Annotated in this window: 54 protein-coding genes, 1 tRNA gene and 1 pseudogene (2 of these 56 running past the window's edge); 43 read left to right on the forward strand and 13 right to left on the reverse strand. The window is 67.1% G+C overall.

Going from position 1 to position 55,649, the window contains the following annotated elements; genetic code table 11:
* Positions 1-101, forward strand: the 3' portion of a protein-coding gene (locus GGQ89_RS08375; RefSeq protein ID WP_184105434.1) for a transglutaminase family protein. The gene continues 679 nt to the left of window position 1, outside the view; the window shows 101 of its 780 coding nt (coding positions 680-780); its start codon lies off the left edge, out of view; it ends in the stop codon at positions 99-101.
* Positions 102-264: 163 nt separating this feature from the next.
* Here GGQ89_RS08375 and GGQ89_RS08380 read toward each other — a convergent pair whose 3' ends face one another.
* On the reverse strand, positions 265-1,062 hold the full coding sequence (locus GGQ89_RS08380; RefSeq protein WP_056434276.1) for an arginyltransferase: 798 nt from the start codon (positions 1,060-1,062) through the stop codon (positions 265-267).
* Between the two features lie 125 nt (positions 1,063-1,187).
* Positions 1,188-2,444, reverse strand: coding sequence for a threonine ammonia-lyase (locus tag GGQ89_RS08385; RefSeq protein ID WP_056434274.1), 1,257 nt, complete (start codon positions 2,442-2,444; stop codon positions 1,188-1,190).
* A 561-nt stretch (positions 2,445-3,005) separates the two neighbouring features.
* Here GGQ89_RS08385 and GGQ89_RS08390 point away from each other — a divergent pair.
* From GGQ89_RS08390 to GGQ89_RS20335, 4 genes are all read left to right on the forward strand, one after another.
* On the forward strand, positions 3,006-4,856 hold the full coding sequence (locus GGQ89_RS08390) for a potassium transporter Kup (protein ID WP_380773165.1): 1,851 nt from the start codon (positions 3,006-3,008) through the stop codon (positions 4,854-4,856).
* Positions 4,853-5,365, forward strand: a complete 513-nt coding sequence (locus tag GGQ89_RS08395; protein WP_076717022.1) for a 2'-5' RNA ligase family protein — start codon at positions 4,853-4,855, stop codon at positions 5,363-5,365. Before GGQ89_RS08390 ends, GGQ89_RS08395 begins: the two co-directional genes overlap by 4 nt.
* 55 nt (positions 5,366-5,420) lie before the next feature.
* Positions 5,421-5,497: transfer RNA gene (locus GGQ89_RS08400), tRNA-Met, on the forward strand.
* A gap of 343 nt (positions 5,498-5,840) precedes the next feature.
* A complete protein-coding gene (locus GGQ89_RS20335; RefSeq protein ID WP_221238898.1) occupies positions 5,841-7,049 on the forward strand; it encodes a GGDEF domain-containing protein in 1,209 nt (402 codons plus the stop codon).
* Positions 7,050-7,053: 4 nt separating this feature from the next.
* Here GGQ89_RS20335 and fdhD read toward each other — a convergent pair whose 3' ends face one another.
* The 3 genes from fdhD to GGQ89_RS08420 form a co-directional block, all read right to left on the reverse strand.
* Positions 7,054-7,860, reverse strand: coding sequence for a formate dehydrogenase accessory sulfurtransferase FdhD (gene fdhD / locus GGQ89_RS08410; RefSeq protein WP_184105436.1), 807 nt, complete (start codon positions 7,858-7,860; stop codon positions 7,054-7,056).
* A gap of 83 nt (positions 7,861-7,943) precedes the next feature.
* Positions 7,944-8,450: a molybdenum cofactor guanylyltransferase gene (mobA, locus tag GGQ89_RS08415; protein ID WP_076717016.1), complete on the reverse strand. Its 507-nt coding sequence runs from the start codon at positions 8,448-8,450 to the stop codon at positions 7,944-7,946.
* Positions 8,451-8,460: 10 nt separating this feature from the next.
* On the reverse strand, positions 8,461-10,749 hold the full coding sequence (locus GGQ89_RS08420; RefSeq protein WP_184105437.1) for an FdhF/YdeP family oxidoreductase: 2,289 nt from the start codon (positions 10,747-10,749) through the stop codon (positions 8,461-8,463).
* Between the two features lie 119 nt (positions 10,750-10,868).
* Between GGQ89_RS08420 and trxB the strand changes: the two genes are divergently transcribed.
* Positions 10,869-11,837 (forward strand): thioredoxin-disulfide reductase, encoded by a 969-nt coding sequence (trxB, locus tag GGQ89_RS08425; RefSeq protein WP_056434266.1) that lies wholly within the window; start codon positions 10,869-10,871, stop codon positions 11,835-11,837.
* A gap of 128 nt (positions 11,838-11,965) precedes the next feature.
* On the opposite strand, the gene GGQ89_RS08430 is transcribed toward trxB, so the two are convergent.
* Positions 11,966-12,421, reverse strand: a complete 456-nt coding sequence (locus GGQ89_RS08430; RefSeq protein ID WP_058743832.1) for a universal stress protein — start codon at positions 12,419-12,421, stop codon at positions 11,966-11,968.
* A 129-nt stretch (positions 12,422-12,550) separates the two neighbouring features.
* On the opposite strand from GGQ89_RS08430, the gene GGQ89_RS08435 reads away from it, so the two are divergent.
* From GGQ89_RS08435 to lpdA, 4 genes are all read left to right on the forward strand, one after another.
* Positions 12,551-13,891 (forward strand): pyruvate dehydrogenase complex dihydrolipoamide acetyltransferase, encoded by a 1,341-nt coding sequence (locus GGQ89_RS08435; RefSeq protein ID WP_184105438.1) that lies wholly within the window; start codon positions 12,551-12,553, stop codon positions 13,889-13,891.
* An 18-nt stretch (positions 13,892-13,909) separates the two neighbouring features.
* Positions 13,910-14,122: a hypothetical protein gene (locus GGQ89_RS08440; RefSeq protein WP_056434261.1), complete on the forward strand. Its 213-nt coding sequence runs from the start codon at positions 13,910-13,912 to the stop codon at positions 14,120-14,122.
* A complete protein-coding gene (locus GGQ89_RS08445; RefSeq protein WP_056434259.1) occupies positions 14,119-14,514 on the forward strand; it encodes an acyl-CoA thioesterase in 396 nt (131 codons plus the stop codon). Before GGQ89_RS08440 ends, GGQ89_RS08445 begins: the two co-directional genes overlap by 4 nt.
* Positions 14,515-14,575: 61 nt before the next feature.
* Positions 14,576-16,000 (forward strand): dihydrolipoyl dehydrogenase, encoded by a 1,425-nt coding sequence (gene lpdA, locus GGQ89_RS08450; protein ID WP_184105439.1) that lies wholly within the window; start codon positions 14,576-14,578, stop codon positions 15,998-16,000.
* Between the two features lie 165 nt (positions 16,001-16,165).
* Here lpdA and GGQ89_RS08455 read toward each other — a convergent pair whose 3' ends face one another.
* Positions 16,166-16,714 (reverse strand): isochorismatase family protein, encoded by a 549-nt coding sequence (locus tag GGQ89_RS08455; protein ID WP_184105440.1) that lies wholly within the window; start codon positions 16,712-16,714, stop codon positions 16,166-16,168.
* Positions 16,715-16,848: 134 nt separating this feature from the next.
* Here GGQ89_RS08455 and GGQ89_RS08460 point away from each other — a divergent pair, with 134 nt between their 5' ends.
* Both GGQ89_RS08460 and GGQ89_RS08465 read left to right on the forward strand, forming a co-directional pair.
* Positions 16,849-18,231: a hypothetical protein gene (locus GGQ89_RS08460; RefSeq protein WP_184105441.1), complete on the forward strand. Its 1,383-nt coding sequence runs from the start codon at positions 16,849-16,851 to the stop codon at positions 18,229-18,231.
* A gap of 47 nt (positions 18,232-18,278) precedes the next feature.
* Positions 18,279-18,617 carry a DUF3140 domain-containing protein gene (locus GGQ89_RS08465; protein WP_076717003.1) on the forward strand — a complete coding sequence of 113 codons (339 nt, stop codon included), beginning with the start codon at positions 18,279-18,281 and terminating at the stop codon, positions 18,615-18,617.
* 305 nt (positions 18,618-18,922) lie between these two features.
* Here GGQ89_RS08465 and GGQ89_RS08470 read toward each other — a convergent pair whose 3' ends face one another.
* Positions 18,923-20,677, reverse strand: coding sequence for a fatty acyl-AMP ligase (locus tag GGQ89_RS08470; RefSeq protein ID WP_056434252.1), 1,755 nt, complete (start codon positions 20,675-20,677; stop codon positions 18,923-18,925).
* A 79-nt stretch (positions 20,678-20,756) separates the two neighbouring features.
* Between GGQ89_RS08470 and GGQ89_RS08475 the strand changes: the two genes are divergently transcribed.
* The 5 genes and pseudogenes from GGQ89_RS08475 to GGQ89_RS08495 all read left to right on the forward strand — a co-directional run.
* Positions 20,757-21,338 (forward strand): regulatory protein RecX, encoded by a 582-nt coding sequence (locus GGQ89_RS08475; RefSeq protein WP_184105442.1) that lies wholly within the window; start codon positions 20,757-20,759, stop codon positions 21,336-21,338.
* Between the two features lie 133 nt (positions 21,339-21,471).
* Positions 21,472-22,041: a cold-shock protein gene (locus tag GGQ89_RS08480; RefSeq protein WP_056434604.1), complete on the forward strand. Its 570-nt coding sequence runs from the start codon at positions 21,472-21,474 to the stop codon at positions 22,039-22,041.
* Positions 22,038-22,529 carry a DUF192 domain-containing protein gene (locus tag GGQ89_RS08485; RefSeq protein ID WP_240456626.1) on the forward strand — a complete coding sequence of 164 codons (492 nt, stop codon included), beginning with the start codon at positions 22,038-22,040 and terminating at the stop codon, positions 22,527-22,529. The genes GGQ89_RS08480 and GGQ89_RS08485 overlap by 4 nt, the downstream gene beginning before the upstream one ends.
* Before the next feature lie 514 nt (positions 22,530-23,043).
* Positions 23,044-23,436 (forward strand): NADH:ubiquinone oxidoreductase subunit NDUFA12, encoded by a 393-nt coding sequence (locus GGQ89_RS08490; RefSeq protein ID WP_056434245.1) that lies wholly within the window; start codon positions 23,044-23,046, stop codon positions 23,434-23,436.
* Between the two features lie 203 nt (positions 23,437-23,639).
* A pseudogene (locus GGQ89_RS08495) lies at positions 23,640-23,873 on the forward strand (DUF2155 domain-containing protein); the annotation flags it as partial.
* Positions 23,874-23,908: 35 nt separating this feature from the next.
* Here GGQ89_RS08495 and aat read toward each other — a convergent pair.
* The 3 genes from aat to GGQ89_RS08510 all read right to left on the reverse strand — a co-directional run bounded on the left by aat (position 23,909) and on the right by GGQ89_RS08510 (position 25,888).
* Complete coding sequence (gene aat / locus GGQ89_RS08500) at positions 23,909-24,667, reverse strand: leucyl/phenylalanyl-tRNA--protein transferase (protein ID WP_184105443.1); 759 nt, start codon at positions 24,665-24,667, stop codon at positions 23,909-23,911.
* The gene (locus GGQ89_RS08505; RefSeq protein WP_184105444.1) at positions 24,664-25,377 is read right to left on the reverse strand and encodes an AAA family ATPase; all 714 of its coding nucleotides are present in this window, start codon (positions 25,375-25,377) and stop codon (positions 24,664-24,666) included. The genes aat and GGQ89_RS08505 overlap by 4 nt, the downstream gene beginning before the upstream one ends.
* Positions 25,378-25,501: 124 nt before the next feature.
* The gene (locus GGQ89_RS08510) at positions 25,502-25,888 is read right to left on the reverse strand and encodes a hypothetical protein (RefSeq protein ID WP_058744938.1); all 387 of its coding nucleotides are present in this window, start codon (positions 25,886-25,888) and stop codon (positions 25,502-25,504) included.
* Between the two features lie 174 nt (positions 25,889-26,062).
* Between GGQ89_RS08510 and GGQ89_RS08515 the strand changes: the two genes are divergently transcribed.
* Positions 26,063-27,028 (forward strand): cysteine synthase A, encoded by a 966-nt coding sequence (locus GGQ89_RS08515; protein WP_184105445.1) that lies wholly within the window; start codon positions 26,063-26,065, stop codon positions 27,026-27,028.
* Between the two features lie 77 nt (positions 27,029-27,105).
* Positions 27,106-27,384, forward strand: coding sequence for a hypothetical protein (locus GGQ89_RS08520; RefSeq protein WP_240456625.1), 279 nt, complete (start codon positions 27,106-27,108; stop codon positions 27,382-27,384).
* A gap of 340 nt (positions 27,385-27,724) precedes the next feature.
* On the opposite strand, the gene GGQ89_RS20010 is transcribed toward GGQ89_RS08520, so the two are convergent.
* Positions 27,725-27,961 carry a hypothetical protein gene (locus tag GGQ89_RS20010; protein ID WP_240456624.1) on the reverse strand — a complete coding sequence of 79 codons (237 nt, stop codon included), beginning with the start codon at positions 27,959-27,961 and terminating at the stop codon, positions 27,725-27,727.
* A 45-nt stretch (positions 27,962-28,006) separates the two neighbouring features.
* Between GGQ89_RS20010 and GGQ89_RS20015 the strand changes: the two genes are divergently transcribed.
* From GGQ89_RS20015 to GGQ89_RS08615, 20 genes are all read left to right on the forward strand, one after another.
* Positions 28,007-28,309, forward strand: a complete 303-nt coding sequence (locus GGQ89_RS20015; RefSeq protein ID WP_240456623.1) for an MraZ C-terminal domain-containing protein — start codon at positions 28,007-28,009, stop codon at positions 28,307-28,309.
* Entirely contained in the window at positions 28,306-29,280 is a 975-nt protein-coding gene (gene rsmH / locus GGQ89_RS08530) for a 16S rRNA (cytosine(1402)-N(4))-methyltransferase RsmH (protein ID WP_184105446.1), read from the forward strand. Before GGQ89_RS20015 ends, rsmH begins: the two co-directional genes overlap by 4 nt.
* Positions 29,277-29,945: a hypothetical protein gene (locus GGQ89_RS08535; protein WP_184105447.1), complete on the forward strand. Its 669-nt coding sequence runs from the start codon at positions 29,277-29,279 to the stop codon at positions 29,943-29,945. The genes rsmH and GGQ89_RS08535 overlap by 4 nt, the downstream gene beginning before the upstream one ends.
* Positions 29,942-31,660, forward strand: coding sequence for a peptidoglycan D,D-transpeptidase FtsI family protein (locus tag GGQ89_RS08540; protein WP_076716987.1), 1,719 nt, complete (start codon positions 29,942-29,944; stop codon positions 31,658-31,660). Before GGQ89_RS08535 ends, GGQ89_RS08540 begins: the two co-directional genes overlap by 4 nt.
* Positions 31,661-31,670: 10 nt before the next feature.
* Positions 31,671-33,113, forward strand: coding sequence for a UDP-N-acetylmuramoyl-L-alanyl-D-glutamate--2,6-diaminopimelate ligase (locus tag GGQ89_RS08545; protein ID WP_184105448.1), 1,443 nt, complete (start codon positions 31,671-31,673; stop codon positions 33,111-33,113).
* The gene (locus GGQ89_RS20260) at positions 33,110-33,241 is read left to right on the forward strand and encodes a hypothetical protein (RefSeq protein WP_276208931.1); all 132 of its coding nucleotides are present in this window, start codon (positions 33,110-33,112) and stop codon (positions 33,239-33,241) included. The genes GGQ89_RS08545 and GGQ89_RS20260 overlap by 4 nt, the downstream gene beginning before the upstream one ends.
* Complete coding sequence (locus GGQ89_RS08550) at positions 33,238-34,611, forward strand: UDP-N-acetylmuramoyl-tripeptide--D-alanyl-D-alanine ligase (protein ID WP_184105449.1); 1,374 nt, start codon at positions 33,238-33,240, stop codon at positions 34,609-34,611. The genes GGQ89_RS20260 and GGQ89_RS08550 overlap by 4 nt, the downstream gene beginning before the upstream one ends.
* A gap of 5 nt (positions 34,612-34,616) precedes the next feature.
* Positions 34,617-35,687 carry a phospho-N-acetylmuramoyl-pentapeptide-transferase gene (mraY, locus tag GGQ89_RS08555; protein ID WP_076716984.1) on the forward strand — a complete coding sequence of 357 codons (1,071 nt, stop codon included), beginning with the start codon at positions 34,617-34,619 and terminating at the stop codon, positions 35,685-35,687.
* Entirely contained in the window at positions 35,684-36,970 is a 1,287-nt protein-coding gene (gene murD, locus GGQ89_RS08560) for a UDP-N-acetylmuramoyl-L-alanine--D-glutamate ligase (protein ID WP_184105450.1), read from the forward strand. The genes mraY and murD overlap by 4 nt, the downstream gene beginning before the upstream one ends.
* Positions 36,967-38,196, forward strand: a complete 1,230-nt coding sequence (locus GGQ89_RS08565; RefSeq protein WP_184105451.1) for an FtsW/RodA/SpoVE family cell cycle protein — start codon at positions 36,967-36,969, stop codon at positions 38,194-38,196. Before murD ends, GGQ89_RS08565 begins: the two co-directional genes overlap by 4 nt.
* Positions 38,193-39,344 (forward strand): undecaprenyldiphospho-muramoylpentapeptide beta-N-acetylglucosaminyltransferase, encoded by a 1,152-nt coding sequence (gene murG / locus GGQ89_RS08570; protein ID WP_056434222.1) that lies wholly within the window; start codon positions 38,193-38,195, stop codon positions 39,342-39,344. The genes GGQ89_RS08565 and murG overlap by 4 nt, the downstream gene beginning before the upstream one ends.
* Positions 39,341-40,756, forward strand: a complete 1,416-nt coding sequence (gene murC, locus GGQ89_RS08575; protein WP_184105452.1) for a UDP-N-acetylmuramate--L-alanine ligase — start codon at positions 39,341-39,343, stop codon at positions 40,754-40,756. The genes murG and murC overlap by 4 nt, the downstream gene beginning before the upstream one ends.
* Positions 40,753-41,640, forward strand: coding sequence for a UDP-N-acetylmuramate dehydrogenase (gene murB, locus GGQ89_RS08580; RefSeq protein ID WP_184105453.1), 888 nt, complete (start codon positions 40,753-40,755; stop codon positions 41,638-41,640). Before murC ends, murB begins: the two co-directional genes overlap by 4 nt.
* A complete protein-coding gene (locus GGQ89_RS08585; RefSeq protein WP_338112412.1) occupies positions 41,637-42,599 on the forward strand; it encodes a D-alanine--D-alanine ligase in 963 nt (320 codons plus the stop codon). The genes murB and GGQ89_RS08585 overlap by 4 nt, the downstream gene beginning before the upstream one ends.
* Positions 42,596-43,564, forward strand: a complete 969-nt coding sequence (locus tag GGQ89_RS08590; RefSeq protein ID WP_240456622.1) for a cell division protein FtsQ/DivIB — start codon at positions 42,596-42,598, stop codon at positions 43,562-43,564. Before GGQ89_RS08585 ends, GGQ89_RS08590 begins: the two co-directional genes overlap by 4 nt.
* Positions 43,565-43,571: 7 nt before the next feature.
* Positions 43,572-44,831, forward strand: a complete 1,260-nt coding sequence (ftsA, locus tag GGQ89_RS08595; protein WP_056434587.1) for a cell division protein FtsA — start codon at positions 43,572-43,574, stop codon at positions 44,829-44,831.
* A 120-nt stretch (positions 44,832-44,951) separates the two neighbouring features.
* Positions 44,952-46,484 carry a cell division protein FtsZ gene (gene ftsZ / locus GGQ89_RS08600; protein WP_184105455.1) on the forward strand — a complete coding sequence of 511 codons (1,533 nt, stop codon included), beginning with the start codon at positions 44,952-44,954 and terminating at the stop codon, positions 46,482-46,484.
* A gap of 369 nt (positions 46,485-46,853) precedes the next feature.
* Positions 46,854-48,962: an SPOR domain-containing protein gene (locus GGQ89_RS08605; RefSeq protein ID WP_184105456.1), complete on the forward strand. Its 2,109-nt coding sequence runs from the start codon at positions 46,854-46,856 to the stop codon at positions 48,960-48,962.
* Positions 48,959-50,125 (forward strand): deoxyguanosinetriphosphate triphosphohydrolase, encoded by a 1,167-nt coding sequence (locus GGQ89_RS08610; protein WP_184105457.1) that lies wholly within the window; start codon positions 48,959-48,961, stop codon positions 50,123-50,125. Before GGQ89_RS08605 ends, GGQ89_RS08610 begins: the two co-directional genes overlap by 4 nt.
* Before the next feature lie 226 nt (positions 50,126-50,351).
* Entirely contained in the window at positions 50,352-51,008 is a 657-nt protein-coding gene (locus GGQ89_RS08615) for a DUF4240 domain-containing protein (protein ID WP_206362803.1), read from the forward strand.
* Positions 51,009-51,085: 77 nt separating this feature from the next.
* Here GGQ89_RS08615 and GGQ89_RS08620 read toward each other — a convergent pair whose 3' ends face one another.
* Positions 51,086-51,385, reverse strand: a complete 300-nt coding sequence (locus GGQ89_RS08620) for a hypothetical protein (RefSeq protein ID WP_153008086.1) — start codon at positions 51,383-51,385, stop codon at positions 51,086-51,088.
* 229 nt (positions 51,386-51,614) lie between these two features.
* Here GGQ89_RS08620 and argS point away from each other — a divergent pair, with 229 nt between their 5' ends.
* The 4 genes from argS to GGQ89_RS08640 all read left to right on the forward strand — a co-directional run.
* A complete protein-coding gene (argS, locus tag GGQ89_RS08625) occupies positions 51,615-53,339 on the forward strand; it encodes an arginine--tRNA ligase (RefSeq protein ID WP_184105458.1) in 1,725 nt (574 codons plus the stop codon).
* Positions 53,339-54,079 carry an SPOR domain-containing protein gene (locus GGQ89_RS08630; RefSeq protein ID WP_076716968.1) on the forward strand — a complete coding sequence of 247 codons (741 nt, stop codon included), beginning with the start codon at positions 53,339-53,341 and terminating at the stop codon, positions 54,077-54,079. The genes argS and GGQ89_RS08630 overlap by 1 nt, the downstream gene beginning before the upstream one ends.
* Positions 54,080-54,130: 51 nt before the next feature.
* Complete coding sequence (locus tag GGQ89_RS08635) at positions 54,131-55,141, forward strand: glycoside hydrolase family 3 protein (protein ID WP_184105459.1); 1,011 nt, start codon at positions 54,131-54,133, stop codon at positions 55,139-55,141.
* A gap of 229 nt (positions 55,142-55,370) precedes the next feature.
* Positions 55,371-55,649 carry the 5' end (the start) of a segregation and condensation protein A gene (locus GGQ89_RS08640; RefSeq protein WP_184105460.1) on the forward strand. 447 nt of this gene lie beyond the right edge of the window, so only the first 279 of its 726 coding nucleotides appear in the window; it begins with the start codon at positions 55,371-55,373; the stop codon falls past the right edge of the window.

The following is a 55,649-nucleotide window of genomic DNA, read 5'->3' on the forward strand; positions in this document are numbered from 1 at the left end:
GCCACGTCCGGGTCGCCGTCGCATTGGATGCTGCCGGAGCGACGGCGGTGTCGGGCGAGGCGTGGCGGGATGTGGCGTTGGTGGACGAGGCGGCGCAGTAGACCCGGTATGGGTGACGTGCCTCCTTCCTCCCCTGCAAGGGGAGGTGGCGCGCGAAGCGCGTCGGAGGGGTGTCCCGCTATCGATAGGGCGACACCCCTCCGTCAGGCCTTAGGCCTTCCACCTCCCCTTACAGGGGAGGAATGGGAAAGCATCAATCCTCGGTCAGGCTTCCCCGGCCTCGATCGCGGTTTCGACCGGCGGCGGCGCGATGGGGGTGGGGCTGTCGCCGGTGAAGGGGGCCCAGCCACGCACGGTCAGCGCCTCCAGCGGCTGATAGCGGGTCTTGTACGCCATGCGCGGCGACCCCTTCACCCAATAGCCGAGATAGACGAAGGGCAGCTCGGCCGCGCGGGCGCGCAGGATATGGTCCATGATGATGAAATTGCCCAGGCCGGGTCGGCTTTCATCCTGGGTTTCGAAAAAGCTGTAGATCATCGACAGGCCGTCGCCCTGCCGGTCGGTCAGGCAGCAGCCGACCAGTCGCCCGCGCGTTCCGTCCGCCGCCGTCGGCTCGCGATATTCGACCAGCACCGACTGGACGGGCGACAGCTCGACCATGTCGGCATAGTCGCTCTCGTCCATCGCCGCCATGCCGCCGCCCGGATGTCGTTCGCCCAGATAGCGGCGGAGTAGCGCGAACTGCTCGGCGGTCGCCCAAGGCTGGCAGGCGGTGACCTCCAGATCGGCGTGACGGCGCAACAGCTTGCGCTGTGACCCATTGGGGCGAAAGCCGCCCGCGACGACGCGCACCGACACGCAGGCGCTGCACCCCGCGCAGGAGGGGCGATAGGCGACCCCCTGGCTGCGGCGAAAGCCGATGCGGCTCAGCGCTTCGTTCAGTTCATCGGCATGGTCGCCGCTCAGCTCGGTGAACACCTTGCGCTCGTCGCGCCCCGGCAAATAGGGGCAGGGGGCGGGGCTGGTGACGAAGAAGCGCGGGAAACGAAAAGGCGCGGTCACCGCCGGGCAGTTCCTTCGAGTGGGAGACGATAACCCTCTTTAACGATCTTCCCGTCCGAAGCGATGGGGCAGCATCGTTCGGAAACGGGACGAATCGCAAAAAAGTGGCGCCGTGATCAGGTCGGTCAGGCGAGTTCGACCTGGGTCGTCTCATACCCCGCCGCACGCAGTGCCTCGATCAGCCGGTGCAGGTGGAGCGCGTCGCGCGTCTCGCACTCGATATCGGTGATCAGGCCCTTGGCGGGCAGGGTGGTGAAGACGCGCTGGTGATAGACCTCGATGATGTTCACCCGCTCGCGGTCGAAGATGCGCGCGACGTTGAACAGCGCGCCCGGCTGGTCCTGCAACCGGATGCGCAGGCGCGCCAGGCGACCCGAGCGGGCGAGGTCGCGCAGCAGGACGTTGGCGAGCAGGCGCGTGTCGATATTGCCGCCGCACAGCACGATGCCGACGGTCTTCCCCCGGAAGCGTTCCGGGTGCGACATCAGCGCGGCGAGCCCCGCCGCCCCCGCGCCCTCGACCACGGTCTTCTCGATCTGGAGCAGCGCGCTGACCGATTCCTCCAGATGGCGCTCGTCGACCAGCACGATCTCCCGCACCAGTTGCGCCACCATCTGCGAGGTCAGGCCGCCCGGCACCTTGACCGCGATACCCTCGGCCAGCGTATCGCCTGCGCAAGGAAGATCGGTGCCGTTCAGCTTGTTGTACATGCTGGGGAACAGCTCGGCCTGGACGCCGACCACCTCGACCGGCCTGTCCGCCGCCGCCGCGACCGTCGCGATGCCAGAGATCAGGCCGCCGCCGCCGATCGGCACGATCAGCGTGTCGATATCGGGCGCGTCCTCCAGCATTTCCAGCGCCACCGTGCCCTGGCCTGCGATCACCCGCGCATCGTCGAACGGATGGACGAAGGTATAGCCGCGCTCGGCCTCCAGCTCGCGGGCATGGGCATAGGCGGCGTCGAAATTGTCGCCCTCCAGCACCACGGTCGCGCCGTGACCCTCGGTCTGGACGACCTTCACGATCGGCGTGGTGCGCGGCATCACGATGGTCGCGGGGATGCCGAGCCGGTTGGCGTGATAGGCGAGGCCCTGCGCATGATTGCCGGCCGAGGCGGCGATGACGCCCTTGGCGCGGGCTTCGTCGGAGAGTTGCAGCAGGGTGTTGAGCGCGCCGCGTTCCTTATAGGCGGCGGTGAATTGCAGGTTCTCGAACTTCAGATACACGGTCGCCCCGGTCAGCTGCGACAGCGTCCGGCTGATCAGTGTCGGCGTACGGATGATCCGGTCCGAAATCCGCGCATGGGCGGCACGAACATCGTCGATGGTGACGATCGGGGACGGGATTTCCGAAGCGGCCTGAACGGCGGTGCGACTAACCATGATTGTGCCGTAGCCGATCGGAGGCGGGAGGTGAACCGTTTCGGACAGGGTATGGTGTTGCCGAGGGGGCAAGGACCCTTCCTATCAGCACCCTGCTTTCTTCTTCTCCCCTCCCGCCTGCGGGAGGGGGCGGGGGAGGGCATGGGGTCTCACCGAGCCTGGCCCATGTGGCTTTCCCTCCCCCATCCCCTCCCGCCTGCGGGAGGGGCGTGCATGGGGCGGGTCGTCCAGATTACCATATGCTCTCCCCTCCCGCAGGCGGGAGGGGTTGGGGGAGGGCAATGGGGTCTCACGGAGGCCGGCGTCTGAAGCGCATCCTCCCCACTGTTGCATTGCGGCATCGCCGACCGCGCGAAATCGTGCGCGAATGCAACAAGCGCCCAGGCCCTGCGTTGCTGGCCTTTTGGGGCCATGCTAGGGCGGCGCGATGATCACAGGGTTGCCACGGATGTCGCCGATGATCCTCTCCATCACCGGCACGATCCTCCAGTCATGAGCGTCTCGCCCACCGGGATCGCCAGCACCGCGAACAAGGATAGCTATCCTCACCCGCCGCAAGGCATGGGCCGCCTCGCACTGGGGGCGATCGGTGTCGTGTTCGGGGATATCGGTACCAGTCCGCTCTATGCGTTTCGCGAAACCTTCGCCAATCCGCACCATCCCCTGCCGCTCGACAATGCGCACATCCTGGGCGTCATCAGCCTGATCTTCTGGTCGATGATGATCGTCGTGTCGGTAAAATATGTCGCGATCATCATGCGCGCCGACAATAAGGGCGAGGGGGGCAGCCTGGCGCTGCTCGCGCTCGTGTCGGGGCAGACCAAGACGCGGCGCTGGACGCGCGGCATCATATTGCTCGGCGTGTTCGCCACGGCGCTGTTCTACGGCGACAGCATGATTACCCCCGCCGTCACCGTCCTGAGCGCGGTCGAGGGCCTGGCGGTGGCCGCGCCCGCATTTGGTGGCTTCGTGCTGCCGATCGCGATCACCATCCTGATCGTGCTGTTCAAGATTCAGCGTTCGGGCACCGAGCGGGTCGGCCTGTTCTTCGGCCCCGTGATGCTCGTCTATTTCACTGTGATCGCGGTGCTGGGCGTCATGAGCTTCGTCCAGACGCCCGAGGTGTTGCAGGCGCTGTCGCCGCACCACGCCGTCCGCTTCTTCTTCATCGATCCGCTGCGCGGGTTCCTTGCGCTGGGCTCGGTCGTGCTGGCGGTGACGGGGGCCGAGGCGCTCTATGCCGATATGGGCCATTTCGGGCGGCGGCCGATCGGCCTGTCCTGGCTGGTCTTCGTGCTGCCTGCGCTGATGCTGAACTATATGGGGCAGGGCGCGCTGCTGTTCCGCGAAGGCGCCGCCGCGCTGGAAAGCCCGTTCTACATGCTGGCGCCGGAGGGGTTGCAGCTGCCGCTGGTGATCCTGGCGACCGCCGCTGCCGTCATCGCCAGCCAGGCGGTCATCACCGGCGCTTTCTCGGTCACGCAACAGGCCATCCAGCTGGGCTTCATGCCGCGCCTGCGCATCGAGCATACGTCGGCGGCGACCGCCGGGCAGATCTACATCCCGCTCATCAACTGGATGTTGATGGTGATGGTGATCCTGCTGGTCCTGTTCTTCCGCTCGTCGTCCAATCTGACCTCGGCATACGGGATCGCGGTGACGGGGGCGATGCTGATCGACACCTGCCTGCTGGGCGTGGCGCTGACCCGGCTCTGGAAGTGGCCGCTCTACGCCGCTCTGCCCCTGCTGGGATTGTTCTTCCTGGTCGACGGAGCCTATTTCCTCGCCAACCTGACCAAGGTGCCCTCGGGCGGCTGGGTGCCGTTGCTGATCGGCTTCATCATCTTCACCTTCCTGACCACTTGGTCGACGGGCCGCAAGCTGATGATCCAGCGGCTGCGCGAGGGCACGATGCCGATCCACATCTTCATCGATTCGGCGGCGGGCGCGGCCAGCCGGGTCTCGGGCACCGCGATCTTCATGACCTCATCGCCCGAGGGGGTGCCCCATGCGCTGCTCCACAATCTGAAGCACAACAAGGTGCTGCACGAGCGGATCATCCTGCTGACCGTCAAGATCATGAGCCAGCCCTATTGGGCTGAAGGCGACCGCGCGAAGCTCGACGATCTGGGGCATGGGTTCCACCGCCTCGTCCTGCGTTTCGGCTTCATGGAGGAAGCCGACGTGCCCGCCGCCCTGAAGCGGGTCGAGATGGAGGGTGGCGCGTTCAAGATGATGGACACCAGCTTCTTCCTGTCGCGCCAGACCCTGCTCGCCGCCGAGCGCCCGGGCATGTCAATGTGGCGCGAAAAGCTGTTCTCCTGGATGCTGCGCAACGCCGAGAGTGCGATGGAGTTTTTCCGCCTGCCGACCAATCGTGTGGTCGAACTGGGCAGTCAGGTGGAAATCTGAACCAGCCGCCAGCCCCGATTATCGTCACCGCCCTGTTCGGCCGCGCCGATCAGGGGACGTTCGATGCCTTGCGCCGCCAGCATTTCCCGCCCGAGCGCAACGTCCTCGACGCACATTGCACGCTGTTCCACCATTTGCCGCCCTCGGCCGAGGCGGAGCTGAAGCATCGCCTGACCGGCCTGACGCGCGGGGTGCGAGCCCCCGATGCGCGGGCGAGCGGGCTGATGTCGCTGGGCCGGGGCGTGGCGATTCGGATCGATTCGCCCGGTCTCGTTGCGATACGCCATGAACTGGTCGACGCCTTTGCCGGAATGCTGACCCCGCAGGACGCGGGCGGATGGCGCGCGCATGTGACGATCCAGAACAAGGTGACGCCTGCCACCGCCAAGCTGCTTCTCCAGCAGATGGAGCGCGATTTCCGGCCACGTGCCGTGGAACTGATCGGCCTGGGCACCTGGTGGTATCGCGGCGGCCCATGGGAAATGCTTTCACGTCATTTGTTCGCTTGACGCCCGAAAACAGCCTGTCTATAGGCGCGCCTCCACCGGGTGGAACGCCTAGCATGGCGAAGTAGCTCAGCTGGTTAGAGCAGCGGAATCATAATCCGCGTGTCGGGGGTTCAAGTCCCTCCTTCGCTACCACCCGGTGTATTTCCCTCAGCATTCACGACGATGACCACGCCCCGTGGTTCATGTCGCCGCCTACTGTAACAGTCTTGCCGACGTTTGCCGTCCAGTGCGGCAAGTCTGGCATTGGCGGCGGCCGATAACGTTTTTGTTGGAAATAACTCACCTGGATCGGGGAATTTGCCGGATTTACGACCTGCCCGGCATGGCATATCGCCCGCGACTGTTATATCGTAGCTGTCATCTGGAGAGGAAAAAGGCCCGAGGGCCGGGTGCTGTCGTGCGCCTTAACCTCTCCTTTTCCTCTGCCGAATAGGTCTGCGTCACGATGTCCTTCAGGAGCTTCGGATCTTAGGTCGTGAATGCCGCTGTCTATGCCTTGATAGCCAATAGCTGCATGGCGGCGCTTTTCGTCGTGACCTACGGCGTGATCGCGCTGTCCTATTCGCGGCAGCGGGCGGCGGCCTGGTTCATGGTCAGCTATCTGCTCGGCTTCTTCACGCCGATCTGCCATCTGCTGGTCCTCTACACCGACCAGGTGGCGCTGTTTTCGATCTTGGGTTACGGCGTTTTCCTCGGCGGCATCCTGACGATGGCGACGGGAGTACAGGCCTTTGTCGGGCATCGTCCGCAATGGCGACTGACCCTGTTGCTATGGGTGGCTGGACTGGCGCTGCGGCTGGCGATAGCGGACGGGCCGCGCAACACCTGGCCCTATGAGCTGATGTTCCAGCTTCCCTTCGCCATCGCGTCGTTCGTCGTCATGCTAACGGCGCGTCAGATCGGGCAGGGTGGGCCGATCCGGGCCATGCTGATCGGTATTTTCGGTGTGATCGGCGCGCATTTCCTGCTGAAGCCCTGGCTGGTGCTCACGCTCGGCTCGGGGCCTACGCCGAAATCCTATCTGAACACCGTCTATGCGGCGATCTCGCAAATCTCCACCGGCGTGCTGCTGGTGGCGGCGGGGCTGTGCCTGATGCTGCTGGTGATCCAGAAGGCGTTGGAAGAGACGATCCTCGATGCCGAGACCGATCCGCTGACCAGGCTCACCAACCGGCGCGGCCTGTACCGGGCCGGTCCCCGCATGCTGATGGAAGCGGCGATGCGTGGGGAGGGGCTCCATGCCCTGGTTCTCGACCTCGATCATTTCAAGGCGATCAACGACCGCCACGGCCATGCGACCGGCGACACGGTGCTGGTCGCCTTTGCGCAGGTGTTGCAGGCGCTTACCGCGCCGGACATGCTGACCGTGCGTATGGGGGGTGAGGAATTTGCCATCCTGATCCCCGATGCCGACACCCATGGTCCGGACAACCGGGGGACGCAGTTGGGCGATGCGATTCGCGACGCGCTGAAGCCCTTTGCCAGGCAGGGCATACCGGAACTGACGGTCAGCGGTGGGATCGTTCGGTATCAGGCGGGCGAGACGCTGGATGGCCTGATTGCTCGTGCCGACTTGCTGGCTTACCGCGCCAAGCGGGCCGGGCGCGACCGGATCTTGCAGGATACCTCCAATCTCGCTCCTGAGCCTGGATGGGGGGAAATGCGGAGGCTCGCGGCGGGCTGACCGGTCAGGCGAAGCGGCCGTGCGGATCGTGCGCGACCAGCATCGCATCGGGCCGCGCCAGCGCGATCAGGGTCAGGCCATGCTCGCGGGCATGGTCGATCGCCAGGCTGGTCGGCGCGGATATCCCGACCAGCAGACCGACCCCGGCCACTAGCGCCTTGTCGACCATCTCATAGCTGATCCGCGAGGTCACGAGGATGAAATCGGGGCGCCATACCGTATCGCGCGCCAATGTCCCGACCAGCTTGTCGAGCGCATTGTGCCGCCCCACATCCTCCGCCGCTGCGACAATTTTGCCCGCCGCGTCACAGGCGATGGCGGCATGGACCGCCCCCGTCCGCGCGTTGAGCGGCTGGTGCGTGCGCAGGGCGCCGAGTGTGGCGAACAGCGTTTCCGCGTTCACCTCGGGGGCGGGGGGGCGTCCGGTGACCGGGCGGGCGATCTGTTCGAGCCCCGACAGGCCGCACAGCCCGCAACTGGTATCGCTGGTTCGGTGGCGAACCCGGTCCTGCATCCGTCCGCGCAGATGCTCCGCCAGCGTCACCCGGACGATCCAGCCGCTTTCGGCTGCGAAGGGCTCGATGCCGAGAATGTCGCCGGGTGCGTCGACCAGCCTTTCGGTCAGGAGGAAGCCGGTGGCGAAGTCCTCCAGCCGCTCGGGCGTCATCATCATCACCGCATAGCCGAAGCCGTCCACCTCGATCGCGACCGGGCATTCGACGGCGACCTCGCGTTCGATCGAAGCCGTCACGCCGTCCTGGGACAGGCGGATCAGCGTCAGCGGACGAGCAGGATCATGGTTAGCGTTCAACGAACAAGACTCGATTCTGTCGCGCTCCACACCATTCCGCCCCTGCAATGGGAGGAATGGTTTTCGCCGTCATGACGTGCATCTCACAGCGCGGCGAGGTCGGCGGGGGTGTTCACATTGGCGATCGGCTCGGGCGAGGCGATGGGGATCGCCCCGATCGCGCGTACCCAGCCGCGCACCGAACGATCCCGCCCGAGCGAGAGATGCGCCATCAGATGCGCGCCGAGCGCGGCGGGCCACAGTCCCAGCACCGGCGCATCCTGGCAATAGCTCGGCTCGCGTCGCAGGATCGCCTCGATCAGCCCCTCGGGCAGGCGCGGCATGTCGCATCCGATGGTCAGCACGCAGCGAAAGCCATGGCTCGCGGCATAATCCAGCGCGCCCGCGATCCCGCCGAGCGGGCCCAGGCCGGGGGCGGGCATGTCGGGCACCCCGTCCACGCCGCCGACCTGCACCACCCGCGCGCAATGCGGGGCGATGGTCGCACGGGCATGCGCCACCAGCGTCCGGTCGCCCAGCATCGCGATCGCCTTGTTCGATCCGAAGCGCGACGAGCGCCCGCCGGTCAGGACCGCACCCAATATACTCATGACGTCATGCTCATGCCTGGGCGCGCACCTTCACCGGCACCGACTTGCCTGCGGGCACATGGCTTTCCAGCGCATGATGCTCCAGCGGGATCAGATAGTTGAGCTCGGGATAATAGCCGCCGATGCATCCTTCGGGGATATTGTACTCGACCACACGCAGCCCTTCGACCACGCGCTCCTCGCCGTCATCGGCATCGCCCTCCAGCGCAATGGTCTGGCCGTCGGTCAGGCCGAGGCGCGCGATATCGGCCTTGTTCATCATCGCCACCATCCGCGTGCCGCTGATCCCCCGGAAGCGATCGTCATAGCCATAGATGGTCGTGTTGAACTGGTCGTTGGAGCGCAGCGTGATCAGTCGCATCCGGCCCTCCGCGGGGGTGATGCCCGAGGCATCCATGGCGCGGGGCACGTTGAACTCGGCCTTGCCGCTCTCCGTCTCCCATTGGCGGTGCGAGGCGGGATTGCCCTTCCAGAAGCCGCCCGGCTCGAACAGGCGTTCGTTGAAGTTGGCGAACTTGTCCGGATAGACATTCTCGATCGCGTCGCGAACCAGGCCATAGTCGCCGACCCACTTATCCCACGGCACGTTCGGGTTGGGTTCCAGCACCGCCTTGGCGATCCCGGCGACGATGGCGGGTTCGGACAGCAGCGTATCGGCGGCGGGCGTCGCCTTGCCGACCGAGCCATAGATATGGCTGAACGAATCCTCCATCGATACGGCCTGGCGACCGCCCTTCTGCATGTCCGTCTCCAACCGGCCGAGGCAGGGGAGGATATAGCTCTCTTCGCCGGGCACCAGATGGCTCTTGTTGAGCTTGGTGGCGATATGGACGGTAATGGGGAGCTTCGCCCACGCCGCCTTCATCTTGGCGTGCTCGGGCGTGGCGCGCAGGAAATTGCCGCCCAGCTGGACGAAGCCTTGCGCGGTCCCCGCGATGATCTGGCGGCACGCCTCGACCGTGTCCCAGCCCTTTTCGGTCGGCGGTTCGAACTCGAACAGCTCCTTCAGCCGCTCGACGGGGGCGAGTTCCGTCTTCTCGGTGATGCCGACCGTGCGCTGGCCCTGCACGTTGCTGTGCCCACGCACCGGGCCCGGCCCGGCCCCCTCGCGCCCGATATTGCCGCGCAGCAGGAGCAGGTTCACGATCATGTGCAGCGCGTCGATGCCATAGCGATGCTGGGTGATGCCCATGCCGTACACCGCGATCACCCGCTCGGCCCGCATATAGACGCGCGCCGACTGTTCCAGCGCATCGCGGGTCAGGCCCGAATCGCGGACGATGTCGCTCCATGCGGCCTTGCGGCAGTAATTGGCGAAATCCTCGAACCGCGTGGTGTGCTGCTCGATGAAGTGATGGTCGAGGATGCGCTTGCCACCCTTGGCGATGGCGCGGTCATCCTCTTCGATCACCAGCTTGCAGATCCCGGTCAGCGCGGCGATGTCGCCGCCCGCCTTCACCTGATGATATTGGGTCGAGATGTCGGTCGAGCTGCCGGTCAGCATCTGCACCGGATTCTGCGGTGAGGCGAAACGCTCCCAACCGCGCTCGCGCAGCGGATTGAAGGTCACGATCTCCACGCCCCGCTTGGCGCAGGCTTGCAGGTTGTGGAGCATACGCGGTGCGTTGGTCGCGACATTCTGCCCGAAGGAGAAGATCGCGTCGCACTTGTCGTAATCCTCCATCTGGATCGTCGCGACGGGCGATCCGATGGCGGACTTCAGGCCGACCGAGGTGGTTTCGTGGCACATGTTCGAGCTGTCGGGCAGGTTCTGCTGCCCCCACATCCGTGCGAACAGCGAATACATGAACGAGGTTTCGAGGCTCGCGCGGCCCGAGGCATAGAGCACCACCTTGGTCGGATCGCAGCTCTTCAACTTCGCGCCGATCGCGGCGAATGCCTCGTCCCAGCTGACCGCGACATATTTGTCCGACGCGCGGTCGTACCGCATCGGATGGGTGAGGCGCCCCGCCTGCTCCAGGTCATGGTCGGGCCAGGCCTCCAGCTCCTTGACACTATGCTTGGAGAAGAAGTCCGGCGTGACGCGCAAGCTGCTGAGTTCCCACGCGGTCGCCTTGGCGCCGTTCTCGCAGAACTCCGCGATGTGCGGCTTGGCCGGTTTGCCCCAGGCACAGCTGACGCACATCACCCCGCCGGGCTTGTTCTGGCGACGCAGCGTATCGAGCGTCTCCGGGCCCAGGCCTTCCTTGGGGAGGATCTTTGCCATGCCCTTCATCGAGCCCCAACCGCCGGCGGGGGCGGTGTATTCGGTGATCTTCACATCGTCGTCGTCGCGCATCGGGCAAATCTCCACTCGTAATGCGCAACGAAGCAGGCGCGGATTGGCCGCATGAGAAGCGGTTCATTTTTGGACGAGCAGCGCCTATCTGGAGGCAAATCGTTTCACAGGATTCGGACATGACCACCCACACCACGCGTATGCTCATCCTCGGCTCGGGCCCCGCCGGGCTCTCCGCCGCCATTTACGGCGCGCGTGCGGGGATGCAGCCGATCGTGGTGCAGGGCATCCAGCCGGGCGGCCAGCTGACCACTACCACCGATGTCGAGAATTATCCCGGTTTCGCCGACGTCATCCAGGGCCCCTGGCTGATGGAGCAGATGCAGAAGCAGGCCGAACATGTCGGCGCGCGGATGATGTGGGACACGATCACGGAGGTCGACCTGACCAACCGTCCCTTCCGCCTGATCGGCGATGGCGGCGATGTCTATGAGGGCGAAGTGCTGGTCATCGCGACGGGCGCGCAGGCCAAGTGGCTGGGCCTAGACAGCGAGGACGCGATGAAGGGCAAGGGCGTGTCCGCCTGCGCGACCTGCGACGGCTTCTTCTATCGCGGCAAGAAGGTCGCGGTGATCGGCGGCGGCAATACCGCGGTCGAGGAGGCGCTGTACCTGACCAATCATTCCGACGACGTGACGCTGATCCACCGCCGCGACAGCTTGCGCGCCGAACGCATCCTGCAGGAGCGGCTGTTCGCGCACCCGAACGTCAAGGTGCTGTGGAACAAGGAAGTTCGCGAGTTCGTCGACGGCGGCGGCAATGCGGGCCTGGTCGCGCTCGATCTGGTCGATACGGTGACCGGCGAACATAGCCGTCTGGACGTCGAGGGCGGCTTCGTCGCGATCGGCCATCACCCGGCGACCGAGCTGTTCCGCGGGCATCTGGAGCTGGATTCGGACGGCTATATTGCGGTCGAGACGGGATCGACCCGGACCAGCGTGCCGGGCGTCTTCGCCTGCGGCGACGTGGCGGACAAGGTCTATCGTCAGGCAGTGACGGCGGCGGGCACCGGCTGCATGGCCGCGCTGGACGCCGAGCGTTTCCTGGCGGCGGCCGAGTTCGAGGACATGGCCAAGGCGGCGGAGTAAGGTCCCAAATTCCTCCCCTGCAAGGGGAGGTGGCAGTCCGCAGGACTGACGGAGGGGTGTCACCATCAGCGGGGACACCCCTCCACCAGCTTCGCTGGTCCCCCTCCCCTTGCAGGGGAGGAATTTTCTTAGCTCAACCGGTCGATCGCCTCGGGCGTCAGCGACCCCGGGATCATCATCACCGGCACGGGCAGCGCGCCCGCGTCGGTGCCGGAAAAGTGGCTGACCAGCTTGCCCGGCGCGCCGCTGGCCGCTGCGCCCAGCACCAGCGCGGCGATGTCCGGATTGGCCGCGATGATCTCGCGGATCACCTTCGGACCGTCGCCTTCGCGCACCGTGATCGAGGGGCGCAGGCCCGATTCGTCCAGGATCGTTCCCGCCGCGCCGGCGAGTAGCGCCTCGGCCTGCTGGCGCGCCTCGTCCTCGATCGTCGCCTGGACGCCGCCGAACGCGATGAACTCCTGCGGTGGTAACACGGTCAGGATTTCGATGCCCCCGCCGGTCTTCACCGCACGCCGGGCGGCGAAGCGCAATGCGATTTTTGATTCCGGACTGTCGTCGATCACGACCAGATAGATACGCATGGCGGCCCCCAAATTGTGTACCACGGATGCCGTTACTTAGTATTTCGTGCAAGGCCATGACTTGACCGAGCGCAATTCGGGCGCAAGAGACGGGCCGCTACGGAATTCGTTTTCCCCGAGAGGACCTCCATGTCGATCGAGATTAAGATGCCCGCGCTGTCGCCGACCATGGAGGAAGGCACGCTGGCCAAATGGCTGGTGAAGGAAGGGGACACGGTGAAGTCCGGCGATATCATGGCCGAGATTGAAACCGACAAGGCCACCATGGAATTCGAGGCGGTGGACGAAGGCGTCATCGCCAAAATCCTCGTCTCCGAGGGCTCCGACAATGTGAAGGTCGGCACCGTCATCGCGATCCTGGCCGAAGAGGGCGAGGATGCCTCGTCGGTCCAGGCGCCTTCCAAGTCGGAAACCCCGGCTCCGGCCAACCCCATGCCGACCGACCCGACCGATCCCAACAAGACCGGCAGCGAAGCCAAGCCCGCCGAGCGCACGCTCGAGCAGGCGGAGGATCACGGCAAGCCCGCCGATTCGGGCAAGCCGGCCGGCAACGGCGGCCGCGCGATCGCCAGCCCGCTGGCGCGCCGCATCGCCTCGCAAAAGGGCCTCGACCTGTCGGCGCTGACCGGCTCGGGCCCGAACGGCCGCATCGTGAAGGCCGACGTCGAGAATGCGCAGCCGGGCCAGGCCAAGGCCGCCGCTCCCGCCGCGTCGACCTCGGCCCCGGCGGAAACTGCTGCCGCCCCGGCCGCAGCGCCCAAGCCCGCCCAGGTGCCGGACATCCCGCACGAAGCGTCGAAGCTGTCGAACATGCGCAAGACGATCGCGCGTCGCCTGACCGAATCGAAGCAGCAGGTTCCGCACATCTATCTGACGGTGGATATCCGTCTCGACGCGCTGCTGAAGCTGCGTGGCGAGTTGAACGCCGGTCTCGAATCGCGCGGCGTCAAGCTGTCGGTCAACGACATGCTGATCAAGGCGTTGGGTGTCTCGCTGATGGCGGTGCCGAAGTGCAACGTCATGTTCACGCCGGACCAGCTGATCAGCTTCAAGCGCGCCGACATCTCGGTGGCGGTGTCGACCCCGGCGGGCCTGATCACCCCGATCGTGTCGGAGGCCGATACGCGCTCGCTCTCGTCCATCTCGACCACGATGAAGGACCTGGCGGCCCGCGCCCGCGACAACAAGTTGCAGCCGCATGAATTCCAGGGCGGCACGGCGTCGATCTCGAACATGGGCATGTTCGGCATCAAGCAGTTCGAGGCGGTCATCAATCCGCCGCAGGGCATGATCCTGGCGATCGGTGCGGGCGAGAAGCGTCCGTACATCGTCGACGATCAGCTCGGCGTGGCGACCGTCATGTCGGCGACCGGCAGCTTCGACCACCGTGCCATCGACGGGGCCGACGGCGCCGAGCTGATGAAGGTGTTCAAGGAACTGGTCGAGCGCCCGCTCGCCATGCTGGCCTGATAGGACAGGGCGGGGGCCATGCGGGTCGGGATCGAGCTGTTCTATATCGGCCTGGGGCTGGTGGCGGCGCTCGTCATGACCTGGGCCGCCGCCTGGGCCTATCCGCTCGCGCGCACCGAAATCTGGTGGTGCGGGGCGGGGGCGGCGCTTGCGACGGTGGTGATGGGCATCGGCCCGCTCCACCGCGCCCGCATCGCCGACCGCATGGCCCGGAGGCATAGCGAACAATGAGCACGCTGCCCGATCAGCACCCCACCATCCGCGTCACCGCCATGCCGTCGGACGCCAATCCGTATGGCGACATCTTCGGCGGCTGGCTGATGGGCCAGATGGATTTGGCGGCGGGTTCGGTGGCCTCGCGCCACTCCGGCGGCCGCGCGGTCACGATCGCGGCGGAGGGAATGAAGTTCCACGCCCCCGTGCTCGTCGGCGACGAGGTCTCGGTCTATGCCACCCTCGTCCGCGTCGGCAACACGTCGATGACCATCGAGGTCGAGGCCTGGCGCCGCGCTCGCCATATGGAGGACGCGACCAAGGTCACCCAGGCGCGCTTCGTGTTCGTCGCGACCGACCAGGACCGCAAGCCGCGCACCGTTCCGCCGATGGCCCCGGCGCGAGACTGAAATCTACTCGGGGATAGTCCCCCGCGCATCCTGATGGTGCGTGTTCAGAAGGAAGAGCAAAGTGGCTGACACTTACGATCTTATCGTCCTCGGCTCGGGTCCCGGCGGTTATGTCGCGGCGATCCGCGCGAGCCAGCTTGGCCTGAAGGTCGCGATCGTCGAGCGCGAGCGGCTGGGCGGCATCTGCCTCAACTGGGGCTGCATCCCGACCAAGGCACTGTTGCGCTCGGCGGAGGTCTATCACTACATGACCCATGCCGCGCAGTACGGGCTGTCGGTCGAGAAGCCCTCGTTCAGCCTCGATAAGGTGGTCGATCGCAGCCGCAAGGTGGCGGGCCAGCTCAACGCGGGCGTCAAGGGCCTGATGAAGAAGAACAAGGTGACGGTCGTCGAGGGCGTCGGCACGATCACCGGCGCCGATAAAAATGGGGGCAAGCTATCGGTCGTCCAGGGCGACAAGACCACCGAGCTGACCGCCAAGCACATCATCGTCGCCACCGGCGCGCGCGCCCGCGACCTGCCCTTCGCCAAGGCGGACGGAGAGCGCATCTGGACTTATCGCCATGCGATGGTGCCGCCCGCCATGCCGACCAAGCTGCTGGTCATCGGATCGGGCGCGATCGGCGTCGAGTTCGCCAGCTTCTACAACGACATGGGCGCCGAAGTGACCATCGTCGAGATGCTCGACCGGATCATGCCGGTCGAGGACGCCGAAGTCAGCGACTTCATGACCAAGCAGCTGACCAAGTTCGGCATGACCATCAAGACCAAGACCGGCCTGGAAAAGCTGGAGGCCACCGCATCGGGCGTGAAGGCCGCGATGAAGGGTCCGGACGGCAAGGTCGAGACGGCCGAGTTCAGCCACGCGATCGTCGCCATCGGCATCGTCCCGAACACCGAGAATATCGGTCTGGAAAAGCTGGGCATCGCCACCGATCGCGGTCATATCAAGACCGACGGCTATGGCCGCACCAATGTCGACGGCATCTGGGCGATCGGCGACGTGACCGGCGCACCGTGGCTGGCGCACAAGGCGAGCCATGAGGGCGTGATCGCCGCCGAGGCCATTGCCCAGGCGCTGGGCAACAAGGATGTCCACCCGCACGCGATGGACAAGGGCAACATCCCGGGCTGCACCTATTCGCGTCCGCAGGTCGCGTCGGTCGGCTTCACCGAGGCGAAGGCCAAGGAAGCCGGTTATCAGGTGAAGGTCGGCAAGTTCCCCTTCATCGGCAACGGCAAGGCGATCGCGCTGGGCGAGGCCGAGGGTTTCGTGAAGACCGTGTTCGACGCCAAGACCGGCGAGCTGCTGGGTGCGCACATGGTCGGCGCGGAAGTGACCGAGATGATCCAGGGCTATGTCGTCGCCCGCCAGCTGGAAACGACCGAGGCCGAGCTGATGGAAACGGTGTTCGCGCACCCGACCATCTCGGAATCGATGCACGAGTCGGTGCTCGCCGCCTATGGTCGCGCGATCCACATCTGATTTTTGCGGATTCGATCATGGAAAGGGGCTCGCTGCGGCGGGCCCCTTTTGCGTTGGGGGTAGCAGGCCTTCGACTTCGCTCAGGCCGAACGGGGTGAGGGAATAGGCTGGCTCCAAACTCCGTTCAGCCTGAGCGAAGTCGAAGGCCAAGGCCAAGAGAAACCCTCACAACCGAGCCAATACCGCCTCACTCCCCACCACCTCGGCGAAATCCGCCGCCAGCAAGCCCATGGTGACGTCGAAGATCACCCCCGCCTCCAACCCGGCGGAGGGCAGGTCGAACCCGACCACCGCGTCGCGCACCACCGTCACGCCAAACCCCAGGTCCGCCGCCGCGCGCACCGTCGAATTGACGCAGAACCCCGCCACGGCTCCCACGACATGGATATGAGTGATCCCCTGCCTGCGTAGATGGGCCTCCAGTCCTGTCGTCGCAAAGGCCGACGAGCTGCGCTTCACGAACACCGCCTCGCCGGGCCGTTCCACTGCACAGGCCATGGGCGGATAGCCGGGGGCATCGGGATGCAAAGGTGAAGCGGGATCGGCGGCTGCATGGCGGATGTGGATCACCGGGCGCTGGTTGCGCCGAAAAGCGTCTGCGAGCGTTGCTATCGTCGCAGGCGCATCAGGATGGATATGGGGCCGCCCCGCCTCGATCCGGTGCTGCATCTCCATCTGCATGTCGATGATGACCAGTGCCGTCTTGCTATCCATCCGCGTGCCCCCGATTGATGCCCGAGTTCCAGTTACGCGTGCGAAGGTGATGCGCCTATCCCCGCGACACTGCGGCGATACGGCGCATTCCGCTTGCGAAACATCCGGCTTTGGCCGCATCGGTCGCATCCGTCATGACCCGAACCCATAGCCACCGCCTGCGCATCGTCGTCGCGGCCCTGATCCTGTTCGGGCTGAGCGTCATCGTCTTCGCGCCGGGCTTCGTTCAATATGACAGTGTCGGCCAATGTGCCCAGGCGCTGACCGGGGACTATGACGACTGGCACCCGCCGATCATGGCGCGGCTCTGGTCGTTGTTTGTGGCCCGGGGCGCTGCGCCAATGCTGGTGCTGCAACTGGCAGGATGGTGGCTGGGGCTGGGTGCGCTGGCGGCGGCAATCGTCGACCAGCGACCGCGCGGCGCGCTTCTTGTGCTGGCGGTCGGGCTGGTGCCGCCCTGGCTCGGCTGGCAGGTCGCGATCCTGAAGGATGCACAGATGACCGGCGCCACGCTGGGCGCGGTCGGGATCATCGGATGGTGGCGGCTGCGGGGGCGGGCGGTGCCGCGCGGAGCCTGGGCCGTAGCGGGGCTGTTGCTGGCCTATGCCGCGCTGGTCCGCGCCAATGCGATCTTCGCGATCGCGCCGCTCGTCGCGTTGCTGGTCACGGAGCGCTGGCCGCGCCGGATCGCGATCATCGTGGCGCTGACGCTCGCGACCCTGGCGGCGGCGCCTTTCGTCAACCACCGGCTGCTCGGCGCGGCGGACAGCGGCGTAGCGCGGACCCAGGCGCTGTACGATCTGGCGGGGATCGCGGTGCGCGTGCCTTATGATCCCCGGCTGGGCCTGTCCCCCGCCGAAGTAGCGGACATCCGCGCCAAACACTGTGTGAAGCCCTTCTTCTGGGACCCGCTGGGCGAGCCTGCCCGCTGCGGCACCCGGCTTCAGCGGTTCGAGACGACCCCGCCGGGACAGATCTACGCCAAGCTCGCGCCTGCGATCCTGCATCATCCGCTCGCCTATGCCGCGCAACGGCTGGCGCATGTCAATTCGACCTGGCGCTTCTGGGTGCCCGCGCGCTGGATCAATGCCGCCCCGCCGCAGGGGAGCGAGCCGAACGACTATCATCTCGGGCAGCCGGGCCGAACCGCGCTGGCGTGGCAGAAGATGGCGGGGCTCTGGGTCGATGTGCCGATCATGTGGCCGATCGTCTGGCTGGTGCTTGCCGCCGGGGGACTGGCGGTGACGCGCGGCCACGGCTTTGCGGGGGCGCTGTTCGGCTCGGCGTTGGGGCTGGAGGCCAGCTTCCTGGTCATCAGCGTGGCTTCGGACTTCCGCTATCATCTCTGGCCGATCGTGGCGTGCGCGCTGGGGATGATCTTGGCCAAGCCGTGGCGGGGCGACCGGCGGATCGTGTGGGCGACGGGGGCGGTGCTGGCGGTGGTCCTGATCGTCGGCGGGATTGCGCGCCTGATCCTGCCGCTGCCGCCGCAGAGCTATGACGCGATGCTGATCTGAACCCCAAAGCCCGTGCGCGGCGTTGACCGCCCCGAAAGGAGCCGCGCATGGCCGACGATCACGAACAGGTTTACGCCGATTTCAAGGAGGCCGTGAACATGGCCCCGGGCGAGTTGGAGAAGTTTCTGGACTCCGATGAATCGCAGGACGTCGGCCAGAAGAAGGGCGGCTCGGGCGAAAGCGTCGGCCATGAGTCGGGCCGCCGGATCGTCGAGATCAAGCGCAAGAAGAAGGCGGATCTGACCGACGAGGACTATGCACACATGAAGAAGGTGGTCGGCTATGTGCACCGGCATCTGAAGCAGGGCGGGCCGGACAAGGATGTCGAGCATTCGCCGTGGCGCTATTCGCTGATGAACTGGGGGCATGATCCGCTGAAGGATTGAGGGGCCCACTCTTCCCGCGTTCTGTGCCCCGACCGCCGTTCAGCCTGAGCGAAGTCGAAGGCCAAGATCACCCGACTGCCCCAGCAGACTTACCACCCTGGCGAAGGCCGGGGTCCAGTTGGCATGGACCAGCGAGGGTGACACGGGCTTGGTAGATACTGGACCCCGGCCTCCGCCGGGGTGGGGGGTGAGGCGTGGGCGGTACGTGGCCTTCGACTTCGCTCAGGCTGAACGGAGGTGGGGAATAGGGCATGGAAAAGGGGCCCGGTCTTTCGACCGAGCCCCTTCCTCAAATCCCAGGAAAATCAGGCCGCGACGTCGTACGGCTTGATCTCGCCCGCCAGATACAGGTTGCGGGCCTTGGCGCGGCTCAGCTTGCCCGAGCTGGTGCGGGGCAGGGTGCGCGGCGGGATCAGTTCGATCACGCAGTTCATGCCCGTCACCGCGCGCACGCGCTCGCGGATTTCGTCGCGCAGGCGCAGGCGCTCCTCATCGTCCGAGCTGCGGCACTGGACCAGCACGGCGGGGGTTTCCTCGCCGCCCGGCGTGGTGATGGCGAAGGCGGCGATGTCGCCGGCCTTGAAGCCCGGCAGCTGCTCGACCGCCCATTCGATGTCCTGCGGCCAGTGGTTGCGGCCGTTGACGATGATCATGTCCTTGGCGCGGCCGACGATGTAGATATAGCCCTTCGACATGTAACCCATGTCGCCGGTGTCGAGCCAGCCATCGACCAGGCAGGCGTCGGTCGCGGCCTGGTCGCGGAAATAGCCGACCATGACCGACGGGCCCTTGCACCAGACCTTGCCGATCGCGCCGTCGGGCAGGGGGGTGCCGTCCTCTTCGCGAATCTCGATCACCATGTCGCGTGCGGGCTTGCCGCAATTGACGATGGCGCGGAAACGCTGCGGCCGGTCGGTGCCTTGCGCGCCGCCCGACAGCTGGGTTTCCTCGACCAGTTCGACGCGGATGCCTTCGCCCGGCGGCATGATCGACACGGCCAGCGTCGCTTCCGCCAGGCCATAGGACGGCAGGAAGGCGGTGGCGGGGAAGCCCGCATCGGCAAAGGCGTCGACGAAGGACTGCATGACGTCGGGACGGATCATGTCGGCGCCATTGCCCGCGATCCGCCAGCGCGACAGGTCGAACCGGTCCGACGCCTTGGTCTGCGACGAGATGCGGCGCGCGCAAATGTCATAGCCGAAGGTCGGCGAATAGCTGACCGACGTACCCGGATTGCGGCTGATCATGTCCAGCCACGCGAGCGGACGGCGCGCGAAATCCTCGGTCTTCAGATAATCGGTCGAGACCTGGTTGGCGATGGGCGACAGGAAGCAGCCGACCAGACCCATGTCGTGATACCAGGGTAGCCAGGAAATGCAGCGATCGCTTTCCTGGATCTTCATGCCATGGCTGTGCGCCGCCAGATTGTTCAGGAGCGCATGATGGGTGATCGCCACGCCATGCGGGAAACGGGTCGAGCCGCTGGAATATTGGAGATAGGCGATCGCTTCCGGATCGGCCTTGGGCAGTTCGGTCTCGGGGGCCGCGCGCGTGGCGAAGCTGTCCCAGTCGATCCCTTCGCAGCCCGCGGCCTCGGCTGCGGCACCCGCCATCTGGGCCAGCTCGGGCGGGAAGATCAGCATCTTGGGGTCGCAGCTGGCGAGCTGGACGCGCAACTGCTCGATATAGCTGTCACGGCCGCCGAACGAGGTCGGCAGCGGCAGCGGCACCGGCCAGGCGCCCGCATAGACCACGCCGAAGAACAAAGCGGCGAATTCCGGCCCCGTCTCGGCGACCAGCGCGATGCGATCCTCGGGCTTCACGCCGCTGGCGATCAGGCGGCGGGCGCAGGTCAGCGCATCCTCGCGCAGTTCGGCGAAGGGGTAGGGCCGCGACAGGGTGCCGCGCGCGTCGTGGAAGTTCAGGCCGCGCGTACCCGAGGCAGCATAGTCCAGCGCTTCGCCCAGCGTGTCGAAGTCGGCGAAGCGGCGCGGCAGCGCATCCTCGGTCGGCGTCGCGATGATGGCGCGCGCGTCGTCCTGATGGTGCTCGATCGTCATGGCCTTGCCTTCGTTCCTTATGCTTTTGCGTCCCCGCAAAGTGATCGCGCGGGTACGAGTGATTCTTTTCCACCATCAAATGGCGGCTTCCCGCGTTCTAAATCCGGTGTCAGTGTGGCACAAACAAGGCGTGTCCGCCGATCGTCGCCCCCCCAAACCCCTTGATCCCAAAACGCTGGAAACTCTCGCGCTACGGTATGTCGAGCGATTTGCCACGACCGAAGGCAAGCTGGTCGATTACCTGACTCGCAAGCTGCGCGAAAGGGGGTGGGTGGGGGAGGCGCCACCGGACCCGCGCGGGCTGGCGGGGCGGATAGTCGAACTCGGCTATATCGACGATCGCGCCTATGCGGAGGCCAAGGCCGCCTCGCTCGCCCGGCGGGGCATGGGCGCACGCCGCGTGGCGCAGGCGTTGCACGCCGCACGCGTCGGGGCGGAAGATCACGAGGCGATCGCACCGCAAGTGGCGGAGGCCGCGCGAGAGGCCGCCCTGGCCTTTGCCCGGCGGCGGCGAATCGGGCCTTTCGGCGATGGCGAGGCGGACCGCGCGGTGCGGGAGAAGCAGTTTGCGGCGATGATGCGCGCCGGACACGGGACAAATCTGTCGCGGCGTATCGTTTCTGCCGCGCCCGGCGAGATCATCGACGACGAGGATTTCTGATCCCGCGCAAGAATATACGCCGCTAGCCCCAACTTTTTGCGCCGTCGTCCCACTCCGGACCAGCAAAAAAGCGAACGTCATTGCATTGCGAGTGCGAACAATGATGCTAGCCTCGGGGCACAAGGGTGCGATGATGCTGGAAGAAACGCCAATTCAAGGGGGCGGCATCGACAGCGAAACGGCGGAAACGGCCGTAAGGCTGGCGGGGGTCGTAAAATGGTTCGACGTGACGCGGGGTTTCGGCTTCGTCGTGGCGGACGATCCGATCTATGGGGATGTGCTGGTGCACTTCTCCGTGCTGCAGGCGCATGGGCGGCGCAGCCTGCCCGAGGGCGCGCGCGTCGAGCTGCTGGGCGCGCGCGGCGGGCGGGGCTATCAGGCGCGCGAAGTGCTGACCATCGACCTGACCCATGCGGTGCCGGAGGCTCCCAAGCGGCCCCGCTCGCCCGACCGGATCGATCCGGTGGCGCTGGTCGACGAGGCGGGCGATCCGGAGCAGGTCGCGGTCAAATGGTTCAACCGGCTGAAAGGCTATGGTTTCCTGCTGCGGGATCGTGACGGGGCGGACATATTTGTCCATATGGAGACGCTGCGTCGCGGCGGGATCCTGGATGTCGAACCCGGTCAGCCGCTGGCGGCGCGCGTGGTCGAGGGGCCGAAAGGCCCCCTGGCGGTCGTCGTGACGCCGAGAGGAGCCGGATGATACGGATGAACGTGATGGCGCTGGCCTTGGCCGGTGCCGGGTTGGCGGGATGTTCGGCGGATAAATCGTCTTCCGAAGCGGCGGAACAGTCGGGGCGCCAGATCGCGACCGTGCCCGTCACCATCAGAACGGCGCAGGGTCAGCACCGATTCCAGGTCGAGGCTGCGCGCACCTCTGCCGAGCAGGCGCAGGGGCTGATGTACCGCACCGATCTGAAGCCCGATGGCGGCATGTTGTTCGCCCCCTATCCGCCCGAGGGTGGGCCGCCGCGCGAGGCGAGCTTCTGGATGAAGAACACGCCGACGCCGCTCGACATCCTGTTCATCCGCGCCGACGGCACCATCGCGCGGATCGCGGAAAATACCGTGCCGTTCAGCGAGGCGCAGATCCCCTCGGGCGAGCCGATTGCCGCCGTATTGGAGCTGGTCGGCGGGCGCTCGGCGGAATTGGGGATATCGGAGGGCGATTCGGTTTCCTGGCCGAAGTGATCGCCTGAGGTAGACCGTTTAAACCAAGCCGCTGCCTTCTTGCAGGTGGGGGCTTATGCAACGGTGCCTTGCCCCGCACTTCTCCCCTCCCGCAGGCGAGTTTCAGGTAAACGATGCGGGGCATCGTTTACCTGAAACTGGGGCGGGGGAAGGCAGGTGTCTCACCGAGACTGTCGCTTGCGGCCATGCCCCCACCCCAAACCCCTCCCCCCTGCCGGAGAGGAGGGGCTTAATGGGACGTCGTAGTGCCAAGCGCTTCTCCCTCCCGCAGGCGAGTTTCAGGTCGGTCATGCCCCCGGCATGACCTAAACGATGCGGGGCATCGTTTACCTGAAACTGGGCTGGGGGAGGGTAAGGTGCCTCACCGAGCTTGTCACCTGCCGCCATGCGTGCCCCGGCCCCCGTCTTTCGGCCGAAAGACGGGGGCTTCAAGCACAGGAATGAACCAAGCCCTCACCTCCACCAGACACGAACGCGGTTGAAGGGCGGCGACAGCCGGGCTACACGGCGCGTCATGGGCATCAACCTCAATCCCTTCACCTGGTGGAACGGCGCCACCATCGGCACCTGGTTTGGTCTGCGCGGCAAGGCGCAGGTTGGCGAGGACGCGCATGGCAACGTCTATTATGAGGGCGGCACCGACACCGCCGGCCGCGCACGCCGCTGGGTGATCTATAACGGCTCGAACGATGCCAGCCGGGTTCCGGCGGAATGGTTCAGCTGGCTGCATCATCAGGTCGACGATGTGCCCGACCGCTCGCTGCCGCCGCGTCGCGCGTGGCAGAAGCCCGCAATCCCGAACATGACCGGCACCGCCATGGCCTATCGCCCCTCGGGCGCGCTCGAAAAGGGCGGTCAGCGTCAGGCCGCGACCGGCGACTACGAAGCCTGGACCCCCGAGGGGTGAAGACGTCGCGCTGGCTGGCCAGCGGTGCGCTGGTCGCCTTGCTGGGGGTCGGCGGCTGGTTCGGCTATCAGGCGCTGACCGATCGCGGCGGCGACACGGCCGAATCGTCGGTCAGCCAGATCCTGCCCGACAGCCCCGGCGCCGCGTCCGGGATCGAATCGGTCGACGGCGCGCAGGCGACGCTGCCGAGCGGCGGCACCCCGATGGCCGAGCGCGTTGCGGTGATCGGCCTGCTCAACAAGCGTAACGGCGTTTCGCGAGACCTGACGCTGAAGCCCGGCCAGGCGGTGCGCGTCGGCGACGTCGTGGTGCGCCTGCGCGCCTGCGAGAAGACGGCATCGTGGGAAGCGGAGCAGCTGACCGGTGCATTCGTGCAGCTGGACGTGCGTGGCGCCAATCAGCGGTGGCAGCGGGTGTTTTCAGGCTGGCTCTACGAGGAGCGGCCGGCGCTCAACGTCGTGCTCCACCCGGTCTATGATGTCTGGGCCAAGAGCTGCACAATGTCCTGGCCCGAAACGGGGCCGGAGACGGTTCCGGCCTCGCTGCCCGGCACCACCCCCAAGCGGTCGAGCGCCGCGAAGTCGCCCGATGCCGATACCCCGGCGGCGGAAGCGCCCGGTGCCACGACCCCCGCCAATGCGTCGGACAGCAGCGCGACATAATCCTCGCGCCCGATCTCGATCGCGCCCATGGTCGACAAATGGCTGGTCTGGAACTGGCAGTCGAGCAGGCTGTATCCCCCCGCCCGCAACCGCGCGACCAGCCAGACCATCGCCACCTTGGACGCATCGGTCCGGCGGCTGACCATCGACTCGCCGAAAAAAGCCCGGCCCAGCGCCAGCCCGTAAAGCCCGCCGACCAGCTCGTCGCCGTCCCAGCATTCGATCGAATGGGCAAAGCCCATGTCGAACAGGTCGATGAACACCCGCTCGATCGCATAGTTGATCCAGGTCTCGGGTCGGTCCGGGACGCTTTCGGCACAGAGGCGGATGATCGATTCGAAGGCGGTGTCGGCGGTCACGCGGAACCGGTCCTTCGCCACCGTCTTGCGCAGCGAGCGCGACAGGTGAAAACCGTCGAGCGGCAGGACGGCACGCTTGCGCGGCTCGACCCAATAGACATGATCGGTGTCGCGCGTGTCCGCCATCGGGAACACCCCGACCGCATAGGCCCCCAGCACCAGATGCGGCGTCAGCCGTTCGGGCGGGCCGGGATCGTCGCGGCGGCTCATCCCCCCGCCAGTCGCCGCTCGACGCTGCGCCACAGATCGGCATAGGCTTGGGCGGCGCTGCTGCGCGGAGCAAAGGCCCCCAGGGGCGCGCGATGCTCGCCCATCGCCTCGACCAGGCTGGCCATCGGGATGATCGGCCAGTCGGGGTGCGCGGCCAGTGCCTCAGAATGAAGGCGGCGGCGGCGGTCGACCATGACATGCACGGGTAGCAGGGGCACGCGGCCCCGGACATGGCCGTCCACCACCTCCAGCGCGCGGGTAGAGAGCGCGGAGGGCACGACCGGCACGACGATCAGGTCGACGGCGCGCAGCACCTGCTCGGTCGTCTCGGTCAGGCCGGGCGGGCAGTCCAGGATCACGCTGTCATAATCGTCCAGCCCGTCGATCAGCTTGCCGAGCCGCTTCTTCTTCTCGATCGTGTGGAACAGATGGTCCAGGCCGCGCAGCGAATCATCGGCGCCGATCAGCGACAGGCGGGGAATGTCGGTCTGGCGGACCAGTCGCTCGGCGGAGATGTCGCGGGAGAATACGGCCTGTGCCCGGTCGCCGCGCGCGGGGCCGCCTAGCAGCCAGGTCGAGGCGGCCTGCGGGTCGAGATCCCATAACAAGGTGCGACGCGCGCACAGGTTGGCGGCGCACCAGGCCAGATTGACCGCCATGCTGGTCTTTCCGACGCCCCCCTTCAGGCTGTAGATCGCGATCGCGGCCACGGCTTTTCTCTCCGACCTCCCGACACGGCCCAAAGAAAAGGCCGACGGAGATATCCCCGCCGGCCGGTTTTCGATCAAGTCCTTATCGTCGATCAAGCGACGCCAGGGACGGATTGAACGCGAATCAGATGTGGCAGACCTGCGCGGCCTTCTTCGGCGTGGTCAGGGTGACGGCCTTTTCGTCGCCGGTCATCTTCCAGCCGCCTTCGGCAGTCAGCGGCTCACCGGCGGCAGGCGCCTTCAGCACGACGGGGGTTTCGCCTTCCTTCAGACGGACATTGGCCTGCTTGTCGCCCTGGAAGAAGGTGACGTAGACGAGGCTGTTGTCCTTGCAGCGGAAGGTCTTGTCCGCCTTGATCGCGGGCGGCAGCTCGACCGGGGCGCGGTTGGCGAGCACGTTGGCCATCGGGTCGGGATTGGTGTCCACGACCTCGGGCTGGCTGGGCTTGGAATTGCACGCGGCCAAAGCGAGCAGCGGTGCGGCGACGATGAGGGGGAGGAGGCTCTTCATAGCGGGGCGGTGCTTCGCAAATGCAGCAACCCGGCGTCAAGCATGACCTGTGCGTCAACCTGCCTCAACGACCAACATTTTACCGATCGACCGTGAGCGCTCCCACCTTATGCTTGGCGGGGGGCAAGCAAGGCTTGGCTTGCCCGATGGCGGGGCAGGGGCCATCTAGGCGGCATGGAAGTGATCTCCGACACGCTGGCCCTGATCGGCAACACCCCGCTCGTCCGCCTGAAGGGGCCGAGCGAGGCCACGGGCTGCGACATCTACGGCAAGTGCGAATTCGCCAATCCGGGCGCCAGCGTGAAGGACCGCGCGGCGCTGTTCATCGTCGACGATGCCGAGGCGCGGGGCCTGCTGCGCCCCGGCGGCACCATTGTCGAGGGGACGGCGGGCAATACCGGGATCGGTCTGGCGCTGGTCGCCAATGCGAAGGGCTATCGCACGATCATCGTGATGCCCGAGACGCAGAGCCGCGAGAAGATGGACACGCTGCGCGCGCTGGGGGCCGAACTCGTCCTCGTGCCCGCTGCGCCCTATTCCAGCCCCTGTCATTTCGTCCACACCTCGCGCCGTATCGCCGAGGAGACGGACAATGCCGTCTGGGCCAACCAGTTCGACAATATCGCCAATCGCCGCGCGCATATCGTGGGCACCGCCGAGGAAATCTGGAACCAGATGGGCGGCCGGATCGACGGCTTCACCTGTGCGGCGGGAACCGGGGGCACGCTGGCCGGTGTCGGCCTGGGGTTGAAGGCGCATGACGAATCGGTGACGATCGCGCTCAGCGATCCGCACGGCGCGGCCTTGTACGACTATTACGCGCATGGCGAGCTGAAGTCGGAAGGCTCGTCGGTCGCCGAGGGGATCGGGCAGGGGCGGATCACCGCCAATCTTGAAGGCGCGCCGATCGATACCCAGTTTCGTCTTTCCGATGCGGAGGGCTGGTATTGGGTACAGCGGCTGTTGAGCGAGGAGGGGCTGTGCCTGGGCCTGTCGTCGGGCATCAATGTCGCCGGCGCGGTGGCGCTGGCCAGGGCCTTGGGCCCCGATAAGCGGATCGCAACCATTTTGTGCGATACCGGGTTTCGCTACCTCTCCACGCTGCACAATCCGGCGTGGCGGGCCGAGAAGGGGCTATAGTCGCCGCCCCTTTGCGCCCGACGGCGTGCGCCAGAGGTCGACATGAGGCGGCGCGCGAGATAGTGTCACCGAGTTCCATGAAGTCACCCGACCATCATCATATCATGCAGCGCGTGAAAGTCGGCATGATCGGCCTGGCCGCCGTCATCCTGCTGATCGCGATCGCCAGCACGATCCTGGGCTCGCTGAATCGTGACGAGCCGCCTGCGGCCGTCGCCGGTGCAGCGCAGTCGAACATGGGCGCCGACATGGCGATGGCAAACACCGCCACCCCGTCGTCCAGCGAGCCACTGGCCGAACTGGGCGTTGCGCCCGCGCCCGCGAACACCCAGGCTTCGGCCGACCCGGCACGCTGATCGCCGGTTGCGCCCAGCCTGACGGGCGTGATTTGTCCGACTGACTATTACCGGCGCCGTGAAGCGTTCACGGCCGTATCGGGCTTTTTACTTAATAAAAGTTAAGTCGACCGTGATCGGTTTCGTGCGTCACCGGGTTCGGGGAAATCCGGGGAAAACGTGCCCGATCGGCAGAAATCCGGCCTTTTTGGGGAACGCAGCGTTGGGGGCCTTCCCGCCAAACGACCAGCCGTTGGTCGCATAACCCCGGTTTCAGACCCGATTTCCCCGTTTCTCCCCAAAAATCCCGTTGCCTCCCGGTTCCGCTATAGGTAAACCGAAAAGCAACAGAGGGGCAGGCTCACTGTGATCCAGAAATGGTCGGAATGCGGCGATGGTCGCGTTTCGAAGCAGCGAGGCCGTGCGCGCCATGTGCGAGGTTGGCGTGTCCGAAAGGGGTTTGTATCAGGGTAGTGGCATTGGCCTTGTCGATGACAAGGGCCGCGTCGCCATCCCCAATGCCCTCCGGTCCACCCTGGCTCAGAATGCGCCGCGCCCCGACGGAAAAGATGGCGGGACCATCATCATCGCTGTCCATGAAACAGAGCGCTGCCTGATCGCGTATGACCCGGGTTATGTTGCCGTGCTGAAGAGGGAACTGGACGCGCGGACAGAGATGTCGCGCGGGCCCGACGGCCGCATCGACTATAACATCAAGCGCGACCTGGCGAATGGCGAGGCCGTGCCCTTTGACGGGTCGGGCCGTTTCATCATGCCGGGCTTCCCGCGCTTTCATGCCGGGATCACCGGCCATGCCTTTTTCTGGGGCACGTTCGACTATATCGAAATCTGGGATCCCAAGACCCTGGTCGAGACGCCGGGCCTGCCGCCCAAGATGATCTCGGCCGCGCGTTTCCACTGCCACGAAAAGGGGATCGCGTTGTGAGCACGGCCGACGCCCCGCACATCCCCGTCCTGCTCGACGAGGTCCTCGACGCGCTCGCCATCGCCCCCGGCGAGACGCATGTCGACGGCACGTTCGGCGCGGGGGGCTATACCCGCGCGATGCTGGGCCGGGGGGCGAGGGTCGTCGCCTTCGACCGGGATCCCGATGCCATCGCCAATGGCCAGGCGCTGGTCGCCGCCGAGCCGGGGCTGACCCTGATCCACCGGGAATTTTCCAATCTGGATCAAGAACTGTCGGCCCGCGTTGATGGCGTGGTGCTGGATATCGGGGTATCCTCGATGCAACTCGACCAGGCGGAGCGCGGATTTTCCTTCCAGGGCGATGGCCCGCTCGACATGCGCATGGCGCAGGCGGGCGAGTCGGCGGCCGATTTCCTGAACACCGCCGACGAAGCGGCCATCGCCGATGTCCTCTATCATTATGGCGAGGAGCCGCGTTCGCGCCGCGTCGCCCAGGCGATCGTCGCCGCGCGTCCGCTGACCCGCACCGGTGAGCTCGCTTCCGTGGTCCGCCGGGCGCTGGGCTATCGCCCGCATGACAAGAAGGACCCGGCGACGCGGACCTTCCAGGCGATCCGCATCCATGTGAACCGCGAGCTGGACGAGCTGGCCGAGGGGCTGGCGGCGGCCGAACGCGCGTTGAAGCCGGGCGGTCGCTTGGTGGTGGTCACCTTCCACAGTCTGGAAGACCGCATGGTCAAGCGTTTCTTCCGCGAGCGCGCCGGGCAGATGCCGGGCGGATCGCGTCACCTGCCCGAACAGGCGGCGGCGCGGGCACCCAGCTTTGCCCAGGTCGGCAAGGCGGTGCGCGCGGGCGAGGCGGAACTGGCTCGCAATCCGCGCGCGCGCTCGGCGACGCTGCGTTTTGCGACGCGTACGGAATCCCCGGCCTGGTCGGCGGATAAGGGCAGGGCGCCGGGGGGCGAGTTGAGTCAGGAGTTTGGCGTATGACGGCGGCGTATCGGTTGAAGGGGATAGGGTGGTTCGGGAGCTGCGTCGCAGTCGTCCTGGGATTCTACCTCGTCTCCTTGCAGGTGGCGGCGGAGCGCAAGAAGCTCGACGACGTCAACGGCCGCATCGCCGCTGCGCAGCGTGACATCCGCGCGCTGGAGACCGAGTTCGACACCCGGGCCAACCTGGTCCAGCTGGAAAAGTGGAATGGCGATACGCTGGCGCTGACCGCGCCGGTCGCGGGCCAGTTCGTCGGTGACGAGGCGCAGCTGGCCTCGCTCGACGTGACCCGTGGTCCGGCCGAGGGCGCGATCCAGACCGCCGCGCTGCTCGTCCCCTCGCAACCCGCGCCTGTCGTCGTCCAACCGGAAGCCGTGGCCGCCGCCGCCGCGCCTGCCGCCCCGGCCAAGCCCAACGCGCCCGCCCCCGTCGTCCGCCTCGCCAAGGTTGATCTGCCCAAGCCCCAGATCGTCCAGGCCGTGTCGGAGCATGTCGTGACGACGAAAAAGGCCAAGCCCGCCCCGATCGCGACCGTCCGCACCGCCGCCGCCGTCGCGAAGGTCCGGCCGGAAGCCGTGGTGATGCTCGATCGCCAATTGCTGTCCGACACGACGCTGGGTGACATTCTGAAGGGCGCCAAGACCGAAGCGCGGCGGCGGCGTTGAGCGTTCTGGTCGCGCGTCCCGCCGGAACGCAGCGTACCGCCGGCCAGCGCCACGCGCTGGTCGCGACGACGCATATGCGTCTGATGATGCTGATGATGCTGTTCGGTGCGGCGGTGGTCGTCGTGATCGGGCGGCTGATGTTGCTGGCGGTGTTCGCCGGACCCGCCGATGCGGCGGCACGGACCGCGACGCTGGCGGCGCGGGGCGATATCGTCGACCGCAACGGCGCGCCGCTGGCCCGCACGATCGACAGCTGGACGATCGCGGTCCATCCGAAGAAGCTGATCGGCGATCCGATGGAGATCGCCGCGCGGCTCGCCGCGCTGATGCCCGATCGCGGCGATCAGGCCTGGTTCTATGGCCAGCTGACCCGCAAGGCGAATTTCGTCTATCTGCAACGCCGCGCCAGCCCCACGCTGGTCGAGCAGGTCAACGCCATCGGCGAACCCGGCTTGGTCTTCGACCGCGAGACGCAGCGTCTGTATCCGCAATCCTCGCTCGCCGCCCATGCACTGGGTTTCCTGTCGACCGACGGGCACGGGATGAGCGGCATGGAGCGCGTGCTCGACGAGCGGCTGCTTAACCCGGCGCAGACGGGCAAGCCCGTCGCCCTGTCGATCGACACCCGCGCCCAGGCCGCGCTGGAAAGCGAACTCGGTCGGGCGATGAACACCTTCTCCGCGCGGGGCGGCGGCGGCATCATCCTGGACGTGCATACCGGCGAAGTGATCGCGATGGTCTCGCTGCCCACCTTCAACCCCAACCGGGTCGGCATGGCGGGCACCGAGGAGCTGCGCAACATCACGACGCAGAGCGTGTTCGAGCTGGGTTCGACCTTCAAGCCGATCACCATGGCGACCGCGATGGAGAATGGCGTCGTCACCTCGATGCAGCGGCGCTTCGATGCGACCCATCCGCTGAGGGTCGGCGGCTATACCATCCATGACGAACAGGGCGATCCGAAGCGCTGGCTGAACATGGCCGAGACGCTGATCTATTCGTCGAATATCGCCACTGCGCGCATCGCCGACGAGATCGGGCCGCAGCGGATGCAGACCATGTTCAAGAAGCTGGGCTTCGATACCAAGCCCGATATCGAGCTTCGCGAAAAAGGACGCCCGTTGCTGCCCACCTATTGGGCGCGCACGACGACGATGACGACCGCTTATGGTCACGGCATCGCGGTGACGCCGCTGCATCTGGCCTCGGCCTATGCGGCGCTGGTCAATGGCGGCATCTGGCGCCCCGCGACGCTGATGAAGGTCGCGCCGGGCCATGCCGCGGCGGGTCGGCGGGTCATCAGCGAGACGACCAGCTACAAGATGCGGCAGATGCTGCGCCTGATCGTGATGCGCGGCACGGGCCGCAAGGGCGATGCACCCGGCTACCGCGTCGGCGGCAAGACCGGCACCGCCGAGGCGGCGGTCGCGGGCGGCTATGATCGGTCGCGCAACGTCGCTACCTTCGCGGCGGCCTTCCCGATGGATGCGCCGCGCTATGTGGTGCTGGCGATGCTCGACTCGCCAAAGGGGACGAAGGAGACCGGAGGGTGGAAGACCGCAGCCTGGAACGCCGCGCCCGTGGTCGGACGGACGATCACGCGGGTCGGCGCGATGCTGGGCGTGGTGCCCGATGCCACCAAGGACATCGACGAGTCGGACATCCTGCCGACCCTGTGGCAGGACCCGAAATCGCCGCCGGTGGATGGACGATGAGGGGCGCGGCATGAAGCTGAACCAACTGACCACAGCCGTTCAGGGCGATATTCAGGGCGAGGGCGGCGACGCCCTCGTCTCCGGTTTCGCGATCGATCACCGCAAGGTCGCGCCGGGCACCATTTTCGGCGCGTTCCAGGGCGCACGGGTGAATGGCGAGGACTTCATCGCCGACGCGGTGCGCAGCGGTGCGGTGGCGGTCGTCGCGCGGCCCGGCGTGACGGTCGAGGGAGCGGTCCATATCGCCTCCGACGAACCCCGCGCGGCTTTTGCGCGGCTGGCGGCCGCATTCTTCGCGCCGTTCCCCGCGACGGCGGTGGCGGTGACCGGCACCAACGGCAAGACCTCCACAGTCGAGATGACGCGCCAGCTCTGGCGTATGGCGGGGCATCACGCCGCCTCGATCGGGACGTTGGGCGTGACCACCGCCGACGAGCGGACCTATACCGGGCTGACCACGCCGGACGTCGTGACCTTCCTGTCCAATGTCGCAGGCCTCGCACGCGAGGGCGTGACCCATTTGGCGTTCGAGGCGTCGAGCCATGGCCTGACCCAATATCGGACCGAGGGGCTGAAGGTATCGGCGGCGGCCTTCACCAACCTGTCGCGCGATCACCTCGACTATCATGGCGACATGGGCGCCTATCTCGCGGCGAAGATGCGGCTTTTTTCCGAAGTCCTGTCGCTCGACGGCACGGCGGTCGTGTGGGCCGACGATGTCGAGAGCGGGCGGGTCATCGATCTGGCCCGCGCGCGCGGCAACAAGCTGGTGACGGTCGGTACGCGCGGATCGACGCTGAAACTGGTCGAGCGGCATCCGACCCTGCTGGGCCAGGGGCTGGTGATCGAGGACGAGCATGGCCAGGCGCACAAGGTGCAACTGCCGCTGATCGGCGCCTATCAGGCCGCCAATGCGCTGGTCGCGGCGGGGCTGGTGCTGGCGACCGGCGGCGATCTGACGACGACCATCGCCAACCTCTCCCGGTTGCAGCCGGTACGCGGGCGGCTGGAGCGTGCCGCCATCGCGCGGAGCGGGGCGCCGGTCTATGTCGACTATGCCCATACCCCCGACGCGATCGAGGCGGCGATCGCCGCGCTCAAACCCCATGCGGGCGGGCGGCTGATCGTCGTGATCGGCGCGGGCGGCGACCGCGATCCGGGCAAGCGGGAGGTCATGGGGCAGGTCGCCTCGATGCATGCCGACCGGGTGATCGTGACCGACGACAATCCCCGCACCGAAGACCCCGCCGCGATCCGCGCCCAGGTGATGCGCGGTGCGACCGGTGCGATCGAAATCGGCGACCGTCGCGAGGCCATCGCCGCCGCCATCGCCGAGGCGGGGGAGCAGGATATTGTACTGATCGCGGGCAAGGGGCATGAGCAGGGTCAGATCGTCGGCGATCTCGTCCTGCCCTTCGACGATGTCACCGTCGCGCGGGAGTGTGCGGCATGACGGCGCAGTCTCCTACCAAGACGCCCCCGGTGGACAAGGCCGATGCCGCACAGCCGGACGCGCCCGCACGGGTACGGCCCAAGCTGTCGCTGCATTATGGGGCCAAGACGGCCGAGGAACGCAAATGAGCTTGTGGACCGCGCAGGAGATCGCGGCGGCGACCGGCGGAACGGCCTCCGCCGACTTCGCCGTTTCGGGCGTGGCCTTCGACAGCCGGGAGGTCGGCCCCGGCGACCTGTTCGTCGCCATGTCGGGCGAGGCGACCGATGGTCATCGCTTCCTCGATCAGGCGTTCGGGCAGGGGGCAGCGGGGGCTCTGGTCGGCAACCCGACCGACCATCCGCATGTCCGGGTCGCCGACAGCTTCCATGCACTGGAGGATCTGGGCCGGGCATCCCGTGCCCGTACGCAGGCGACGATCATCGGCGTCACCGGTTCGGTCGGCAAGACCAGCGCCAAGGAGGCGCTCTATGCCGCGCTCGAACGGGGCTGGCGCGGCGCGGTGCACCGTTCGGTCAAGAGCTACAACAACCATACCGGCGTGCCGCTGAGCCTTGCGCGGATGCCGCGCGATGTTCGCGCGGGCGTGTTCGAGATGGGGATGAACCATGCGGGCGAACTGTCCGCGCTGACCGCGATGGTGCGCCCGCACATTGCGATCGTCACCGCCATCGCGCCCGCGCATACCGAATTCTTCCCCGACGAATCCGCCATCGCCGACGCCAAGGGCGAGATTTTCCAGGGCCTCCAACCCGGCGGTACGGCGATCATCCCTTATGACAGTCCGCACCGCGACCGACTGATCGCCGCCGCCAAGCCCTATGCCGACCGCATCGTGACCTTCGGCTTCCATCCCGCCGCCGATATCCGCGCGGTCGAGGCGATGCGCGGCGCGACCGGGGGCAGCTTCGTGACCGCCAAGCTGGGCGACAAGGAGCTGAACTTCACTTTGTCCCAGCCGGGGCGGCATTGGGTGTCCAATGCACTGGCAGTCCTCGCCGCCGTCGATGCGGCGGGTGGCGATCTCGGGTTGGCGGGCCTCGCGCTGGCCGAACTGGGTGGCCTGGCAGGGCGGGGCGCGCGGTTCCGCACGGCGAATGGCGCGCTGGTCATCGACGAGAGCTATAACGCCAACCCCGCCTCGATGCGCGCGACGCTGGCCGTATTGGCCGAGGAGCCGGGGCGGCATGTCGCGGTGCTGGGCGAGATGCGCGAACTTGGCGAGGATTCGGCCGATTATCACGCCGCGCTGGCCGAGCCGATCATTGCCGCCCGCGTCGAACGGGCGCTGCTGGTCGGCGAATCGATGGCGCCGCTGGCCGCCGCGCTTGAGGGGCGGGTCGATTTCGTCCATGTGCCGGATGCGAAGGCCGCGCGCGAGGCGCTGGCCGATATCATCGCACCCGATGACGTGGTGCTGATCAAGGGGTCGAACGGCGTCGGGCTGTCGCGTGTCGTGGCGGCCCTGCGCGGCGATACCCCAACGGGCGGGGCGTGAGTTAGATGCTGTACTGGATCGCGGAGCATCTCGGGTTTCCGGGGCTTCTCAACCTCATCCGTTACCAGTCGTTCCGAACCGGCGCGACGGTGGCGACCGCGCTGTTCATCGGCCTGATCATCGGGCCGCGCTTCATCGGCTGGCTGCGCGTCCGCCAGGGCAAGGGGCAGCCGATCCGCGCCGACGGGCCGCAGACCCACCTCGCCAAGCGCGGCACGCCGACCATGGGCGGGCTGATGATCCTGACCAGCATGACGCTGTCCATCCTGATCTGGATGAACGTGTTCAACCCGTTCGTCTGGGCGTGCCTGTTCGTGACGCTGGGGTTCGGCGCGATCGGGTTCCTCGACGATTACGACAAGGTGCGGAAGGCCTCGACGGCGGGCGTATCGGGCAGGACCCGGCTGCTGCTGGAGTTCGCCATTGCGGGCGTCGCGGCGTGGATCATCATGGGGCAGAACGGGCCGCATCTCTACCTGCCCTTCACCTCGCGCATGTATATCGACCTGGGCTATTTCTATCCGCTGTTCGCCGCCTTTACGATCGTCGCGTTCGGCAATGCGGTGAACCTGACCGACGGGCTGGATGGCCTCGCGACCATGCCGGTCATCATCGCCAGCGTGGCGTTCATGGTCATCGTGTATCTGGCGGGCAACGTGAAGTTCGCCGATTATCTGGGCATCCCGCATGTGCCCGGCGCGGGCGAGCTGGCGATCTTCTGCGGCGCGGTGGTCGGGGCAGGGCTGGCGTTCCTGTGGTTCAACGCGCCCCCGGCGGCGGTGTTCATGGGTGACACCGGCAGCCTGGCCTTGGGCGGCGCGCTCGGCACCATTGCGGTCGTCGCGCATCACGAGATCGTGCTGGGCATCATCGGCGGCCTGTTCGTGGTCGAGGCGATGTCGGTCATCATCCAGGTCTTCTTCTACAAGCGGACCGGCAAGCGGGTGTTCCGCATGGCGCCGATCCACCATCATTTCGAACAGCTCGGCTGGTCGGAGCCGACGGTCGTGATCCGCTTCTGGATCATCGCCTTCGTGCTGGCGCTTGCGGGCCTGTCGACGTTGAAGCTGCGATGATCGTTTCGCGCGACTGGGCGGGAAAACGTTACGCGGTGCTGGGGCTCGCACGCTCCGGCGCCGCGACCGTTTCGGCGTTGCTGGCGGGCGGGGCAAGCGTGGTGGCATGGGACAGCGATCCCGCCAAGCGCGAGGCCTTTGCCGCGCATGACCGGCTGAGCATCGCGCCGCTCGACGACCTGTCGGGATTCGACGCGCTGGTCGTGTCGCCGGGCGTGCCACTCAACACCCATCCGCTGGCGGCCGCCGCGCGAGCGGCGGGGGTGCCGGTCATCAGCGACATCGAACTGTTCGCTCAAGCGCGCAAAGACCTGCCTTCGCACAAGGTCGTCGGCATCACCGGTACCAATGGCAAGTCGACCACCACCGCGCTGGTCCACCACATCCTGAAGACGGCGGGCGTGCCGACCCTGATGGGCGGCAATATCGGCCTGCCGATCCTGGGGCAGGAACCACTGCCTGAGGGCGGGGTCTATGTGCTGGAGCTATCCAGCTATCAGATCGACCTGACGCAGAGCCTGGACTGCGACGTCGCGGTACTGCTGAACATCACGCCCGATCATCTCGACCGTTATGACGGCTTTGCGGGCTATGCTGCGTCCAAGGCACGGCTGTTTGCGATGCAGTCCGCTGGGCATGTCGCGGTCGTCGGCACGGGCGATGAGGCCTCGGCCCATATCGCGCAAGGGCTCGCCGGGAGGACCGACGATCTCGTCACCATCGCCGCCAGCGGGATCGACCAGAGCCGCTGGCCCGCGCTGCAAGGTCCTCACAATGCGCAGAACGCCCAGGCCGCCATCGCCGTGGCGCGAGCGCTGGGCATAGCCGAGGATGTGATCGAAGCGGGGCTGCGTACCTATGCCAGCCTGCCGCACCGGATGCAGCATGTCGCGACCCGGAACGGCGTGGCCTTCGTCAACGACTCCAAGGCGACCAACCCGGAGTCGACCGCCCCCGCACTGGCGGCCTTCTCCCGGGTCCACTGGATCGTCGGCGGCAAGCGCAAGGGCGACGACCTCGACGCCTGCACGCCGCATCTTGGTCATGTCGTCGCGGCCTATACAATCGGCGAGGCCGCGCCGCTGTTCTTCGACTTGTTGAAGGACAAGGTGCCTGTGGTCGACCAGTCCGGCACGCTGGAGGCGGCCGTCGCCCATGCCGCCGCTGCCGCGCAGCCCGGCGATACGGTCCTGCTGTCCCCAGCCTGCGCCAGCTTCGACCAGTTTCGCGATTACGAAGCGCGGGGCGATGCGTTCCGCGCCACCGTGGAGGCGCTGGCATGAGTGATCGCGCACCCAAGACCCCGCGCCCCGGCCTGATCGGGTCGATGAAGGGCCGTGGCGGTCGCGGCGATCGCTCGCCGCTCGGCACCTGGTTCTGGGACATCGACCGGGTGCTGTTGCTGCTTACTCTGTTCCTGATCGCGATCGGGCTGATCGCGGTTGCCGCCGCCAGTCCGGCGACCGCGATGCGCTATTCCGGCGAGCACCGGAAGTTCGCGCCGCTTTATTATTTCTGGCGACAGGTGATGTGGGTCGGCGTCTCGCTGCCCGTGTTGTTCGTCGTCTCGATGCTGCCCGTCGTCACCGCGCGGCGCATGGCGGTGCTCGGGACGGGGATCCTGATCGCGATCCTGGCGGTCACGCCCTTTATCGGGGTGGAGATCAACGGCGCGCGGCGCTGGATCGGCTTTGGCTTTGCCCAGTTCCAGCCGTCCGAATTCCTGAAGCCGATGTTCGTGGTGACGACCGCCTGGCTCCTGTCGCTCAAGGCCCGGGAGCGTGACCTGCCCGCGACTCTGATTACCATGGGGCTGACCGGGCTGGTTGCGGGGCTGCTGATGATGCAGCCGGACTTCGGCCAGACCATCGTCTTCTGCGTGATCTGGGCGGCGTTGCTGATGATCTCCGGCACCCCGATGCGGATCATGCTGGGGCTCGCCGCCATGGTGCCGGTAGGGCTGACGGCGGCCTATATGTTCTACAGTGTGGCGCGGAACCGCATCAACGCGTTCCTCTTTCCCGATGTCGACGGCGAGGGCGCGGCCGACCACTTCCAGGTCAATGCCGCCCACAACACCCTGACCGCAGGGGGCTGGACCGGGACCGGGCCGGGCGGGGGCACCGCCAAGTTCGGGCTGCCGGAGGCGCATACCGATTATATCTTCTCGGTGATCGGCGAGGAATTCGGACTGATCGCCTGTTCGATCATCGCGCTGGTCTTCCTGGCGATCGTGGTGCGCGTGTTCGTGAAGCTGCTTGACGAACAGGACGAGTTCAAGCTCTACGCCGCCTCCGGGCTGGCGGTGCAGTTCGGCGCGCAGGCGCTGATTTCGATGGCGGTGAACACGGGCCTTGCCCCGTCCAAGGGGATGACCCTGCCGTTCATCAGCTATGGCGGCTCGTCGATGATCGCGCTGTCGATCGGGATGGGGTTGTTGCTGGCATTCACCCGGCGCAATCCGTTCCTGACGCGCAGCCCCTATGTAGTCAGGTGGAGCGGGCAATGAGCCGTCACTTCGTCCTCGCCGCCGGGGGTACCGGCGGCCATATGGTTCCCGCCGCCGCGCTGGCGGCCGAGCTGACCCGGCGCGGCCACCGCGTCGCCCTGGTGTCCGACGCGCGCGGCGTGCGCTTCCCGGGACTGTTCGAGGATATCCAGACGCATGTCCTGCCCGCCGGGCGCTTTTCGGGCGGGCCGGTCGGCTGGGCCAAGGCGCTGCGCGAGATGTGGCGTGGCCGGGCGATGGCGCGCGAACTCTACAAGACCTTCCGTCCGGCGGCGGTGATCGGTTTCGGCGGCTATCCGGCGATGCCCGCTTTGCTGGCGGCGTTTGCGGAAGGGATTCCGACCGCCATCCATGAGCAGAACGCCGTGCTGGGCCGGGTCAACCGGCTGGTCGCGGGCAAGGTCGATGCGATCGCTTTGTCCTATGAGGATACGCAGCGGCTGAGCGCCAAGCACGGGGACAAGACCCGGCTGGTCGGCAATCCGGTGCGCGACCAAGTGCTGGCGCTTCGCGCGCGGCCCTATCCGCTGCTGGAGGAGGACGGCATCTTCCGCGTCCTCGTCACCGGCGGCAGCCAGGGCGCGAGCATCCTGTCCCAAGTCGTGCCCGATGGCCTTGCCATGCTGCCCGTCACCTTCCGGCGGCGCTTGCAGGTGACGCATCAGGCGCGGATCGAGGATATCGACGCGGTGCGCGCCAAATATGCCGAGCATGAGATTCCGGCCGAACTCGCCACCTATCTGCCCGACCTGCCCGAGCAGCTCGCCTGGGCGCATCTGGTGATCGCGCGGGCGGGGGCTTCGACGCTGGCCGAGCTGACGGTCGCGGGCCGCCCGGCGATCCTGGTGCCGCTGCCCTCGGCGACCGACGATCACCAGACGGTGAACGCGCGCGAGATGACGAAGGCGGGCGGCGCGCGGACCATCGCGCAGGGTGACTTCACGCCCGTGGAACTCGCCAAGCAGATGCAGAAGCTGGGCCTCGACCCGGCGGCGCTAGAGAATGCGGCGGGCCGTGCTCGCGCCTGTGGACGGCCCGAGGCGGCGAGCGATCTTGCCGATCTGGTCGAGAGCCTCGACGCGCCGCGCATGGTCTTGCCGGTGGGCAAATCGCAAAGGACACGGAATTTGGCGGGAGCAGGCGCATGAAGGGCGTCGCCACGGATATCGGCACGATCCATTTCGTCGGCATCGGCGGCATCGGCATGTCGGGCATTGCCGAGGTGATGAAGAATCTCGGCTACCGGGTGCAGGGCTCCGACGTGGCCGAGGGCTATGTAGTGCAGGGCCTGCGCGACAAGGGTATTCCGGTTGCCATCGGTCATGCGGCGGACAATCTGGGCGATGCGGCGGTGGTCGTGACCTCGACCGCGATCACCCGGTCGAACCCCGAAGTCGAAGCCGCGCTGGAGCGCCGCATCCCCGTGGTGCGCCGCGCTGAGATGCTGGCCGAGCTGATGCGACTGAAGTCGACCGTGGCGGTGGCGGGCACGCATGGCAAGACCACGACCACCTCGATGGTCGCGGCGCTGCTGGATGCGGGCGGGGTCGACCCGACCGTCATCAATGGCGGCATCATCAACAGCTATGGCTCGAACGCGCGCCTGGGCGCCAGCGACTGGATGGTCGTCGAGGCGGACGAGAGCGACGGCAGCTTCCTGCGCCTCGACGGCACGATCGCGGTCGTGACCAATATCGATCCCGAACATCTCGACCATTACGGCTCGTTCGACCGGGTGAAGGACGCGTTCGTCGAGTTCGTCGAGAATGTGCCCTTCTACGGCGCGGCCCTGCTCTGCCTCGATCACCCGGAGGTGCAGAACATCCTGCCGCGCGTTCGCGACCGGCGCGTCGTGACCTATGGCTTCTCGGCGCAGGCGGACGTGCGCGGCGTCAACGTCACGCCGATTCCCGGCGGCAACCGGTTCGAGGCGATCATCCGCAACCGCGACGGCTCCAGCCGTTCGATCGAGGGCATCGAGCTGCCCATGCCCGGCCGCCACAATGTCCAGAATGCGCTGGCCGCGATCGGCGTGGCGCTGGAGCTGGGCATCGAGGATGCGACCATCCAACAGGGCTTCAGCCAGTTTGGCGGGGTCAAGCGGCGCTTCACCAAGGTCGGCGAGATCGCGGTCGATGGCGGCACCGCGACCGTGATCGACGATTACGGCCATCACCCGGTCGAGATTCGCGCGGTGCTGGCCGCCGCCCGCGAAGGTGCCCGCGGTCGTGTGATCGCGGTGGTGCAGCCGCACCGCTTCACCCGGCTCGGCAATCTGATGGAGGAGTTCCAGACCGCGTTCAACGATGCCGACCGCGTGCTGGTGACCCCGGTCTTCGCAGCGGGAGAGCAGCCGATCGAGGGCGTCGACGCCTCCGCCTTGGTCGAGGGGCTGAAGCGGCGCGGGCATCGCTCGACTGCGACGGTCGCCGACGCCGATGGGCTGGCCGAGGAACTGGCGGGCTCGATCCGCGCCGATGACATGATCGTTTGTTTGGGCGCGGGCGACATCACCAAATGGGCGGCGGGTCTGGCAAGCGCCGTCGAGGCGCGCCGATGAACCTGCCCGACACCGCCGGCCGATTGACGCACGCCGCGCCGCTCGCGCCGCTCGTGTGGTTCAAGGCGGGCGGACCGGCTGAATATCTGCTGGAGCCCAAGGACACCGACGACCTGTCGGCGTTCCTGAGGGGACTCGGGGGCGAGACGCCCGTCATGGCACTGGGCCTGGGCTCCAATCTGATCGTGCGCGACGGCGGCGTGCCGGGCGTCGTGATCCGGCTCGGCAAGCCGTTCAGCTATGCGCGGGCCGGGGAGGGGCACCTCATCACCTGTGGCGGCGGCACCTCGGGCATTCTCGTCTCGTCCAATGCGCGCGATGCGGGCATCGGCGGGCTGGAGTTTCTGCGTTCGATCCCCGGCACGGTCGGCGGCTTCGTGCGGATGAACGGCGGCGCCTATGGCCGCGAGGTGGCGGACGTGCTGGTTTCCGCCACGGTTGTGCGTCGTGACGGCACGGTCGAGACGCTGGGTGTCGCCGATCTGGAATATACCTATCGCCACTCCAACCTGACCGACGGCACGGTGGTGGTCGAGGCGACCTTTCGGGGCCACGCCGCCGAACCCGCCGACATCCAGGCGGAGATGGACCGCATCGCCGCTGCGCGTGAGGCGTCGCAACCGCTGCGGTCCAAGACCGGCGGCTCGACCTTCAAGAATCCGGACGGGCACAAGGCCTGGGCGCTGGTCGATGCGGCGGGTTGTCGCGGGCTGACGCTGGGCGATGCGCAGGTGTCTGAAAAACATTGCAATTTCCTGCTCAACCTCGGCAACGCCACGGCGGCGGAGATCGAGGCGCTGGGCGAGGATGTACGCGCCCGGGTCAAGGCGCAGTCGGGCGTTTGCCTCGAATGGGAAATACAAAGAGTGGGAATCGCGAAGTGACCGACAATCTGCATATCGCGGTTCTGATGGGCGGCTGGTCGGCGGAGCGGCCGGTGTCGCTGATGTCCGGTGCAGGCGTCGCCGACGCGCTGGAGCGGAACGGCCACCGCGTCACCCGGATCGACATGGACCGCGACCTCGCGGCCAGGCTGACGCAAGCCAAGCCCGACATCGTCTTCAACGCGCTGCACGGTTCGCCCGGCGAGGACGGCACGGTGCAGGGGATGCTCGACCTGATGGGTATTCCTTACACCCATTCGGGCCTCGCCACCTCGGTCATCGCGATCGACAAGGTGCTGACCAAGCAGGCACTGGTTCCCCATGGCATCCCCATGCCCGGCGGCCGCATCGTGAAGTCGGAGGATCTGTTCGCCGCCGATCCGCTGCCGCGCCCCTATGTGCTCAAGCCCGTGAACGAGGGTTCCTCGGTCGGCGTCGCGATCGTCACCGACACCAGCAACCACGGCCAGCCCATCGCACGCGATGCCGCCGGTCCCTGGGCCGAGTTCGAGGAATTGCTGGCCGAGCCCTATATCCGGGGCCGTGAGCTGACCACCGCCGTGCTGGGCAACCGCGCGTTGGGCGTCACCGAGTTGAAGCCCAAGAATGGCTGGTACGACTTCGACGCGAAATACACCGACGGCCTGACCGAGCATGTCTGCCCCGCGCAGATTCCCGACGAGATCGCCGAGGCGTGCAAGTCGCTGGCGCTGGAGGCGCATCGCATCCTGGGCTGTCGCGGTGCCTCGCGCTCCGACTTCCGCTGGGATGACGAGCGCGGCGTCGACGGGCTGTTCCTGCTGGAGGTCAACACCCAGCCGGGTATGACCCCGCTCAGCCTGGTGCCCGAACAGGGCCGCCATGTCGGCATGGATTACGACACGCTGGTCCAGGCGATCGTCGATGAGGCGCTAGCCTGGTACCGGGCCAATCCGACCGAGCGGGAACGCGCGGGATGAGTCGCACGATCAAGCGCGGCCCCCCGCCGCGCCGTCCGGCGCCGCGTCGCCGCCAGCCGGTCAAGCGCGTCACGCTGGCGCAGCGCCTGCTGGCCAAGGTGCCGGTCAGCGAGGAGACGATCAAGAAGGCCGTCACCTGGACGATCCTGGGCGGTGCGGGCGCAGCGGTGCTGGCGGTCGCGACCTATGTCGGCGTGCCCGGCATGATCGGCACCGCCATCGCCGAACAGGCGGGCCATGCCGGATTTCGTGTCCAGCAGATCGAGGTGACGGGCCTGAAGCGCATGGACCGGATGACCGTCTATGCCGTCGCGCTCGACCAGCAGAGCCGGGCGATGCCGCTGGTCAATCTGGAAGACGTGCGTGCCAAGCTGCTCCGCTATGGCTGGATCAAGGACGCGCATGTCTCGCGCCGCCTGCCCGACACGCTGCTCGTCGATATCGAAGAGCGGACCCCGGCGGCGGTATGGCAGGACAATGGCCAGCTGACCCTGATCGACGCGGGCGGCGTGCTGCTGGAGCCGGTGCGGGCCGAGGCGATGCCCGACCTGCCGCTGATCATCGGGCCGGGCGCCAATCTGCAGGAGCCCGCCTATCAGGCGTTGCTGTCGGCTGCGCCTGCGCTGAAGCCGCGCGTGAAGGCGGCGACCTGGATCGGCAATCGCCGCTGGGACATCACCTTCGACAGCGGCGAGACGCTGGCGCTGCCCGAGGACGGGGCAGGGGCGGCGCTGATGAAGTTCGCCGCGATGGACGGCTCGCGGCCGCTGCTCGGGCGCGGCTGGCTGCGCTTCGACATGCGCGACCCCGCAAAGCTGGTTGCGCGAAAGCCCGGTTTGAATCAGAATCACGCGCTCGCCGATCCGGCCAAGGCCGGGGATGTGGGTAGCGATCCAGCGTCCGGGAATGACGCGGGTGGGGCGGCATCCGAAGGGGCGGCGGCTCCGGGGGCAGTACAGGGGTAGCAAGGTCATGGCAAAGATTGCGCCCGAAGGGTTGATTACCGCGCTGGACATCGGGTCGTCCAAGGTTTCCGCGCTGATCGCGCGCAAGGGCGATGGCGGCGAACTGATCGTGCTGGGTACCGGCCAGCGCGAAAGCCGGGGCGTCAAGCGCGGCTATATCGCCGATATGGGCGCGACCGAGGCGGCGGTGCGCGAGGCGGTCGAGCAGGCCGAGCGGATCGCCGGGCTGAACATCGAGAATGTCTGGGTCGGCTTTTCGGCCGGTGGCCTGGTGTCCGATGTGGCCGAGGTCGAGTTCGAACTGGGCGGCCATCAGGTCGAGCAGGGGGATATCGACGCGCTGCTGGCGGCCGGGCGCAACTCGATTGATCCGCAGGGGCGCATGGTGCTGCATGCGCAGCCCGCGCTCTATACGCTCGATGGGCTAACGGGTGTGAAGAAGCCGCTGGGGCTGCATGCCGACCGGCTGGGCGTGCACATCCATGTCGTCGCCGCCGATGGCTCGCCGGTGCGCAACCTCGACCTGTGCGTCCGCTCGGCGCATCTGGAGGTGAAGTCGATCATCGCCGCCCCCGTCGCGACCGGCCTTGCCTGCCTGTCCGACGAGGAGCGCGAACTGGGCGTCGCGCTGGTCGAGATGGGGGCGGGGATCACCAATGTCTCGCTGTTCGCGGGCGGAATGCTGGTCGGGCTCTGCTCGCTGCCGATGGGCGCGGCGGACATTACCGACGATGTGGCCTCGGCCTTCGGCACGCGCCGCCAGATGGCCGAGCGGATGAAGTGCTTCCATGGCTCGGCCAATGCGTCCCCGCGCGACAATCACGACATGATCCAGGTCACGCCCATCTCGGCCGAGGATGGCGGCGATACGATGCAGATCACCAAGGCGCAGCTGATCGGCGTGATCCGCCAGCGGCTGGAGCACCAGATGGGCGAGATTCGCAAGGCGCTCCAGCATCTGAAGTTCGAGGGGCCGGTCGGGCGTCAGGTCGTGCTGACCGGCGGCGGGGCGGAGTTGAAGGGCATTGCCGATTACGCGCAGCAGGCGCTGGGCCGCTCGGTTCGGATCGGCCGACCGCGCGGGCTGACCGGCCTGCCCGATGCGCATGGCGGCCCCGCTTTCGCGACGCTGGCGGGCCTGGCTTTCTATGCCGCGACCGACCCGATCGACCTGCGCAGCATCCCGGCGGTGAACCAGACGGTGCACCGGCCGAGCGGCATGGGGCTGTTCCGGCGGCTGATTCAGGCAGCCAAGGCAAATTATTAGAGAAAAGCGTCTTATGCCTGACGCTTTTGGGTTGGCACTTGGCCCAGGTCTGGTGCACTAACGGTTAATTCATGGGCCCGGTCTTTGCGTACCGACCGGGAACGGCGGAGTAGAATTGGGATGAGCATCGAATTCATCGCACCCGAGGTCGACGAACTGACGCCGCGTATCGCGGTGATCGGCGTCGGCGGTGCCGGCGGCAACGCGATCGCGAACATGATGCGCGCCGAGGTACAGGGCGTGGATTTCCTCGTCGCCAACACCGACGCGCAGGCACTGAAGCAGTCGATCGCGCCGCAGCGTATCCAGCTGGGTGCGAAGATCACGCAGGGGTTGGGCGCGGGCAGCCGTCCCGAGATCGGTCGCGCGGCCGCCGAAGAGACGATCGACGACCTGTCGCGTCTGCTCGAGGGCAGCCACATGTGCTTCATCGCCGCGGGCATGGGCGGCGGCACCGGCACCGGTGCCGCCCCGGTCATCGCCAAGGCGGCGCGCGACATGGGCATCCTGACCGTCGGCGTCGTGACCAAGCCCTTCGCCTTTGAAGGCAATCGCCGCGCCAAGTCGGCCGATGGAGGCATCGAAGAGCTTCAGAAATATGTCGATACGCTCATCGTCATCCCCAACCAGAACCTGTTCCTGATCGCCAACGCCAACACGACCTTCAAGGAAGCGTTCGCGATGGCGGACGAGGTGCTGCAGCAGGGCGTGCGCGGCATCACCGACCTGATGGTCATGCCGGGCCTCATCAACCTCGACTTCGCCGACGTCCGCTCGGTGATGCAGGAGATGGGCAAGGCGATGATGGGCACCGGCGAGGCCACCGGCGACAATCGCGCCATTGAGGCGGCGCAGAAGGCGATCGCCAACCCGCTGCTCGACGGCGTGTCGATGCAGGGTGCCAAGGGCGTCATCATCTCGATCACCGGCGGCGACGACATGCGCCTGCTCGAGGTCGACGAGGCCGCGAACCACATCCGCGAGCTGGTCGATCCGGACGCCAACATCATCTGGGGTTCGGCCTTCAATCCCGAGCTGGAAGGCCGTATCCGCGTGTCGGTCGTCGCGACCGGCATCGATGCCGACCTGAAGGTCGCGCCGTCGCCTTCGGAAGCGAACCGCAGCGGCTTCAGCATGGGTGGCATGGCCCGCAAGTCGGACGAAACGCCCAGCTATCGCCCGAGCGAGCCCGCCGCCGCCCCTGCGCCGCAGGCCAGCGTGGCCCCGGCCGCCCCGGTCGAGCAGCCGGTCGCGGCTCCCGCACCGGCCCCGGTGGCCGCTCCCGTCGCGTCGAGCGTCGCCGCACCGGTCGCCAAGCCCGCGCCCGCACCGGCCCCCGCGCCGGTGGCGGATGACGAGTTGGTGCTGGGTGCCGACACCATCGTTCCGGCTCCCGCTCCCGCCACGCCGTCGCATCCTGCCGCCGTCGAGCCCGCGCCGGGCAGCGACGAGGCCCGCCGCCGCTGGCTGGCCCCCGGCAGCGAAGCCGGTGAGGCCCCCGCACAGCCCGCGCCGCGCGTAAAGCTGGGTGGCACGCTGTTCGAGCGTATGTCGAACGCGGCCCGTGGTGCGCAGCGTGACGAGAATGCGCAGGGTGGGTCGGACTCGTCGCTGGACATTCCGCGCTTCCTGCACCGGCAGAACAACCAGTAATCTCCCGCCCGGCTTGCCGGGACGAGGATAGGGTAGGGGCCCGCGCGAGATGATCGCGCGGGCCTTTTTTCATATTGGGGGAGCTACGGCTGTGGGCATTGCTTGCGGCTGGCCCTCCCCCAGCCCCTCCCGCCTGCGGGAGGGGGAGCTCTGGTGCGGGGGCGTTACTTGGCCTTCAAGTGTCGATAAAACTCCCCTCCCGCAGGCGGGAGGGGCTGGGGGAGGGCAGGGCGGCAAGCTGCGCGGTCAGAGGCAATCCCAAAACCGCCATCTCCCCCTATTGGTCGACCGTGCGGAGCAATCGGGCGCGTGGCGCTTGCCTTAGCCATTGCCGCCGCCCGCGAAACACGCTTTATGGGCGATGGTCCCATGACGTTCGCACTTTTTCCCCGCGCTTCGCTCGCGCTCGCGTTGGCCCTCGCCGCCGCGCCCGTGCCCCTTCTCGCACAGGAAGTGGTTCAGCCGCTTCCCGGCACCACCGATGCCGACAAGCTGGGGGACGTGATGCGCCGCGTCGCGCAGAACCCCCGCAACGTCGATGCGCTGGTCGAGGCGGCGGAGCTGTCCATCCATCTCGACGACCTGTCGGGTGCCGCGTCGCTGCTGGCGCGCGCGGAGAAGGTCGATGCTCGCGATCCCCGGGTCAAGGCGGGCATGGCGTCGATTCTGGTCCGTTCGGAACGCCCCGGCGAGGCGTTGCGCTATTTCACCCAGGCCGAGGCGGCGGGCATGCCCGTGGCGAAGTTCGCGGGCGATCGCGGTCTGGCCTATGACCTGATCGGCGATCAGGCACGAGCCCAGCGCGATTACCGGCTGGCCCTGGCCAATGGCGCGGGTGACGAGATCATCCGCCGCTATGCGCTGTCGCTCGGTATCTCGGGCCAGCGGGAGCAGGCGCTCGAACAGCTCGATCCGCTGCTGCGCAAGACCGACCGCGCGGCATGGCGGGCACGGGCCTTCATCCTGGCGATGGGGGGTGAACTGCCTGAGGCGACCCGGATCGCCTCGACCATGATGCCGCCGCAACTGGCGCAGGGGCTGCAGCCCTTTTTCCAGCGGCTGCCCAGCCTGCCCGCCGTCGACCGCGCCTTTGCCGTGCATTTCGGTGAGACCCGCCCGACGCCCGAGCGGCTGGCCGATGCGAAGCTGGCTCCCAACCTGCCGCCGCTGACTCCGGAAGCGCCAGTGGCGCTGGCCTCCGCGCCGGTGACGACGCCTGCTCCGGTGCCGACACGCGAGGAACGACGGCGCGGCGGGCGCAACGCGCGCGGTGTGGCGATGGCGACCAATACGACGCCGGTCACGCCCGCACCGGTGCAAATGGCGTCGACGACCACGCCCCGCGTCGTGGCGGCCGCCGCGCCGATGCGGATGGTTCAGCCCTTGCCCCAGCCGCAGTCGCAGCCGACGCCGCAGACGGTCCAGCAAACCCAGGCCCAGCCGCAACCGCAGCCGGGCTTCTCCAGCGCCTTGCCGACGGCCCCCGAAACCCGTTCACCGGTGGCCCTGGTATCGAACACCGCGCGGCCGATGATCCAGCCGCTGCCCGCCGCATCGGCCACGGCGCCCGCGACGCCCGCCGCAACGACGCCCGCCCCGGTGACGTCGAGCCCGACCACGGCCACCGCCACCGCTATGGTTCAGCCGCTGCCCGCTGCCACCCCGTCGACACCGCCGCTCCAGATGGTGCAGGCCGTCCCCGCACCGGACCCCGTGCCTGCCAAGCCCGCGCCGGTCGCCACCGCCATGGTCCAGCCCGTCCCCAGCCAAGCCGAAGAACCCGCGCCCGCGCCGCGCCCGACGCGGGTCGCGGCCCGCCGCACGCCGCCGACCCCGGCGCGCGGGGTACGCGAAGACTCGGTTCTGGCGCGGATCGTCGCCAATCTCTCGATCCCCGCCTCCGAACTGGGCGTGGAAGGCCCCGAGCGTCCGGCCGTCATCGCGGCCAACACGCCGGTGAGCAGCGGCGCACAGCGTGTCGTCGCCGAGGCGCGCAGCAAGGCCGAGCGCGATCGCGAAGCACGCGAAAAGGCCGCCGAGGTGGCGGACGCCGCCCCGCGCGCGCCCACCGCTGCCGAACGCAAGGCGGCCGCCGCCAAGGTCGCCGCCGAGAAGAAGGCTCTCGCCGCCAAAAAGGCCGAGGCCGAGAAGAAGGCGCTTGCCGCCAAGGAAGAGGCCGAGGAAAAGAAGCGCGCGCGGGCGAACCCCGAGCGTATTTGGGTCCAGGTGGCGGGCGGCGCGAACGAGGACGACCTGCCCAAGGCCTGGGCCGCGACCAGGGCGAAGGCGCCCGAGCTGTTCGCCGCGCGCAAGGGCTACAAGACCCCGATTCGCGCGACCCACCGCGTCCTGACCGGCCCGTTCAAGACCGATGCGGAGGCGCGCGCCTTCGTCAACCAGCTCGCCAAGAAGGGGGTTTCGGCCTTCCCCGTGACCAGCGATGCAGGGCAGGCGGTGACGCGGCTCGACGCCAAGTGAGCCGCTTCGCCCCCTGGGCCTCCTTTCCCGAACATAGCCGGGGGCGCCGTCATGACGAGGCCTCGGGCCTGGCGCGCGGGCCGCGCGATGCGTTCCAGCGCGACCGCGACCGGATCATCCATTCGATCAGCTTCCGGCGGCTGCGTCATAAGACCCAGGTCTTCATGGCGCCCGACGGCGACCATTTCCGCGTCCGCCTGACCCACAGCCTGGAGGTCGCACAGATCGGCCGCACGATCGCGCGGACGCTGGGACTGAACGAGGATCTGACCGAGGCGCTGTGCCTGGCGCATGATATCGGCCATCCGCCCTTTGGCCATGCGGGCGAGGATGCGCTGAAGGCTGCGCTGACCGAGCAGGGTGGATTCGACCATAACGGCCATACGCTGCGCACCCTGACCGAGATCGAGCGGCCCTATCCTCGCTGGGACGGGCTGAACCTTAGTTGGGAGACGCTGGAGGGACTGGCCAAGCACAATGGGCCGGTGCGCCATCCCGGCTGGGCCTTGCGGGAGGCGGATGCGGGCTTTCCGCTCGATCTGGACAGCCATGCCTCGCTGGAGGCGCAGGTCGCAGCGCTTGCGGACGACATCGCTTATGACAATCACGATATCGACGACGGCCTGCGCGCCGGGCTGCTGACGCTCGACCAGCTGCTTGCCGTGCCGCTGGTCGCGCGGGGCTGGGACGCGGCGCGGGCGCAATTCCCCGATGTCGCACCCAGAAGGCTGGCAAGCGAACTGATCCGCTCGCAGATCGGGGTGATGGTCAACGATCTGGTCGCCGAAACCCGGACCCGTATCGCCGAGAGCGGGGTGGGGGACGTGGCGGACGTTCGCGCGGCGGGCCGGGCGCTGGTTGGCTTTTCGGACGCAATGCGGATAGAGGAGCGCGACCTGAAGCGTTTCATGTACGCCAATCTCTACCACCACCCGCGCCAGCTGGCGGCGGCGGACGCGGCGCATGGTATCGTGAAGGGCCTGTTCGCGGCCTATCGCGCGGACCCGGCGCAACTGCCCCAGGAGTGGCGCGAGCGGTTGCCGGTGGAAGAGCCTGCACGCAGTCGGCATATTGCCGACTTCATTGCGGGGATGACGGACCGTTATGCGGTTCGGTGTTACCGTGAGGTTGTGGGGGACATCGATCTGCCCGAGGGGTTTTAATATCGCGATAGCTGGCCAGGCCGGATCGGCATTCAGAATGCCATATTCATTTTCCTCCCCTGGAAGGGGAGGGGGACCATCCGAAGGATGGTGGAGGGGTGTCGCCGGTTGAGGTTGGAGTCCCATCCCGCAAGCCGGGATACCCCTCCGTCAGGCCTTTGGCCTGCCACCTCCCCTTCCGGGGGAGGAACGGGACGAACGTTGATGGGACCTGAGGATAGACAGAATGGCTGGCCTGGGACGCTTCGTTGTTTTTGCGTCAGTCGCGGCGGCGCTGGCACTGATCGTCACCTATGGCGGTGGGGCCAGACCGGCGAAACAGGGTTTGCAGATGCCTGTGGCTGTCGGGGCAGGTCCGCTCAGCCGCGATGATTTCTGGGCACTGGTCCATCATTCCGCGACTTGGGGCGAGGATGCCGACGCGCAGCTGGCCGATCTTCGCACGTCGCTGCGCCAATCGACGCCATCCCAGATCGCCGCGTTTCAAGGTTATTTTGAAGAGGCGATGATCCGGTCCTATCGATGGGATTTATGGGGTGCCGCCTATGTCGCCAAGGGCGGCGCGTCGGATGACGGGTTCGAATATTTCCAGCGCTGGCTGATCTCGCGCGGACGAACGGATTTCGAACGGGTCCTCGCTGATCCCGACGCATTGGCCGATCTTGCCATTCCGGACGCGCAGAGTGATCTGGAGTTTGAGGCCTTTGGCTATGTCGCGCCGGAAATTTGGTCGGCAAAGACCGGGCAAGCTCTTTCGCAAATGCCCGAAGCCGATGCCCGACCTCGCCCGTCCGTGCCCAGCGGTACTCCCTTCAAAGAAGAGACGTCGCATCTTGCCGCGCGTTATCCAAAGCTCTGGAAGCGCTTTGGGACATGGCTTTAAGAGATTGGGTGCATGAAAAAAGCCCCGTGCATCCCATCGGACACACGGGGCTTTTTCGTTCAGCCGTCAGGCTAGGATCAGCGAGCGCTGGTCTCCACGCCGGCGCCCAGCGCGCCACGGGCTTCGTCGGTGGTGAAGGCGACCTGAGTGTTGCCGGTCGTGCCGGTCACGCGGTGCCCCTTCACGACGAAGCGGAACGGCTCGCCGCCCGGATAGCGATGGCCCTGGATCACCGCATGGCCGTTCTCGTTCGAACGGGTGTAGACATAGGTGCTGCCCTCGTGAACGAAGCGCTGCTCGCCCTCGGCGGCGATCGCACCGATGGTGGGGACGGCGGCGGCGACGGTGGCGGCCAGGATCAGAATGGTCTTGCGCATGATCGAAACTCCCGCATTTGCGTTGAGCCGGATCAGGTCCTCTCGCGCCTTGTTAGCGCTTCTACTTTCGTCAGTTGAAATATTGCGGTGCAGCATGGTCGGCAACTGCAAAGGGATTCCGCCTGATTGCACTCGGTGCAATCGTCCCGCTGCCGCATACGCCATGATTTGAAGCGGGCGCTCGATTTCGCTAGAGCGCAACGCTTTGCTACCCCGATCGGACGATGTGATGACCCTCTACACCCGCTTTGCCGCGCATATCGATGCGGCGCTGGACACGCTGGTCGCCGCCGGCACGCTGCCCGGCGGGCTGGATCGCCGCAACGTGACGGTCGAGCCGCCGCGCGATGCGAGCCATGGCGACCTCGCCACCAACGCCGCGATGGTGCTGGCCAAGCCCGCAGGCACCAACCCGCGCGCGCTGGCCGAAGCGATCGCGGCGGAGCTGGGCAAGCTGGACGAGGTGGACAGCGTCTCGGTCGCCGGGCCGGGCTTCCTGAACATGCGGCTGACCGAGGCGGCCTGGCGCGACGAGCTGGCCGCGATCCCGGCGGCGGGCGGCGATTATGGCCGTTCGGCGCGTGGGAATGGCGTCACCGTCAATATCGAATATGTCTCGGCCAATCCGACGGGCCCGATGCATATGGGCCATTGCCGTGGCGCGGTGGTGGGCGATGCGCTCGCCACGCTGCTGGAATTTGCGGGCCACAAGGTCATTCGCGAATATTATGTCAACGATGCGGGCGGCCAGGTCGATGTCCTCGCCCGCTCGGCGCATCTGCGCTACCGCGAGGCGCTGGGCGCGACGATCGAGATCCCCGAGGGGCTTTATCCAGGCGAATATCTGAAGCCGATCGGCGCGGAACTCGCGGCCGAATATGGCGATACATATGTCGACGCGCCCGAAAGCGAATGGCTGGTCCTGTTCCGCACCCGTGCGGTGGCGGCGATGATGGCGATGATCCGCGAGGATCTGGCACTGCTGGGCATCCATCACGACATCTTCTCGTCGGAAGCCGAATTGCAGGCGGCGGGCAAGCCCGAGGCGGCCGAGGCTGAGCTGCGGTCGCGTGGCCTCGTCTATGACGGCGTGCTGGAAGCGCCGAAGGGCGAGACCCCCGAGGATTGGGAGCCGGTCGAGCTGCCGTTGTTCCGCTCCAGCCAGTTCGGCGACGATCAGGATCGCCCGATCAAGAAGTCGAACGGCGCCTGGACCTATTTCGGCGCCGACCTGGCCTATCATTATCAAAAGGCGCAATCCTCCGATCAGCTGATCGACATCTGGGGCGCCGACCATGCGGGCACCGTCAAGCGCATCGTCGCGGCGGTCGAGGCGCTGACCGGCGGCAAGACCAAGTTCGACGTGAAGCTCGTCCAGATGGTCCGCCTGTTGCGCGGCGGCGAGCCGGTGAAGATGTCGAAGCGCGCGGGCAATTTCGTCACCCTCGCCGATGTCGTGCGCGAGGTCGGCAAGGACGTGGTGCGCTTCACCATGCTGACCCGCCGGGCGGACGCGCAGATGGACTTCGACTTCGCCAAGGTGGTCGAGGCGTCGAAGGACAATCCGGTCTTCTACGTCCAATATGCCCATGCGCGCATCGCCTCGCTGAAGCGGCGCGCGGCCGAGGCGGGCATTGCGGGCGGCACCGCCGACCTGGCGCTGCTCGACGCCGAGGATCTGGCGCTGGTGAAGCTGGCCGCGCAGTTCCCGCGCATCGTCGAGACGGCGGCGACCGCGCGTGAGCCGCATCGCGTGGCCTTCTACCTCTATGACCTGGCCGCTGCCTTCCATGCGGCCTGGAATGTCGGGAACGACCGGGTCGATCGGCGCTTCCTGATCGCGGAAGATGCCGAACTGACCCGCGCGCGTCTTTTCCTCAGCGAGGGGATCGGGCAGATCATACGCAATGGTCTGGCGCTGATGGGCGTCGAAGCCGTGTCGGAGATGAAGTGATGGCGAACGAAACGGACGGCCGCGCCCTGGATCTGGACGAGGCGGATCGCCTTCCCTGGCTGGAAACCGTCGAGGCCGATGAGCCCGAGGGCGTCGGCATCGGCAAGGTGATCGCGCTGGTCATTCTGGGCCTCGCCATTCTGGCCGCGATCGGCTTCGGCTTCTACAAGTGGCAGGCGCATCGTGCAGCGACGGACGGCGACGGCGCGGTGATCGCCGCGCCCGAGGGCGACTATAAGGTCCGCCCGGCCGATCCGGGCGGCCTGAAGATCAAAGGCGAGGGCAACACCGCCATCGCCACCAGCGCGGGCAAGCCCGGCGGCACCGGCGCGATCGACCTGCGCGCCGTGCCCGAAGCGCCGATGAACGGCACGCGCGTCGTACAGAAGCCTGCCGAGCCCAATGGTGGCCGCAATGCCGTGGCGCAGGTGCCGGAATCGGGCGGCAAGCTCGTCGCCCCCGCACCCGTGGCGGCGGCGCGTGCCCCCGCGGCGGCCCCGAGCGGCGGTGCGATGGTCCAGCTGGGCGCCTATCCCAGCGAATCCTCGGCCAATGCCGCCTGGGACCGTTTCTCGAAGCGCTTTTCCTATGTCGCCGCGCTGGGCAAGGTGGTCCAGCCGGTCGCGTCGAACGGCAAGACCCTGTATCGCCTGCGCGTGAATGCCGGGTCGGCCAACCAGGCCGCCGATATCTGCGGCCGCCTGCGCGTGGCGGGTGAGAGCTGCTTCGTCGCCAGCTGATCGACCATGCCCCTTTCCCGCCGGTGCGGGGAAGGGGCCGGAGTTTCGTCCATGATCCCCGTCATTTTCGGCCTGTCCGGCCCGGTGCTGACCTCCGACGAGCGGGCATTCTTCGCCTCGATCGAACCGGCGGGCTATATCCTGTTCAAGCGCAACATCGTCGACCGGGCGCAGGTTCGGGCGTTGACCGACGATCTGCGCGCACTGGCGGGGCGGGACGATCTGGCGATCCTGATCGATCAGGAAGGCGGCCGTGTCGCGCGCATGGGGCCGCCCGAATGGCCCGCTTTCTCCGCCGGGCCGGTCTTCGCGAAGCTGTACGAGACAGCGCCGATGTCGGCGATCCAGGCGATGCGCGCCAATGGCCAGGCACTGGGCGTGATGCTGCGCGAGGTCGGGATCACCGTCGACTGCGCGCCGCTGCTCGACGTGGCGCAAGCCGACACCACCGAGGCGATCGCCTGCCGCGCCTATGGCACCGAGCCGATGCAGGTGGCCGCATTGGGCCGCGCCATGCTGGAAGGGTTGGCGGCGGCGGGTGTGGTCGGCGTGGTCAAGCATATGCCCGGCCATGGCCGCGCGCTGGTCGACTCGCACCATTTGCTGCCGACCGTCACCGCCGACGAGGCGGCGCTGGAGATCGATCTCGAACCCTTCATCACGCTGTCGGGCGCGCCGATGGGCATGACCAGCCATATCGTGTTCGAGGCCTGGGACGCCGAGCGCCCCGCCACCCTGTCGCCGACTGTGATCGAGCGGATCATCCGGGGGCGGATCGGTTTCGAGGGCCTGTTGATGACCGACGATATCGACATGAAGGCGCTGTCGGGCACGGCGGGCGAGAAGGCGGCGGGGGCCTTGGCGGCGGGATGCGACCTCGTCCTCGATTGCTGGGCGCGGATGGACGAGATGGTCGAGATCGCCGGGCGCGTGCCGCTGATCACCGAAGCGGCGCGGGCACGGCTGGACCGTGCGATGGCGAGCGTCGGTGCGGGCGCGGGCGACTTTGCGGAGCTGATCGCGCGCCGCGATGCGCTGCTCGCGCTGGCGGCGTTGGAATAGGTAACGCCCTAATCCTCCCCAAGCTTGCTTGGGGAGGGGGACCCTCGCGCCAGCGATGGTGGAGGGGCGGGACGAACCGGCCAAGCCCTCCACTACGCCCTGCGGGCGCGGTTCCCTCCCCCTCGAAGATGGGGAGGAATTGGAAAGAGCCGATCTCCTTTCTCCATCGGTCTGGCGCCCGCCACGCGCCGTCTCGCCATCCCGCATCATCGCCGCTAAGCAATGGGAGATGACGGGGGAACAGCTGACGCTTGATCTGGACGGGTGGGAAGGGCCGCTCGATCTGTTGCTGTCGCTGGCCCGTTCGCAAAAGGTCGATCTGCGACAGATCTCGATCCTGGCGCTGGTCGAGCAATATCTGCGCTTCGTCGACAAGGCGGGGCGGATGCAGCTGGAGCTGGCGGCCGATTATCTGGTGATGGCCGCCTGGCTCGCCTATCTTAAATCCTCGCTGCTACTGCCTCGCCAGCCCGAGGAGGAGCCCGACCCCGAGGAAATGGCGTTGCGC

The organism is Sphingomonas yabuuchiae, assembly GCF_014199595.1.
Lineage (GTDB): Bacteria > Pseudomonadota > Alphaproteobacteria > Sphingomonadales > Sphingomonadaceae > Sphingomonas > Sphingomonas yabuuchiae.

What these genes read in the sequence shown, in the direction of transcription:
- GGQ89_RS08385 (WP_056434274.1), bottom strand. Translation starts at nt 2,444, where the DNA reads ATGGTTAGTCGCACCGCCGTTCAGGCCGCTTCGGAAATCCCGTCCCCG.
- GGQ89_RS08390 (WP_380773165.1), top strand. Translation starts at nt 3,006, where the DNA reads ATGGGCCGCCTCGCACTGGGGGCGATCGGTGTCGTGTTCGGGGATATC.
- mobA (WP_076717016.1), bottom strand. Translation starts at nt 8,450, where the DNA reads ATGAGTATATTGGGTGCGGTCCTGACCGGCGGGCGCTCGTCGCGCTTC.
- GGQ89_RS08420 (WP_184105437.1), bottom strand. Translation starts at nt 10,749, where the DNA reads ATGCGCGACGACGACGATGTGAAGATCACCGAATACACCGCCCCCGCC.
- trxB (WP_056434266.1), top strand. Translation starts at nt 10,869, where the DNA reads ATGACCACCCACACCACGCGTATGCTCATCCTCGGCTCGGGCCCCGCC.
- GGQ89_RS08430 (WP_058743832.1), bottom strand. Translation starts at nt 12,421, where the DNA reads ATGCGTATCTATCTGGTCGTGATCGACGACAGTCCGGAATCAAAAATC.
- GGQ89_RS08435 (WP_184105438.1), top strand. Translation starts at nt 12,551, where the DNA reads ATGTCGATCGAGATTAAGATGCCCGCGCTGTCGCCGACCATGGAGGAA.
- GGQ89_RS08440 (WP_056434261.1), top strand. Translation starts at nt 13,910, where the DNA reads ATGCGGGTCGGGATCGAGCTGTTCTATATCGGCCTGGGGCTGGTGGCG.
- GGQ89_RS08445 (WP_056434259.1), top strand. Translation starts at nt 14,119, where the DNA reads ATGAGCACGCTGCCCGATCAGCACCCCACCATCCGCGTCACCGCCATG.
- GGQ89_RS08455 (WP_184105440.1), bottom strand. Translation starts at nt 16,714, where the DNA reads ATGGATAGCAAGACGGCACTGGTCATCATCGACATGCAGATGGAGATG.
- GGQ89_RS08460 (WP_184105441.1), top strand. Translation starts at nt 16,849, where the DNA reads ATGACCCGAACCCATAGCCACCGCCTGCGCATCGTCGTCGCGGCCCTG.
- GGQ89_RS08465 (WP_076717003.1), top strand. Translation starts at nt 18,279, where the DNA reads ATGGCCGACGATCACGAACAGGTTTACGCCGATTTCAAGGAGGCCGTG.
- GGQ89_RS08470 (WP_056434252.1), bottom strand. Translation starts at nt 20,677, where the DNA reads ATGACGATCGAGCACCATCAGGACGACGCGCGCGCCATCATCGCGACG.
- GGQ89_RS08475 (WP_184105442.1), top strand. Translation starts at nt 20,757, where the DNA reads ATGGCGGCTTCCCGCGTTCTAAATCCGGTGTCAGTGTGGCACAAACAA.
- GGQ89_RS08480 (WP_056434604.1), top strand. Translation starts at nt 21,472, where the DNA reads ATGCTGGAAGAAACGCCAATTCAAGGGGGCGGCATCGACAGCGAAACG.
- GGQ89_RS08485 (WP_240456626.1), top strand. Translation starts at nt 22,038, where the DNA reads ATGATACGGATGAACGTGATGGCGCTGGCCTTGGCCGGTGCCGGGTTG.
- GGQ89_RS08490 (WP_056434245.1), top strand. Translation starts at nt 23,044, where the DNA reads ATGGGCATCAACCTCAATCCCTTCACCTGGTGGAACGGCGCCACCATC.
- aat (WP_184105443.1), bottom strand. Translation starts at nt 24,667, where the DNA reads ATGAGCCGCCGCGACGATCCCGGCCCGCCCGAACGGCTGACGCCGCAT.
- GGQ89_RS08510 (WP_058744938.1), bottom strand. Translation starts at nt 25,888, where the DNA reads ATGAAGAGCCTCCTCCCCCTCATCGTCGCCGCACCGCTGCTCGCTTTG.
- GGQ89_RS08515 (WP_184105445.1), top strand. Translation starts at nt 26,063, where the DNA reads ATGGAAGTGATCTCCGACACGCTGGCCCTGATCGGCAACACCCCGCTC.
- GGQ89_RS08520 (WP_240456625.1), top strand. Translation starts at nt 27,106, where the DNA reads ATGAAGTCACCCGACCATCATCATATCATGCAGCGCGTGAAAGTCGGC.
- GGQ89_RS20010 (WP_240456624.1), bottom strand. Translation starts at nt 27,961, where the DNA reads ATGGACAGCGATGATGATGGTCCCGCCATCTTTTCCGTCGGGGCGCGG.
- GGQ89_RS08535 (WP_184105447.1), top strand. Translation starts at nt 29,277, where the DNA reads ATGACGGCGGCGTATCGGTTGAAGGGGATAGGGTGGTTCGGGAGCTGC.
- GGQ89_RS08545 (WP_184105448.1), top strand. Translation starts at nt 31,671, where the DNA reads ATGAAGCTGAACCAACTGACCACAGCCGTTCAGGGCGATATTCAGGGC.
- GGQ89_RS20260 (WP_276208931.1), top strand. Translation starts at nt 33,110, where the DNA reads ATGACGGCGCAGTCTCCTACCAAGACGCCCCCGGTGGACAAGGCCGAT.
- GGQ89_RS08550 (WP_184105449.1), top strand. Translation starts at nt 33,238, where the DNA reads ATGAGCTTGTGGACCGCGCAGGAGATCGCGGCGGCGACCGGCGGAACG.
- mraY (WP_076716984.1), top strand. Translation starts at nt 34,617, where the DNA reads ATGCTGTACTGGATCGCGGAGCATCTCGGGTTTCCGGGGCTTCTCAAC.
- murD (WP_184105450.1), top strand. Translation starts at nt 35,684, where the DNA reads ATGATCGTTTCGCGCGACTGGGCGGGAAAACGTTACGCGGTGCTGGGG.
- GGQ89_RS08565 (WP_184105451.1), top strand. Translation starts at nt 36,967, where the DNA reads ATGAGTGATCGCGCACCCAAGACCCCGCGCCCCGGCCTGATCGGGTCG.
- murG (WP_056434222.1), top strand. Translation starts at nt 38,193, where the DNA reads ATGAGCCGTCACTTCGTCCTCGCCGCCGGGGGTACCGGCGGCCATATG.
- murC (WP_184105452.1), top strand. Translation starts at nt 39,341, where the DNA reads ATGAAGGGCGTCGCCACGGATATCGGCACGATCCATTTCGTCGGCATC.
- murB (WP_184105453.1), top strand. Translation starts at nt 40,753, where the DNA reads ATGAACCTGCCCGACACCGCCGGCCGATTGACGCACGCCGCGCCGCTC.
- GGQ89_RS08590 (WP_240456622.1), top strand. Translation starts at nt 42,596, where the DNA reads ATGAGTCGCACGATCAAGCGCGGCCCCCCGCCGCGCCGTCCGGCGCCG.
- ftsA (WP_056434587.1), top strand. Translation starts at nt 43,572, where the DNA reads ATGGCAAAGATTGCGCCCGAAGGGTTGATTACCGCGCTGGACATCGGG.
- ftsZ (WP_184105455.1), top strand. Translation starts at nt 44,952, where the DNA reads ATGAGCATCGAATTCATCGCACCCGAGGTCGACGAACTGACGCCGCGT.
- GGQ89_RS08605 (WP_184105456.1), top strand. Translation starts at nt 46,854, where the DNA reads ATGACGTTCGCACTTTTTCCCCGCGCTTCGCTCGCGCTCGCGTTGGCC.
- GGQ89_RS08615 (WP_206362803.1), top strand. Translation starts at nt 50,352, where the DNA reads ATGGCTGGCCTGGGACGCTTCGTTGTTTTTGCGTCAGTCGCGGCGGCG.
- GGQ89_RS08620 (WP_153008086.1), bottom strand. Translation starts at nt 51,385, where the DNA reads ATGCGCAAGACCATTCTGATCCTGGCCGCCACCGTCGCCGCCGCCGTC.
- argS (WP_184105458.1), top strand. Translation starts at nt 51,615, where the DNA reads ATGACCCTCTACACCCGCTTTGCCGCGCATATCGATGCGGCGCTGGAC.
- GGQ89_RS08630 (WP_076716968.1), top strand. Translation starts at nt 53,339, where the DNA reads ATGGCGAACGAAACGGACGGCCGCGCCCTGGATCTGGACGAGGCGGAT.
- GGQ89_RS08635 (WP_184105459.1), top strand. Translation starts at nt 54,131, where the DNA reads ATGATCCCCGTCATTTTCGGCCTGTCCGGCCCGGTGCTGACCTCCGAC.